This is a genomic window from Streptococcus cristatus (assembly GCF_001578775.1).
GTDB classification, from domain to species: domain Bacteria; phylum Bacillota; class Bacilli; order Lactobacillales; family Streptococcaceae; genus Streptococcus; species Streptococcus cristatus_A.
Map to the genome: position 1 here is coordinate 22,873 of NZ_KQ969065.1, position 52,231 is coordinate 75,103.

The following is a 52,231-nucleotide window of genomic DNA, read 5'->3' on the forward strand; positions in this document are numbered from 1 at the left end:
CAATTTCAAAATTGGAATCGCTTTTTTGTAATATAATTGTAACATTTCTTGGTTTGTTTATCAATTAATCATATTAACCCATTCAATTAGAGCATGCACAATTAACTCACTTCCAAACATTACTTAAATTTGATTTTATTATACACCTTGAAAAATAAATAAACAGGACTTAAAAGTCCCGTTTATTTATATGTATATTCCTCTAAATTTTTCTCCCACTCATGCTGTAATTGGCGGGTTAAATTCTCATTTTGAAATAGTTTGGCAAGAGTTAGGGCATCTTCGTAAAGTTTTCTAGCTTTATCAATGTTCTTTTCCTTTACTAAACTATACTTCCATTCCAACATCTTAATAATTGGCTCTTTTTGATAATCTTGAGTCGAGGTCATTATTTCATTTAAGCGCTGAAATGCTTTATTAGTATGTGCAAAGCGACATCGAAATATCTCAACTGTCGGAACCATAATCAATATATCTCTCAGAAGAAATGCGTAGTTGCTTGGAATATGGTCCTTAGAATTAAGCAAACCAACTGCTAGATCATCAAACAAATCCATGTCGAACTTTCCAGAGACCACCTCCTTTTCATCTATATACATTTGATACAGACGAAGGATCAGTAAATCATTAACATCATAAAATTTCTTCTGACGCAACCGTTTTTCATTTCTGTCAAAAATTTCTTTGCCAAATGGTTTACCGTCATTCTCATAAGTGTAGAGATAAGATTGTAAAATATCTACAGCCAACTGTTCTTCACTAGGTAAATTATCATAGTAATTATCAAAAATAACATCCAACTGATTCTCTAATTCAGCCAGGACTTCCTGACTACCATAGATAGGCGTTCTTATAAGCTGATACTTGAGTTTCTGATATTCAGCTGGCAAATCGTCCATATTTTCTTGACCTATTAGCTCCGTTAGACCAGTGCCTAAACGCTCAGATAGATATTCTAAAGTTCGCAATGTAGGCTGAGACTGTCCGCTTTCAAGACGAGTTAGCTGCCGAACGGATAGCTTAGATTCATCATCACATAGTGCCTCTTTGGTCAATCCTTTAGCTTTCCGCAATTCTCTCAATCGCTGCCCAAATTCCTGATTTGGCATAGCCCTCTCCTTTCTGACACTTGAAAAGATATTGATTCTTATACTGTTATTATACCATTTTTCTTTGCAAAAAGTCTAAAATAATAGGAAAGATAATTTTCACGGTATTACAAAAGGTTGAGCTCAAATCTCAACCTTCTTTTGTATGATGCAAATCCCGAACGATCCGCTCAAAGGCTGCTTCTAGAGAATCTTCGTTCCTAAAGAACGATTCCTCTTCCCAGCCTAAGAAGTCTCGGTCTTTCCACCAGCGCTTCATGTCGGCTGGAGTAAATTCTTCTTGCTTCGCTCTAGTCTGATGGCGGCGGACGGTTTCTTCAAAAGTCAAATCATAGTAATAGGCTAGAGTCTGAGAAGAAAACAAAGTCCGCAACCGCTCTAGCATGTGCCCATAAATATCTGTCTCATAAAATCCTTCTACCAGAACCAGCAAGTCATGCTCGTAACCGAAGCGTGCCAATGTCTCTGTCAGGTCAATAGACAAATTTCCCGGCTCGACTTTTTCCTTGAGCATGTCCCGTCTAACTGTGTCCTGCGCAATCAAAAGAGTCCCTCGGCCGTAGTGAGTCTGCAGTTTCCCAGCGAGACTAGACTTGCCAGAGCCGGAATTGCCACGAATGATGACTAACTTGGCCATCTTATTCACCCAGAATCAAGCGGGTATGCTCGCGTTTAATGCAGCGATCCATGACAATATCATCCCGACCGGCTGCCCGCAAAATCTGCTCAGCTTCCTCACTCTCCAAGCCCAACTGAGCCCAGAAAATCTTGGCATCCGACTGCAGAAAATCAAGTGCCACATCCGGCAAAAACTCACTGCGGCGGTATACATCGACAATATCCACCGGAAAAGGAATATCTTTGAGACTGGCATAAACGGTCTCACCAAAAATCTGACTGCCCACCGCCCGCGGATTGACTGGAATAATGCGATAGCCCCGCTCCTGCATTTCCTTAGAAACCCGGTGGCTGGTGGTCTCCTCCCGGTCGGACAGGCCCACCACGGCAATCACTTTGCCGTTTTCTAAGTAATGTTTGACAATCCCGTCGCTGGGATTTTGAAAATGGTAAGTCATAGGCTTCCTCCTCATTCATAATAAAGCTAGATAGTTTTGCAAATATTGCGTCTTAATTGAATCCGAGCTAAACGCTGTGTGAAAAAGACAATCCGTTCTAGGAGCATCGCTCCTTCGTCCGGATTCCTAATTTTCAGTCGGTTTTGACGCTCTTTGTATCTTATCTTACTTCGCCTCGTACCAAGTTTGGCCGGCATTTTCATCAGCTACCAGTGGAACGGCCAGCTCAATCGCGGATTCCATGGTTTCTTTGACTAACTGGCGGACGGCTGTTAGCTCGTCATTTGGCACTTCCAGTACGATTTCATCGTGAACCTGCAAGAGCATGCGAGACTTGAAATTCTTCTCTGTCAGTGCTCGGTCCAGATTAATCATAGCGACTTTGAGAATGTCTGCGGCGGAGCCTTGGATCGGGCTGTTGATGGCTGTGCGCTCCGCAAAATTTCGGATGTTAAAGTTGCGGGAATTGATGTCCGGCAAGGAGCGACGGCGATGATAAATGGTCTCTACATAGCCCTTATCACGCGCTTCGCGAACAATGGTTTCCATGTAATTTTTGATTCCTGGGAAACGCTCAAAATAAGTCTGAATATAATCTTTAGCTGCCTTACGGGAAATGCCCAAATTATTAGCCAGTCCGAAGTCGGAAATGCCATAGACCACTCCGAAGTTGACGGCCTTGGCATTGCGACGGTCATTTGGTGTCACATCCTCTGCCTTTTCAATACCAAAGACCCGCATAGCTGTGGCCGTGTGAATGTCTTCTCCATGCTGGAAGGCAGCAATCAAATGCTCGTCCTGCGAAATATGAGCCAGCACCCGCAGCTCAATCTGGGAATAATCCGAACTGAGAAGCACGCTGTCTGCCCACTCCGGCACAAAGGCCTTGCGAATGAGGCGCCCCTGCTCCAAACGAACGGGGATATTCTGCAGATTCGGGTCAACCGAGGACAGGCGGCCAGTCTGGGTCAAATCCTGAACATAGCGAGTGTGAATCTTGCCGTCAGCCGCAATCGCCTCCTGCAGTCCGATGATATAAGTGGACTGGAGCTTGCTGATTTGACGGTATTCCAGAATCTTAGACACAATCGGTGCAATGGGAGCTAGACGCTCCAGCACGTCAACCGCTGTCGAGTAGCCCGTCTTGGTCTTTTTGGTGTACTCCAGCGGCAACCCCATATCTTCAAAGAGAATGGTTCCCAACTGTTTCGGCGAGTTAATATTAAACTCCTGACCAGCCAGATCATAAACCTCCTGAGTCAGACTTTCCAGCGTCTTTTCATTTTCCGCCTGCATGCCCTGCAGGGTTTCCCGCTCAACCTTGATACCCGCAATCTCCATCTTGGCTAGGACAAAGGCCAACGGCTGCTCCATTTCAAGCAACAAATCCAGCTGATCGTGGGAACGGAGCTGTTCTTGCATTGGCTCTTCTGTTTCCAGCAGTACTTGAACCTTACGAGCTAGATGCTCAAAGAGCTGCTCTTGCTCGGGTAGAGCGCGCTTGGCCCCCTTGCCATAAATCTCATCATCCGTCGGCAGGATTGTTTGGCCGTAAAGCCGAGCAATAGTCGCCAGCTCATTGTCTTCGACTGTCGAAAGCAGATACTTGGCTAGGCGCGCATCAAAGGCTGCTGCTGGTAGTTCAATGCCGTAATGACTGAGCAATACCTTGGCCCGCTTGAGGTCGTAGGTTTTCAGAGCTGTTTTTGTCAAAAACTCCTGAAAGAGAGGTTGCTGTAGTAAATCGCTGGTGCCGACATAAATCTGACGGCTATCGCCCCAGGCAAGACCGACAATCTCTTCCTTGTGGTAGTTGTCACCCAAGATTTCAAAATAGAAGAATTGCTCTGGTGCCAGCATATCCGCTGTCACCTCAGTCACTTTGGTAAATTCAATTGGTTTGACTTCTACTGATTCCTGACCAGTTCCTAGCTGAGCCTTGAGCTGCTTGAAACCCATCTCATCGTAGAACTTGCTCAGTGCCTCTACCTGTGGACCCTTATAAACCAAATCATCCAGTCCGATTTCAATCGGAGCCTGAGTATTGATGGTAGCTAGGGTTTTTGATAAGAAGGCCTTATCCTTGTCATTGATCAGATTTTCCTTCATCTTAGAAGCCTTGAGCTGGTCGATGTTTTCATAGAGATTTTCCAAAGAACCGTACTCCAAGAGGAGCTTGAGACCAGTCTTCTCGCCGATCTTGGTCACGCCGGGAATATTGTCCGACTGATCGCCCATCAGCGCCTTGAGGTCAATGAACTGCTCTGGTGTGATGCCCATCTTTTCCATGAGGTAGGCTGGGGTAAATTCCTCAAACTCGGCCACACCTTTCTTGGAAATCTCCACCACAGTATTCTCATCCGTCAGCTGAATCAAGTCTTTATCGCCACTGACAATGGTCACATCGTAAGGTACAGCTGTCTTTTCAGCCATCTTGTCCAAGGTTCCGATGATGTCATCCGCCTCGTATTGAGGCAAATCATAGAAGTGAATGCCTAGGTGCTGCAGCATTTCTCGGATAAAGGGCAGCTGCTCACGAAATTCATCCGGTGTCTTGGCCCGACCAGCCTTATAGTCTGCGTACATCTCGGTCCGGAAGGTCGTCTTGCCAGCATCAAAAGCTACCAGGACATGAGTCGGCTGCACGCGCTCCAAGAGATGATTGAGCATGAGGTGGAAGCCATAAATAGCATTGGTATGCAGGCCCGATGGACTCTTAAAACGGTCAATTTGATTATAAAGCGCAAAAAAAGCGCGAAAAGCAACGGACGAACCGTCGATTAATAATAATTTGTTCTTTTTTTCCATAGGTTTATTATAACACGAAAGGCGGACAAAGACAGAAAAGGCGGCGTGGAAAATAGGTAGAAAATGAATTGAGATTTAAATTTTGCTATAATTATCCTATGAAAAACACTTACTATTTTATCCGTCATGCGCATTCTATCTATACACCTGATGAAATCAACCGACCTTTATCAGATAAAGGACAAGCTTCCTTGGCGCAGCTTGACTTTTTAGCAGACAAATCCATTACCGCCATTTATTCTAGTCCCTACTGCAGAGCCATTCAAACGGTCGAGCCTTTAGCACAAAGTCTGAAACTCGCTATTCAAACCGACAAACGACTAATAGAGCGAAAGCTGAGCAGTCAAGCGATTGCCGACCCAGATTTTGAAGAAGCTCTCATGAAACTTTGGTCGCGGCCAACATTTTCACTTGTTGATGGTGAATCCAATCAGCAAGCTCAACAGCGTGCTTTAGCTCTTCTTCATGAGCTAGAAAGCAAACATCAAAACGAAGAAATTATCATCAGTTCCCACGGAAATCTGATTTGCATCTTGCTGAGCGCATTTGACTCCAGCATTGATTATAACTTCTGGCGCAACCTAAGCATGCCAGATGTACTGGTTTTAGACAAAGATGAAAAAATCACTCGCCTTCTCTAAAAGAAACTTGCCTTGCCTCGTATCGCCTAGCAAGAGCCAGCTATATCTTATCTCTCTTCTATGGTATAATAATAAAAACTAGGAGGTGAAGCATGTTCCCAATAACCATTCCAACTCTTGTGACTGAGGAAGTGTATCAACGATTTGCTTGGTCTATTTTCTTACGCGGGAAAAGATTCTTGCTGAATATGTTCATTTTGATAGGAATTCTATCTCTATATCTTATCTTCCTACCTGACAACCTGAAGCGATTTTCTTTCTTCATCGTGCTATTTACATCTTTGATTATGTTCCCAGTAATGTACTTTGGCACGGACTTTCAGATAAGGAAGGCCTATCGAAAAACTCCTTTCTGGAAGGATATGGAGCAAACTCTTATATTTGAGAAAGATAAATTCTCTGTGAAAAGCAAACGTGGAGAGTTTCTTTATAGCTATGATGACATCGTCAAAGTTTTTCATACTAAGGAAGATTTTTATATCATGTTGGGACCAATTGTTGGTTTCCCTATTGAAAAAAAGAACTGTACGCCCGAGGCGCTTGAGTTCTTGCTAGAACTTCACATTGAGCATATGTAAAAGAAAAAGCAGGCTAGACTGACAGTAGATCAGTTCTGGTCTGCTTTTTATCTTGTAAATAATTGCTTGATATCCACCAACTTCTCTATTTTCTGATTGATTTCTGGTCGGTAGTCACAGAAGTTAATGCTCTGGATGCCACTGTTGACGGCGACATCCACATCCAGTGTCCGATCACCGATATAGTATGTCTTCTGCTTGTCCAGACAATATTTCTCGAGCAGATAGTCGACACCTTCTGGGTGGGGCTTGCGCTCAAAGCCATTGGCCGTTGTGATGATTTCTGTAAAATAGTCATGAATGCCCAAGTCTTGCAAGATTTGATGGGCATTGAGTCCCTTGTGGGTATAGACGAACTGGGCAGTGCCCTGCTCCTCAGCCCAGGCCAGTATCTCCGCCGCTCCTTCCATCAGATGGACCTGAGCATTTTTCTCCTTTAGGCTTGCTCCACGGAAGGCATTCATCTCGGCAGCGTCCAAACCTTTCTCAGATGCTACTTTTTCCAAGAGCTTCTGGACAGAGTGTTTTAGGATATAGCTGTGAATACTCGCCCTGTCAAAGTCCAGACCATAGTGAGCGTAGGTCTCCTCAATTCCTGCCAAAATAGCATCGTAGGAGTCCAGCAAGGTGCCGTCCAAATCCCAAATAAACGCTGTTGTCATGTGATTTCCCTCATTTTTCTGTCAAATAAAACCTTTAAAAATAACCAGCGGAAGCCATTGTCCAAGAGCGTCCCCGCCCAGACTCCTGGCAGACCCAAGCCAAAGGTCACACCCAACAAATAGCCTGAAATGATGCGAATTAGCCACATACCAATAGTCGTGGCATAAAAGGGCAGTCTGGCATTGCCCAGCCCCTGCCAAACCGCTGTGTAAATCACGGTTCCAGCTGCCATGGGAGTTCCCAGCAGGGAGAAGAGGATGACCGAAAGACTGGCTGTGATCGCTCCGCTATTGTCCGTATAGAGTAAGGTCAGCGGTCGACCAAGTGCGAAAATACCTAAAGCCAAGGGCAGCATGCAAGCAAAAGACAGCCAGAAGGCCCGCTGACGAATCAGACCAACCGCTTGCATATCGCCCTCCCCAACCGCATGGGCTACCAACATGACTGTTGCTGTCGCGACCCCGAAAGCCGGCATGTAGTTAAACTGGGTCAGGACTTCGCCGATGGCATTCCCCGCTACTGCATCCGTCCCAAAGACAACCACAATGGCGATAACCACCACATCGCCCGCCCGCATCATGAGCCGCTCTCCAGCAGCCGGCAAAGACAGGCGCAAGAGCTCTCCATCTAAGCCCCAGCGCCAGCGGATTGTGGACAAATCCAGCTCCCGCCAGAGAATGAGCACACCGACCAAACGAGCCAGCACCGTCCCCAGCGCTACACCGACAATACCAAGCTGAAAGGCATAAATCCCCAGACCGGAAAAGAGGGCATTGAGGACATTGGTCAGAAGACTAACATACATGGGGAATCTAGGATTGCGCGTGACCCGCACCAGAGCTCCAAAGGAAGTCATCAAGCCTAGTAGGACAATTGTTCCACCAACCAGAGCCAGATAAAGACCACCTGCTTCAGCCACCGCTTTTTCCGTTCCCAAAAGGTCCAGCATCTGCCTACCAAAGAGCAGGGAAAGCAGCCCCAATGGAAGGCTCAGAAGCAGCGTCAGCTTGATAGCCTCAGCTGTATGATAGGCCAAACGCTCCTTGTCTCCTTGAGCCAGAGTCTTGGAGATGAGACTGGAAACAGCAGCCCCCAGCGCGATAAAGATTGCCTGATAAATAGTAATGATGTTACCGGCCACCGAGACACCAGAAATTGCAATCAGCCCTAGACCGGCCACCAGATAGCTGTCGACCATTCCCATGAGCATCTGCAAAAAATTCTCCGCCATAGCCGGCAAGGCGATATTCATGATTTTTTTATAAGTTGTCATAGAGAAAATTCTCCCTCTTAAGCATCAGCTACTTCCCTTTCTTTCATTAGGTATCCTAAGAAAAAATCAGCCAGATATCCAGCTGATTTTAGGCTTTCTAAGCCATTTTTACAATTCCAAGTAATCTTCGACTGCTGCCTGCATTTGGTCTGCAGCGACTGTGGTTTTGTGGCGAACCGGTGCTGTTTCTAAGCCGTCCACAGCTGGTGGCAGGGCTACGCCAGAAAGTTCGTGCAGTTGCTCCAAAGCCTCGAAATCACTGAGTCCTGTTTGACCGGTCACAGCTTCAACGGCCACGACTGGGAATTTATAAGGACTAGCGGTAGACGCGATAACAGTCTTGTGCTGATCGCCGGTCTCTGCCACGTATTTTTGATAGACAGCAGACGCAACGGCTGTATGAGGATCTTCGATGTAGTCAGAGGCTTGATAAACCCGCTTGATTTCAGCTGCTGTTTCTTCTTCCGTCGCATAGTCAGCCGCAAAGAGCTCTAAAATCTCAGCGTCAAAGTCCGTCAGTTCATACTGTCCATGCTCATTCAGAGCCGCCATCAAAGCAGCTGTTTTCTCAGCACTGTTATCAGACAGGTGGAAAATCAAACGCTCCAAGTTAGAGGAAACCAGAATATCCATGGATGGACTAGTGGTCACCTTGAAGCTCCGCTTCTTGTCATAAACCTGAGTCTTGAAGAAGTCTGTCAGAACATTGTTTTCATTCGATGCACAGATCAGCTTGCCAACCGGCAGACCGATTTGCTTAGCATAGTAGGCCGCCAAGATATTACCAAAGTTCCCCGTCGGAACTGTGAAGTTGACCTTATCCCCTGCTGTGATTTCTCCCGTTTTCACTAACTGAGCATAGGCATAGACATAGTAGACAATCTGTGGCACTAAACGGCCGATATTCATAGAATTAGCTGATGAAAACTGAAGTTTGTGCTCCAGAAGACGAGCTCGTAGGTCTGTGTCGTTGAACATGTGCTTGACATTGGTCTGGGCATCGTCAAAGTTGCCGTCAATGGCAACAACATGCGTATTGGTACCTGTCTGCGTCGTCATTTGCAGCTCTTGAACCTTGCTGACACCGTCTTTGGGATAAAAGACGATAATCTCAGTCCCCGTAACGTCCGCAAAGCCTGCCATAGCCGCCTTGCCTGTATCACCAGAAGTTGCTGTCAAAATGACAATTTTGTTTTCCAAACCATGCTTTTTGGCTGCGGTTGTCATCAAGTGAGGCAGGATGGACAAAGCCATGTCCTTGAAGGCAATGGTCGCTCCGTGGAAAAGCTCTAGATTGTACTGACCATCCAGCTTGACCAAAGGAGCAATCGCAGGATCATCAAACTTGCTGTCGTAGGCATGGTTGATACAGTGGTCCAGTTCCGCTTCAGAAAAATCATCTAAAAAAGCAGACAAAACCAGCTTGGCTACTTCCTGATAGGAAACGTCTTTGAGCTTGGCAAAGTCCAAATCGACCTGTGGATAAGTAATGGGCGTAAAAAGACCGCCGTCTGCTGCCAAGCCTTGCAGAATCGCCTGGCTGGCTGTTACTTTATTCTTTTCATCGCGTGTTGATTGATAAACTAAAGTCATTCTCTCTCATCCTTTATCTGTAGTTCGCTTTATTATATCAAAATTTATCAGAAAATTCTCCATTTTCATCAAAATTAAAAAGCAAAAAGAGTCGAAACCCTATGATTTCAACTCAATCAAATGTTAAAACTCAGACAAGGCTTTTATTTGCTGTCCCTTTTCATCGAAATTGTCTGGGCTCAGCCATTTCTCCAGACGAGTCTTAACGGCAGGCCAATCGCTGTCAATCATGGAGAGCCAGTCGGTATCTCGGTTGCGCCCCTTATAGACGATTGCCTGACGAAACCTACCTTCGTAGATAAAGCCAAGCCGCTCTGCTGCACGCCTTGAGGGCTGATTGAGTGCATCGCACTTCCATTCGTAGCGGCGATACTCCAGCTCTTCAAAGACATAGCGTGCCAGTAAGTACTGGGCTTCTGTAGCCAGTCTGGTGCGCTTCAGCTGCGGTGAATAGGTCACAGCGCCTACTTCAATCACACGATTGCCTCGGTCAATTCTCATTAATGCGAAAGTTCCCAGCGCCTTGTTGCTCTCCTTATCCACAATGGCATAGTGGAAACGATCCTGATCCGCCAGCATCCGATCTAGCAAACTATCCCACTCCTCCTGACTCTGAGCAGCATTTTGAAAGAGATAGGTCCACATGTCAGCGGGTGAATCCGGACCATATACTTCGTATAAAGCTGCTCCATGCTTGTCTTTGGATAGCCGCTCGATAATAACATACCGGCCTTCTATTCGCTCCAGGTCGGGCAAGTCCCCCAGCTTAAAATCTGGCAGAGCCTCTCCAATAGGCTGGCCTAGTTCATTGATTCGCATAAAAACCTCACAATATAGCTTTACTGATTTCCACAATAAGAATTGGAAGTTGTAAGTGACAGTAGCTCCTATCTCCCTTGCTTCAGATCCAAACTTGGAACATGACTTGTGTAAATTATATCACTTTTTCTTTCATTCGGCGCAATCTTAAAAAGTAACTGTTTAGAACAAAATATTAAAAAGCTACATTATTTTTTACTGCCGCAACGAAACGCTCGGTGATTTCCTTTGGTCGAGTAATAGCTCCGCCTACTACAATACCGCGAACACCCAAATCATGGATTTGCTTGGCTTGATCTGGATAGTGAATCTTGCCCTCAGCAATCACATCTACCCCCGCATCACAGAGCTTCTTGACCAGTTCAAAATCTGGTCCGTCTACCTTAGGACTGTAGGAAGTGTAGCCTGATAAGGTCGTACCGACAAAGTCAACGCCAGCTGCTACAGCCGCTACGCCTTCCTCAAAGGTACTAATGTCTGCCATCAGCAGTTGCTGCGGATATTTCTCCTTGACTTGGCGGATAAAGTCCTCAATCTTCAAACCATCATAGCGTTCCCGCTGGGTGCAGTCCAGAGCGATGACCTCGATATCAAGGGCAGCCAGCTCATCCACTTCCCGCATGGTCGCAGTGATAAAAGGCTCCTGTGGTGGATAGTCCCGTTTGATAATCCCGATAATCGGGAGCTTGGTTACTTCCTTAATCTCCTTGATGTCTCGCACGCTGTTGGCTCGAATACCAACTGCCCCGCCCTCTTCAGCCGCCTTGACCAAGAGAGGGATGACTCCACCAGCCTCTGTATAGAGGGGCTCATGAGGCAGAGCTTGACAGGAAACGATAATGCCATCTTTGATTTTTGCAATTAATTGATCTTTGCTAATCTGTGACATAAATAATCTCTCCTTTTTCTATGTTTTCTCCGTTCTTTTTATAATGTCATTATATACAAAAAATAAAGCGCTTTCAATAAGTTTTGAGATTTAGATTTTAGTTTCTAAAAACCGACTTCCTTTCTTAAAAGCTGAAACTACTTTCAGGATTAGAAGTGTTTCTACAAAAAAGTTGTAATAGATTTTGAATAATTTACCATAAAAAGCCTGAGATTATGCTAATCTCAGGCTTAGTTTCTTTCTTGCTACTATCTATTTTTACCAATCTTTAAAAGCTTCCAGCAAAGAAGGATGGTCAATCTTTGAACCACAAAGCCAGTTGAAGACCCTATCATTGACATAGACATTCATGGCTTCATGCTCGTACTCTGGCATGAGATGGTGCTCCTTAGTACACTCCAGCCGGTTGTAAATCGCAAACTGGGTAATCGGATAACAAACATCGTCAGCAAGTCCTGTTATCATCCGCACGCTCCCTTGAATGCGGTGAGCCATATTTTTCACATCGATATAGGACAAGGTCTGGATAATCTCATCCTCCGTTTCGTGGAAAGGATCGTGGAACTTAAAATAACGAAAAAGCTCATCATAGGCCTCGCTGGTATTGCCAATCTCCAACACCCGCCGAAAGTCTGACAAGAAAGGATAGATAGCCACTGTCTGCTTAATGCGCGGATTGAGAGCCGCTGCCACCAAAGCCAAGGCTCCGCCCTGAGAAGCACCGTAACTGGATAAACGTTCCTCGTCCACAAAGTCCAAACTCGCCACAATCTCAACCAAGCTGTAAATATCTAGATAGATATCCTTATAAAAGAGACGCTCTGGTCCATCCACTGCCCCACGGATAATCTGACCCTTGACCGTATTGCCCCTTACAGGCGCTCCTCCATCTAAGGAATAGCCTGACTGGCCGCGTACATCCATAGATACAACACCATAGCCAGCCACTGTATAGGCCAGCATATCGGACCAATCCCAGCCACGCCCCATATAACCGTGGAAATGAAAGATAATCGGAACTTTTTTACTCGATTTGGAAAGGACCATACGGGCATAGATTCGCCCCCGATTCGTCCCCTCAAAAACTAGCTCATAGCAGGTCACCCCAGCGATTTGAAAGTCTTTTTCAATCAACTGATAGTCTGGCAAACCACTCAAACTGCTAATCTGACGATCCCAAAAAGCATCAAAATCCGCTGGAACTTCATCTCTGCCTCTGTAATCCTTTGCTTCTGCTAATAAATCTGGATTGCGCATCTTATCCTCCAATACTATTATTTTTGTAAGCTCTTACAAAAATAATAGCACAGCACCTTCCCTTTTTCAATCCTTTACAATATTAAGAATTTAGTTTCTGTTTTTGCTATGATTCTTTTTCTTTTTGAAACTAGTTTCAAAAATAGGTCGGAGAAGTTCCCTGACCTCTTTTTTGAGATTACATTATTAAAAACAAAGAAAGCGAGGTGAACAAAGAATCACACCTTTCAACCTGCTCTTTGTACATTTGATAAAAATTCTTGATAGAGTTGATTTCTAAGTAGCAACTGATGATGAGTTCCTTGATCCACAATCTGTCCAGTTTTATCCAAAACAAGAATCGAATCTGCTTTCTTGACTGTATGCAAACGATGTGCAATCGTCATGCGTGTTTTACCTGCTGTCAACTTATCAATTGCTTTACTGATTCTTTGTTCTGTCACACTGTCTAAACTGGCTGTTACTTCATCTAATAGATATATTGGATGCTCCAGCAATAAAGCCCTCGCAATATTAAAACGTTGCTTTTGCCCCTCGGACAACCCAGTACCACTATCAGAAATTTCCGGATCTAAACCTTTGTCTAAATCCCTTATCAAAGATACCAAACCCAATTCTTCTAAGACTTCATTCATCCGTTCTTCTGAGACGATTTTATTTTTCCCATAGAGAAGATTTTCCCTGATCGTTCCATGAAACAAGGTATTATCTTGAGGAATATAAGCAATCATCTTTCTCAATTGTTCCTCAGATAAGCCTGCTAAACTCTGATTGCCAATGAAGATATCTCCCTTATAATCTTGATAGAATTTCATCAATAGAGCAAAAATAGTCGATTTCCCTGCACCGCTTGGTCCAACAATGGCCGTATGCTGTCCCGCTTGAATATTGACGGATAAATCGTTTAAGACATTTTCCTGATCATAGGAAAAATTAACATTCTTCATGATGATACTCGATCTAGAAAGCTCTAACCCTGTCTCTCCTCCTGCTTCTTTATCTAACTCTACCATCTCCATTAAACGATTTGAAACACTATGAAACTCTGTCCAATCCGTCATAGATTCAGAAATATCTGTGATAGGGTCAATCAACTGTGTAAGATAAAGAACAAAAGTCATCAAGCTACTCATGGTCATATTGCCTTTTGAGACTTCCAAACCAGCCACCACCAAGAGTAAAATGATAAAGGTCATGGTCAATCCATTTGTCAAAGTTTGTTGAATGGAGGATAGACCAATAATCTTTTTGAAGTTATGGCTTAATTGATTAAAAGAGTGAGCCATGGATTCTTCCTCACTCTTTTCACCATTGAAGGATTTCATCAAACGGATATGAGTGAAACGATGACTAATCCGACTAGAAATGTCTCCCAGTCCTTCTTGATAGCTTGTATAGTGACTTTCTAGCCGATGATTTATCGGAATAATGACAAATAATAAAAACGGAAATAGTAAGAAAGATAGTAATGTCAAGGGCAGACTGATATTTACTAGAAAATAGAGAGAACCCATAATCACAATCCCATTTAAAATAAGATTTGGCAATACCGATGTGATAAAGTTCAAAATGACAGACATATATTTTCTCATCTATAAAAACTGTGTGCATTAATATAAATGTCTAATATGTAAAGCGCTTATTGGTTAAACCTGTATAAATAGTTGTTTCTCATTTTTTCTTCCTTAAACCTATTTTAATTTTTCAAAAAAATCAAAATCCCTAAATGTACGATTGTGTTTCAAGGTCATATCAAGTCCCCCTGTGATATTTGATACTGTAACTCTTGCAGTAGGAGAGAGATTTTTCAAAGTATACACTCTAAGAATATTTCTTTTAACTGTAATCAAGTCTAACAAATAGCCATTGACTCTTATCTCCACTTGTATTAATGGACTAGAGGACTGTCTCACAACTAGCACATCTCGCACGCCACCTGTATAAGTCTGTACATTATTGATTCGTTTGAACTCTAACATACCATGACTTTTTACAGTTACCCCCACCAACCACCGATAGAGCCTAGTAAACTAAAAAGTTTAAACATTTCTTTTTCCTTCCTGCTGTGGTGTTTACAAAAATAATTATATCAGCATATCAAAAAATCACCAATGACAGAAATGTCCTCTTTTATATCCGTTCCAAAGCTATAATTCCAAACAAAATAAAAAAACTTCAGACCGTAGACAAACTACTTTTCTCGAAGTGGTTTGTCTTTTTTTGTTCATCATTTCTATCTGATTTTCCTTGTACACTAGTCATATAGCTAAGATCTTGCGATTCAGGCAAAATAAAAAGCCCCTCTAGGCAATCATTTTCACCAGTTTTTTGAGATTCAGGCAGGCAAAAGTCAGACCAACCTGATCTTCCATTTTGGCCTTACCAATCTGTCTAGTGTAGCGCATACCGTGATATTCTTTGGCGGTCCCAAAGTCTCGCTCAATAGTCTCCTTGCGCCGCTTGTACCATTCCTTCATCACAGAGGTATGACGAATATCTTCACATCTATCTAAATAATCCTTCCAAACATGCCGGGTGATGACCCGCTGATGATTCTTAGCTCTGGTGCAGACAGTCAAAAGAGGGCAGTTTTGACAAATAGAGGAATCGCTTTTGTATTCTCGGTAGCCGTCACGATTGGTTGTGCTGTAGCTTAATACCTGGTTTTGCGGACAGAGATAACAGTCATAGTATTCATCATAAACAAAATCTTTAGGGCGAAACATGTGCTTATCTCCCCTTGGTCGGGTGTAAGGCAGAACTGGCGTTAGCTCCTGGTCCAGCAGGAACTTGGCAATACTGGGCGTCTTAAAACCAGAGTCCATGACAATAGTTTGGGGCTCAAAAAGTTCCAGCTTGGCAAAGAGGAGCGGAAAAAGCTGGCTGTCATGCACATTTCCAGCTTTTGCCGCTCTAAATCTACTTGGTTTTTATGAAACATCAGCTGCACCTCTTACCTCTATTATACTCCTAAAAACGACAAAAAGCCCTGAGAAATGTGTTTTCTCAAGACTTTGTCTACAATCTGAAACTTTTGACAATAATTGCCAAAAGTTTTATTTTATCGTAAATATCCGATAACCAAGTATATTGAAAAAGTTCTAAAGTCTTGATTGGCTCTGGAACTTTTTGACCCTATAATTTCTGTAGTGGATAAATATACCGAAGGAGATTTACCCACTACTAATCTTAATTTTTATTCAAATGGTTTATATGTCATTCCCATAAACTTCCTCCTTTAAGTTAAAACTATGCCTGCCCAAATAGCTCCGCCAACTAAAACACCACCTGCAACACCTCCAATAAACCACCCATCTCCATAAAGTTCGTCTGTTTTTACTTCTTCAAAAAATAGTTCATTCATATGTTTATCTTTCATTTCCATAAAATTACTCCTTTAAGTTAAAGCTACAATTCCTGCAGCAGCAGCTACAATACCAATTCCAACACCGAAACCTTCAATGAAATCTCGAGCATTCCCATAAAGCTCATCTACTGGTACTTCCTCGAAAAATATCTCATTCATATGTTTGTCTGTCATTTCCATAAAATTACTCCTTTAAATTTCTATTTTGACCTATTTTCCCAATGTACATTTTGATCTAATTGTCTAAGCCATATCATATTTGTAAATGATAAAATCATAATAGCCACGATAAGAATTAACGAAATCAATAATCTTCTTTCCACCAAAGCAATTGCTAAACCGCCTAACAAAATGATAGTTAGAAAAACACCTTGTAGCTTGTTACTGATACTATTTTTAAAACCTCTCATTAATTCACTCCTTTATTTACTATTTTTTCCATGAATCAACTTAATATTCAAATATTGTTGTTTTTCCCGAACCAGATGGACCTAAAAATCCAAATATTTCACCTTTACTAATCGAAAAGGACACATCTTGTAAAGCACTAGATTTTCCAAATTTTTTACTAATATTTTGTACGTCAATAACTTTTTCACACATTATCATTCCCTTCCTGATGTCTTATTTACAAGAATAATTATATCAGCGCAACAAAAAATCACCAATGACAGAAATGTCACTATTTTTTTAATAAATAGATAGTAAAATCCGAACAAAATAAAAAAAATTGACAAGAATATCAAATCTTGCCAAAAATTTTAGTATATCAGGACATTTCTGCCACTATTCACAAATTATTGAATATATTTTTTTATATCTTTCTGCCATTCTCTATCAAGGCTTGTTATCAATTCCTCGTTTCCAAATATTTGAGCCACCATTTTCGCCTCTTGATACTTACGATTTGCCTCATTAAAATCACATTGAATGTAATATTTCCACTCGACCATTAAAATCAATGGTTTCTTTTGAAAATCTCGAGTCCTATTCATAATATGATTTAACTTATCTACTGCCATCTTAAAGTAGGAGAACTCCCCAACAATCTCCAAACAGCACAACGCTGCAAATAAAGCATCCCGTAATAAATATAAATCTTCTAATTCAGTTTCTTCTATTTGAAGACATAGCTTTTTAAATAGAAGAATAATTTCTTCTTGGGTAGTTTCTTTTATAAAACCCGAATTCAATCCATCCATTAATGCACAGAGAAAATAAAGTCTTAATTTCAATAATGTACTAGTTTGAAACAGCTCTATATCGACTAAATTGTCAGAATTATTCTCCAACACACCTTGACCATATAATGAATTTTGACCTGCCCGCACCTGATCAATGGCCTGCAAGCAATCTACCATTATCTGCTCATCTCTTGGAAGATTGTCATAAAAGTCCTCAAAGATTTCATCGAAATACTCATCTTTTTGTTCTTGCAGCTCCTTATCCCCATAGTCGGGATGGTGGAGGAGAAAGTATTTGATTTCCTTATAACGCTCTGACAACTCTTGATAGTCAGGCATGAGGATATAGGCTGGAATCTCCAATTTTTCTGCGATATGCTCCAGAGTTTTCAGAGTGGGATGAAACTCTCCTTTTTCGATACGTGCCAACTGGCGGACAGACAAACCAGACTCATCATCACAAAAGGCCGGACGGCTCAAACCTTTCTTTTTGCGTAACTCCTCTATTCTTTTACCAACATCATTCATCAACCAAAACCTTCATTATTATTTGAAAAAAATAATTTAATTATCAAAGTTTTCTGTTTTTATTATATCAGAATTCCTCCAATCACGCCAAAAAAGAGTCTGGGACAAAAGTCCTAGCCTCTCAATTGTCTTTGGATTGTCGAGCAAGACGCAGTGGTTGAATGGGCTCTACTACGCTGATTTCATCAGCTTTTACAGCACTACTCAACTGTGCGGAGGTGGGACGACGAAATCGAATTCTAACGAATTACCGATTTCTGTCCCACTCTCTGTGGTTGATAACTATATTATTTACGACGTCCTGGACGTTCTCCGTAACCATAGTAGGCATCTGCCATGATTTCTTCCATGTCAGCTACCATTGGCAAGCGTGGGTTTGCAGGTGAACATTGGTCTTCATAAGCTAGAAGAGCAATTTCATGCAAGCTGTCTTTCCAAACTTTTTCATCAATTCCTTGATCCTTGAAGTTCATCTTGATACCTACTGCAACACCAAGTTCATAAACAGCTTTAGCATATGCTTCAACTGCTTCTTCTGGAGTTGAGTGAGGCAAGCCAAGTATTTTCGCGATGTCTTGGAATTTCTCATCAGCTTTCCAGTAGTTGTACTTCGGCCATGTAGTGGTCTTAGATGGACGAGTACCATTGTAACGGATGACGTATGGAAGCAAGATTGCATTTGTACGTCCGTGAACAGTGTGGTGAACACCACCGATCTTGTGGGCCATTGAGTGGCTCATACCAAGGAAGGCATTTGCAAAGGCCATACCTGCCATTGTAGACGCATTATGCATTTTCTCACGTGCTTCTGGATCAGCTGTCTTAACAGATTTTTCCAACCATTCAAAGACAAGCTTGATAGTTTGAAGCGCAATACCGTCTGTGTAGTCGTTAGCGAAGTTTGAAGTATAGGCTTCAGTCGCGTGAGTCAAGACGTCCATACCTGTATCAGCTGCGATAAAGTCTGGAACGGATTCAACCAAAGCAGGGTCAACAATCGCAATAGTTGGTGTCAATGAGTAGTCAGCCAATGGGTATTTGCGGTTGTTTTTCTTATCAGAGATAACAGCAAATGGTGTTACTTCTGAACCTGTACCTGAAGTTGTTGGGATACCGATGTATTTCGCTTTCTTACCAAGTGATGGGAAGCGGAAGGCGCGTTTACGGATATCCATGAATTTTTGAACCAAGTCACGGAAGTCGATTTCTGGTTGCTCATAGAAGAGCCACATTACTTTGGCCGCGTCCATTGGAGATCCACCACCAAGAGCAATGATTGTATCTGGTTCAAATGCTTTCATCACTTCAGCACCACGTTCTACAGTTGTGATGTCTGGATCTGGTTCAACATCTGAAAAGACTTGGATCGTTACACGGTTGCTACGTGCGTTCAATTGATCGATCACACGTTGAACAAAACCAAGTTTTTCGATAGATTTGTCAGTAACGATCATAACGCGTTCAATATCTTCACATGTTTGAAGGTATTGGATAGAGTTGCGCTCGAAGTAAATTTTTGAAGGAACTTTAAACCATTGCATATTATTTCTACGTTTCCCTACTTTCTTGATGTTTAGAAGGTTAATAGCGCTCACGTTATCACCAACTGAGTTGCGTCCGTATGAACCACATCCAAGTGTCAAGGATGGAATGAAGGCATTATATACGTCCCCGATACCACCGAAAGTAGATGGAGAGTTCCAGATGATCCGCATCGCTTTGATTTCAGTACCAAAGCGTTTAGCCAATTCTTCGTCTTTTGTATGGATAGCTGCTGAGTGACCAAGTCCGTTAAATTCAACCATTTGACGAGCTTTTTTAAGACCGTCTTCTCTATCTTCAGCTTTCAAGACAGCTATAACTGGTGACAATTTTTCGCGAGTCAATGGCTCATTTGGACCTACTTCCGCACATTCTGCAGCCAAGATGTTGGTACCTTCTGGTACTTTAAAGCCTGCTTGTTCTGCAATCCATGCAGCTGGTTTACCAACGATGTTTGCATTCAGTTTAGCACCAGCACAGTTCTTGCTGTTTGCTTTAGCGCCAAAGCAGAATTCTTCAAGAAGAGCTTTTTCTTTTTTGTTTACAAAATAAGTGTGGTATGACTTGAATTCTTCTACAAATTCGTCATACACTTCCTTGTCAATGATTACCGCTTGCTCAGATGCGCAGACCATACCATTGTCAAATGATTTAGACATTACGATATCATGAGCTGCTTGGCGAAGGTCAGCAGATTTTTCGATATAAGCTGGTACGTTTCCGGCACCTACCCCAAGAGCTGGTTTTCCGCAAGAGTAGGCAGCCTTAACCATGGCATTACCACCTGTTGCAAGGATAGTTGCAATACCATCGTGGTTCATCAAAGCTGCTGTTGCTTCCATAGATGGCTGAGTAATCCATTGCACACAGTTTTCAGGTGCGCCAGCTGCTATTGCTGCGTCACGAACAATTTGCGCTGCGTGAGCAGATGATTCTTGAGCAGATGGGTGGAAGGCAAAAACGATTGGGTTACGTGTCTTCAAGGCAATCAATGCTTTAAAAATTGCTGTTGATGTTGGATTCGTTGTTGGAGTGATACCACAAATAACTCCAACAGGCTCGGCAATCTTTGTCAATCCAGTAACAGGATCATCTTCGATAACACCAACAGTCTTCACACCACGCATGTTGTTGACAACGTGTTCACAGGCAAAGAGGTTTTTCGTTGCCTTGTCTTCAAATACACCACGACCAGTTTCTTCAACCGCGTGTTGAGCAAGGATCCCGTGCGCATCAAGAGCTGCAACTGAAGCTTTTGCTACGATGTAATCTACTTGCTCTTGATTTAGTTTTCTCATTTCTTCAAGAGCTAGGAGACCTTTTTGCACAAGCTCGTCAACATGTTTTTCTGCCGCTAGTACTTTATCTTCTTGTTCAACAGTTTTCTTCTTATCAGCCATTATAGTCCTCCAATGGTTTCTGCCAAAAGGTCAAATGAAGATTTTAACCTTTGTTAATTATTTCACAATATAATTATACTCTATTCCTACAAATTTGTAAACACTTTCAACAAAAGTTCACAAACTTTTTATGGATTATTTTTTAAGCACTGATACTTCAAGCTTTTTTACTAAAGTCTCTATTTATTCTCAAAAATTTCACATACTTTTCTTTAAAAATGTGTTAGCGCTTTCTTTTTTGTTATAAAACTAGCTCGGCTAAATAACCGAGCTAGTTTTATGGCTTAACACTGCCACTTGAAGCGGCAGCCAAAGCCTCTTTTATCATGTTAGAGTAGAGTTTACCTCCCTCTGCCATAGACTCTGAATCTGCCCCATAATGGACATAGTCTGTTCCAATCCAAATCTGCGGATTATTAATCGCTACTTGATACCAGTCTGCTACATATACAAAATCGTATTTCTTAGCAAGTTCAAGTTCGTATTGTCGCATCTTAACAGGAATACTACTTGGATCATTGGCTGTCCGGCCATCATATGGCGTGACTAAAATCAAGCGATGGCCTTTTGGCAAGAGCTCGATATACTGATCCAGCAATTCTTCATAATTGTCAACTGGATTGGTTCCCAATGCCAAGACGACGTTTTGAAGCAGTGTTTGGTTAGCAATATCGTTCTTGAAAAATTCCAGACCAGACACTAAATTACGACTAACAACTGCATCGACTTGAGCGTCAGGTATAGCCTCTTGGATCCATTCAGCAGAGCGCAAGGTGACCGAATCACCAATAACAGTCGTTCCCTCTGCCACGTTATAATTTGTCGCAGTTTTCTGGTCTGCGTGCTTACGGGTTGTCTGCATTTTCGTATCGGCTTGATTCAAAGAATTCACAATCAGGCTTTCCTCAAAGGCACCCACAGACGGAGCTGTGATGGTGATAATAAGTAAGATAAAAGTCAGCGGAATGAAACTGTAGAAAATCGGCTTGGTGATGGATGTTACATTCATCTCCTTGCCAAAAATCCGAGGCTTCCGTCCAGCTAAAGTCGGCTCTAAAATATAGAAGGAAAGAGCCGCAAAACCAAAACTCAAGATTGTAGTCAAAAGCACAGCCCATCCATTGCTCATCAACTGAGTAAAAATAATATAGAAAGGCCAATGGAAGAGGTAAACTCCATAACTAGTGTCTGCAATAAAGTTGAGAGGACTAGGCTCCTTAATATTTGGCAATTTATCGTGCAAGATGCGGGTTGCTGCTATCATGACACAAGCCAGAAGTGTTGAAATCAAGAAACCAAATAAATAAGTCCACAAGCTGTCAAATTTCAAAATAAAGCTAAGCAAAAGAAGAAGAATAAAACTGCCAGCTAAAGCGATCAAGACTTGCTTGATTTCGACCTTTTCTTCCAGTTTCTTCATCTGAACGCCTACATTTCCGACTCCAGAGAAAGTCGCTAGCACTGTCCCAGCAAAGAAAGGAAAGACATGGGTCAAACTTGAGAAATAAATATTGGAGTAATTCTTGCTGAAAAAGGCTCCGATGAACATAGCCAAGAAACTGAACAGAAACAGAGCAATTGAAGTCAAAGAAATCAACCCCCGATACTGAGCAACTGACTTGCTAATCTTGCTAATTCCCCAAGCAGCCAAGCCCCAGAGGATATAGTAATGCACTTCCAGTGCTAAACTCCAAGTGTGAATCAGCAAATGCGGCACAAACTGGCTTTCATAACTGCCGCCCGACATCATTTCATAAAAATTAGTCACAAAGCCAAAAGCAGCTGCAATCTGCGTCCCGATACCTGCTACAAAATCCCGACGAATCAATAAAGTAAAAGGCATGATGACCAAAATCATAAAAACGAGCGGAGGAACGATACGATAAAAGCGCCGTTTCAGAAAGCCCATAATATCAATCGTCCGACTTCTTGTAAACTCATCAATCAATAATGAAGTAATCAAAAATCCTGAAAAAGTGAAAAAGATGTCCACTCCAATAAAACCTCCAGGAAAAACTCCCTGAAAGTAATGATAGAGTAACACCAAGACCAGTCCAGTAATCCGAACCAGTGAAAACCATCTAATGCGCATTTTGATAAATTCCTTGCTTGAACGTTCCTTCATAGACGACATTACTTTCTGTAGTCAGTTTTCCTTTACCATTGGCCTGACCGTTGGCAAATTCACCTTCGTATTTCCAACCAGCCTTCGATGTAAAAGTACCCTTACCATCAAAAGTGCCATTTTTGAAATGCCCTTTATAGCTATCCCCATTTTTAAAAGTCAGGGTACCTTCGCCGTTCATCTTTCCGTGAACCAGACTGCCTTCATATTTTATCTTACCTTGATCCAGCGTTAGCGCACCCTTACTAGGGATATTGGAGGTAAACACTAAAATTGCTGACAAGGCAATCACAGTCACCGCTAGGATTTCTAGATTTTGACGGGTCAGATAGATTTTATATTTATCGTAAAATTCTTTTATTTTATCCATTTTTCATCCATTTAAGCGTTCTAGCCACTTATGGCAACCAGCCAAAATCAGCTCATAAGTCTCATCGAAATCACCTGTGTACCAAGGATCCGGAACACCGATATCAGCAAGCTGGTAGATTTTATCCTGAAAATCCACTGGTGCCATTTTCTTCAAATCTCGAATATTGGCTTCATCCATGCCGATGATATAATCAAATTCTGCAAAATCTTGCGCTGAAATCTGCTGAGAAGTCTTTCCTTTGTCATAAGAAATCGCATGTTTCTTAAAAATAGCCTGAGTCCCCTGATGTATAGGGTTGCCATGCTCCCAGCTGGACGTCGCACGACTCTCAATATGTAGGTCATCGGTCAGACTTTTCATAACAAACTCTGCCATCGGACTGCGACAGATATTTCCTAAACAAACAAATACAATTTTCTTCATAAATCTATTATACCAGAATAAAAAGAAAACTGTGGAGCTTTCTTGATTATTCTGTGACAGCGGAAGCGGACTCTGACAAACCGCTAATTATACCGACTTACATAAGAGTGCAGATCATTGAGGCGGTAATCCACTCAATCTAGCTTACACCAGATTAAACTTTACTTTTCTTCAGAAAGATATTCAAAACTTAATTGTGGCCATTTAGCCTGCCAGTTTTTCTTGCGGATTCTTTGCATATAAAGCTTCTTCCGCTCCGCATCCGCCAAAAAATGTGGTGTCGGCCGCACCTGAAATGCTCGAATATCTGCCAAGCCATAGGGAGCAAAAAGCTCTAACTTATCATTTTCCAGCAATCGAAGACCGATAGCTGTGCAGCACTCAGGATACTTGCTCATGGCATCTTTCGAGCTAGTATAGGGCTGGGTGTTGGGACTATGAATGTGCATATAGACTTGATTTTTCAGCTCCCAAGAATAAGCGGGAAAAGCTTTTCTCAGCTCCATCTCCAGCTGCAAAGTTTTCTCATAAGACACAGTTGGATCAAAGAATATGATATCTACATCCGTTTCAGCATCAAAGCCCGACTTGCCAGACAAGATATTCCAGATAAAATTTCTGATACTACCTGCAGCCAGCCAAGAGTCCTCGAGCCGCAAACTGAGAATAATTTCCAAAATCGCTCGGATATCCTGATCCTGACTCAGCCTCTCTAAAATCTTTTGATCGGTCATCATTCCTTCATATACTCATATCCTAGATGCTCATAAGCTTTACGGGTAACCACGCGCCCAGTCCGTGTCCGCATGACAAAGCCTTTCTGAATCAGGTAAGGCTCATACATGTCCTCTACTGTTTCGCGCTCCTCAGCAATATTGACTGAAAGGGTCCCCAGCCCCACTGGACCACCCCCATAAACTTCAATCATAGTTCGTAGGATTTTCTGATCCACATAGTCCAGCCCTTCTCGGTCCACGTCCAGCATGGAGAGAGCTTGGTCGGTTATCTTATCATCAATCAAGCCATTGCCCATAATTTGCGCGTAGTCCCGCACCCGCTTGAGCAGACGATTGGCAATCCGCGGCGTGCCTCGGCTACGCAGAGCCAGCTCCCGAGCAGCCTCGTGGGTAATATCCATCTCAAAAATCTCTGCCGTCCGCTCGACGATTTCGGTCAGATCGCTAGATTCATAATACTCCATATGACCGGTAATCCCAAAGCGAGCCCGCAGAGGATTGGACAGCATGCCCGCCCGAGTGGTCGCCCCAATTAATGTGAAAGGCGGCAATTCCAGATGTACGCTGCGACTGGTTTCGCCAGTCCCAATCATAATGTCAATGTAAAAGTCCTCCATGGCGCTATACAGCACTTCCTCTACCGCCATAGGCAAACGGTGAATCTCATCGATAAAGAGGACATCGCCTGGTTCCAAATCATTAAGAATGGCCACCAAATCACCAGCCTTTTCAATGACCGGACCAGAAGTCTGCTTGATATTCACACCGAGTTCGTTGGCGATGACAAAGGCCATAGTCGTCTTTCCCAGACCTGGAGGACCAAAAAGCAAAGTATGGTCCAACGCCTCATCCCGCAATTTAGCCGCTTCAATAAAAATCTTCAGCTGATCTTTGACCTTATCCTGACCAATATATTCTCGTAAATACTGAGGACGGAGGGTACGTTCTACCAGCTCCTCATCCCCCATTAATTCATTATCTAAAATTCTACTCATAGGACTATTATAGCAAAAAATAGGGCAGAGGAAGCAATCCGACCCGCTTCTGAATACAAAAAAAGCCACCGAATTTGGTGGCTCTTATGGGAGATTATTATGAAAAAGTTTTAGGATTTCTATCAAATAAAGTTAGGAGGTCTTCATTTGATGGTATTAGTATAACGTCCTTATCTTAAAATTTGCTTAAAGAAAAAATATTTTTTAAAAATAAAATACTTTTAGATATCTTAGTAAGATGATACAAACTAATATGAATTGTTCAGTCTGATTAAAATAGCCGCTATTTCATTGACTGTCTCAAAAACTCATGATACAATGAAAAAAATCGTAAAGGAGATTTTAGATATGAACAACCTTAAAAAGAAAACTTATCGGAATACACCAGCCTTTATGTTTATGGCTTGGGGCTCATTCGCCTTCTTTGTAACTCTTGTTCTCGTTGGCCTCTATACTTTGAAGGAGCCTTTGATGGTTAAAGGATACTATCTCATGGGTTCTGTCGGACTGATTTCTTCTTCATTCACTCTTGCTAAAGTTATCCGTGATAACCAAGAAGACGAAGAGCGTTACAATCAATTTTTCCAACCACAAGACTTAGATAACCAATAAAATAATAGTAAAAACGGCAGAGGGGGATTCTGCCGTTTTCTTGTATCTGAGGCTACTATCGCCATGTGAGATACACTTCAAATGAAGCAAATTTAGTATTTATTTCACACCTGCAAAATAAACGGTGGTGCTGGTGAAGAGGCTTCCTGCCTTGAGAATGACCTGATCTTTCAAGTCACTATGAATCGCATCAGGCAAGGCTTGTGCTTCCAGCGCTATACCATTATGCTGAATCATTGGCTGTCCATTGATGATGACTGACTCATCGACAAAATTAGCCGAATAAGTCACGACACAAGGAGCATCCGTACGGAAAGTCAGATAGCGACCAGACGCCGGATCATAAAGATATCCTGCCTCTTTCTGCTCTTTATCTAGAGCAAAGGGATGATCCAGCCCTGACACGATCTGAATTTGCTCGTCTTGGTCAGTAAAAATTTCTTTCAGTACCAGACCTGTTTGTAGGCATTTGACAAAGCCACGATCTGCATCCACTTCTTTTACTGGCACGCCGTCTGGAGCAATCGGATACACCCCTTTGGTATGCAGCTGGAGGACATGCTGATCAATCGGCTGACTGAAATCACCTGATAGATTGAAATAGCTGTGGTTGGTTGGATTAACCAGACTATCCTGGTCTGTCTGGACTTGATAGGAAACCTCAATCTCCCCTTTTTCCGATAAGTAATAGGAAATCCAGATTTTTAAATTTCCAGGAAAACCACCCGTCCCATCTGGGCGCTCTGTGTAAAATGTGACGCCCTCGTTTGTGACTTCCTCTGTCTGGAAAATCACACCGTCCCAGCCAGTAGAGCCACTGTGATTGCAATTCTGGCCATTATTAACTTCTAGCTGATAGGACTGCCCATTTAGTTCAAAGCTAGCCTTCTCAATCCGTCCCGCAACCGGTCCCACGCTGGCACCATGCTTGGGGCTATTGCCAACATAATCCTCAAAACTCTCAAAGCCTAGAATAATATTGGCAAAATCACCATTTTTATCCGGCGTCCGATATTCTAAAATCGTTGCGCCATAGTTCATGACCTTGAAGCGATAGCCTAGCTTATTTTCAAAGGTGTAGGCTAAGACATCCTGTCCTTTAAAAGTACCAAAAATAGATTCTTGATAAGATTTCATACAATCTCCCTCTGTCTCGAGTCTGGGACAAAAGTCCTAGCCTCTCAATTGTCTTTGGATTGTCGAGCAAGACGCAGTGGTTGAGTGGGCTCTACTACGCTGATTTCATCAGCTTTTACAGCCCTACTCAACTGTGCGGAGGTGAGACGACGAAATCGAATTCTAACGAATTACCGATTTCTGTCCCACTCTCTTTCTTGACTTAGTCAAGGGACAAGGATGGAACACATCCTTTTCATCTGAAAGTCTTTTTAATAACTAGCTTTCCCATGACTAATGTTTGACTTTCCCATATTTAGCTTCCTACTGCTAGAAAGGGTGGATGATAACTCCCTGAACGACCCGATTGACCGTACCTGTCGGAGACGGTGTATCTGGTCGATTTTTCACTTTCAAAGAAGTCAAGAGAGAGAAGAGCTGAGCATAGACGATATAAGGAAAGGCTCGATAGCTATCTTCCAAGATATCACTTTCAAGAACCACTTGCTCAACATTTTCCAAGTCTTCTCTGCGCTCTGTAAAGAAGACCACCTTGCGAGCAATCTGATCTCCTGCCACTTCACGCACCAAATCCAAATCGTAGCGTTTGGTGTATGCATCCCTTGAGCCAAATACCAGCACAAGCGTCTCTTCGTTAATCAGAGATTTTGGTCCATGACGGAAGCCAACTGGGCTTTCATACATGGTCGCAACCTTCCCAGCGGTCAACTCCAAAATTTTCAGCTGAGCTTCGTGCGCCAGGCCAAAGAATGGCCCTGCTCCAAGATAAATGACCCGGTTAAAGTCTAATTCTGTCAAAGCCTGAACGTCAGCTACATCGGCCAAAACCTTTTGACTCAAGGCAATCAACTCAGCTACTCTTGCTTCTTTTTGAGCCAAATCTGCTGGGTCAAAAACAAGAAGAGCTGTCAACATCATAGAGGTGAAGCTAGAAGTCATGGCAAAGCCAGCATCATTTGATGGAGCTGGTTGCAATAAGAGGAGATTCCGCTCATCGCCATGAGCCTGCTGAGCCAATTTCCCCTCTGCAGCGCAGGTGATAGTCACTTGATAAAGCTCATCAACCAACTGCTTGGCCAAGTCCACTGTCGCAACACTTTCTGGCGAATTGCCACTGCGGGCAAAAGAAACGAGAACCGTTGGAATATCCTTGTGCAGATGTACCTTAGGACTTGCCACAATATCAGTCGTCGCAACCGAATTAAAATTCCATTTGCGCTCATCATAAAGCTTTCTGAAATATGGCAGCAGTGTGTCCCCTACATAAGCCGAAGTTCCCGCACCTGTAAAGATAACTTTTATATAATCATGCTTTTCTTCAATACCTTTTAGAAAAGCAGTAACTTGGTCAGCTTGATCCTTGTAATGATTAAAAGCTGTCTGCCAAACATCTGGCTGTTGGTAGATTTCACGCGTGGTGATTTCCGCGCCTAATTCAACCAGTTTCTCTTTTGAATAATCTAGCATGGTAGTCCTTTCAAAAATAAACAATGATATATTAGTTATTTGCCTTTAAAAGAGGGAATGGGAAAATTCCCCACTCCCCTTCATTTCTTTTTTCCTTACAAAACAGTCCTACTCATCCTCATCATCTGATAAGCCTGCTAAAATATCATTGACTTTAACGATATTTTCGACTGCATTTTTCGGATAGTCAACATCAGCTCCTGTCAGAGAAGCATTGAGAAACTCAATCACCATCGGCAGATTCATACCGGCGTACAAGTCAATATCCTTACCTTCTAAAATAAGGCGGCTGACTACATTACATGGTGTGCCTCCCAAAAGATCTGCAAAGACAATATAGTCATCAAAATCCTTGACTGTATCTAAAAACTTAGCTGTGAAATCATCTGGTCCCTCCTCTGGCAACAAGGCAACGGCATGGATATCCGCTTGAGGTCCCATAATCATCTCAGTGGTTGTTTTCAGTTCTTCACAAAAGCGACCATGACTAATCAAAATTAATTGTTTGCTCATAATTTACACCATTATGCCATTCCAAAGAAGAAGTGGCCAAACGCTGAGAACGCAATCGCTGCAAGAATGATGAGCAAGATAGCTTTTGTAGAGTTCATACCCTTACGTCCAAGCAACCAGAAGATTACACCTGTGATGATGGCTGGTACCAAACGTGGGAAGATGAGGTTGAGCATATCTTGAATTTCAATTGCTTTGTCCCCGATGTGTGGAGCCCAAGAAACTTCAACACCAATCATGCTGGCAATCAAGGCACCAACCATGAAGACACCAAGTACAGATGCAGCATCAATCAAAGCTGTCAAAGTACTTTGCATATTGTTGACGAGGTTAACCCCTTCTTTATAGGCAAATTCCAATTGTTTCCAACGGAAAATGTCATAAGCAACCGCAACAGCGATCCATAGGAAGATACCGGCTGGGTTTCCCGCAACAGCCAAAGTTGCTGCGATTGAACCCATAATAGCTGGTACCAATGATCCAAAGATTGAGTCTCCAAGAGGAGCGAATGGCCCCATGAGACCTGTCTTGATACCATTGACCGCATCTTTTGATTTCACACCATCTTTTTCTTCCAAAGCAAGGTCAAAACCAGTGATAATGGTGTGGAAGAATGGTGAAGTATTGAAGAATTGCGTATGCAATTTCATCATTTCTTTCAGTTCAGGTGTACCGTCTCCATACATTTTGCGCAATTGTGGCAAAATCATGTAAAGGTAACCAGAAGCCTGCATACGCTCATAGTTCCAACCCAATTGGAAGGTAAACAAGCTACGTTTGTTAATCTGTTTAAAATCTTCTTTTGTTAGTTTGTAATTAGAATTCGTCATCTTCAATTTCCCCGCTTTCTGATTCAGTTACTGGAGCAGCTACGACTGTACGTTGGCTGTTTTTGAAGTGTTGTACTGCAAGGAAGACACCAATGATGGCGATACCAATCATAGATACACTCTTGAAGTTGTTAACAAAAGTAATAGCTTGTTCTTTTGGAAGTTTAGAGAACACTTCAGAACCAACAATGCTAGACACTGCAGCACCAAGGCTTTGAACATTACTGTAAAGCACTGTCAACATAGCTGTCAAGCCAAATCCAAGTGCCAAATAGTGAAGGTTGCGTTTAACTGGAAGATAACGAAGCAAGATTGCAAATCCAAGACCTGGAAGCATTTGACCTGCAAGTTTCAGACCGTTTGCCAACCATTGTACATTACCGAGACCTGTAACAACAGTTTCTACAAAAGCTCCACCAAAGGCAAGGGCAAAGAAGACTGGGAGGGCACGAGAAAGAGCCCAAGGAATCGCACCAAGGAGATAGTTGCGTTCGATGCCTTTGTAGTCAAAGCGTTCAATCGCAGCATCTACACGGTGAGCGAAGTAAGTTGTCGTCATACGACCAAGGATATCAAAATATGTCAACAAAGTTGCTACCGGCACAGCGATTGTAGCAATAGCAAGCTCTGGATCAAGACCTTGAGCTACTGAGAAGGCAGTCGCAAGAACCGCACCAGAAGTAGCATCAATACGAGAAGCACCACCGAAGGTACCAACACCGAGTACCACCAATTGAAGGTTGGCACCAATCAATAAACCTGTAGGTAAATCTCCCATGATGAGACCTGTGATAAATCCAGCAAATACAGGTGAACCTGCTGAAGAAACGATCGTCAACTCATCACAGATTTGATAAGCTGAGTACAGAGTGAGTAGTAAAATTTGCCACCATTGTATCATGACAATGACCTCCTAAAAATTTTTCCTTATTTTAACAAATTCATAAAATCCGCAACCGGATCATTTGGAACCATCTGAGCTGTCAGCTTCACTCCTTTTTCATGCAGCTTGTGGAAAGCTTCCACATCCGCATCAACCACATTGATAGAGCGAGTGATGGGGCGAGTTTCGTCTGACTGAGACATATTGCCGACGTTCAGTGTTTCCAGTGGAACACCAGCTTCTACCAAACGAAGGAAACGGTCTGGTTTACGAGCGACGATAAAGAGTCGTTGTGAGTCATACTTACCAGCCAAGATGTTTTCTGCTGCTTTAGCGATTGGCAAAATGCTGAGCTTCACTCCTGGCGGCGTTGCCAACTTGAGTCCGCTCTTTTCGATAGCATTTTCAGCTACCTCATCGTCAATCACCATAATGCGTGAAATGTTGAGCTTGGTAGTCCAGAGATTGGCTACCTGTCCATGGATCAAACGTCCATCGATACGTGCACCTACGATTGTCATAAATTTTCCCCCTTTATTGTTTTAAATGTAGGTTGGTTAACTAAGTTAATTGATTCTTCATATTCCCCTTCCGTTTCAAAAATGATGATACGGTTATGTCCTTCTTTCAGAAGGCTATGCGGAATATAGAGCGATAAGGTTGGTCCGACATTCCAGAAACGACCAATGTTGACGCCATTTACAAAGGCAAGGCCCTTTCCAAAACCGGACAAGTCTAAATAAGCATCTTTAAGCGCTTTCATTTTAAAATCAAAAGCGTAGAAAGCTGGTTCTTCTGGCTGCCATCCTTTTGAAAAATCGATGTTTTCTGTGTTTTCAAAAGAAAGTGGATACTGTTGCCAATTCAGCAAGAAGTGCAAATCCTTGCAAACGCCCGTCCGAATCCCTTTTCGCTGGGTATCTGCCAAGAATTTATGCCCGTAGTTGACCCGCCCCATGTTTTCCATCAGGACGTCAATACGGTGGGTGGCTTTCTTTTCTCCAGCAACAAAGATATCTTGACCAATCTCTACTTGATACTGGGTTGCCATAAGCTTACCATCCACAAAGAGCTGCATTCGGTCGCGCCCGTCAATCACCCGAATTTTTTCCTCATCCGCATCCCAGCCGGCTTCGGTACGGTAAAGCAAGTAGCCATAGCTCTGTCCCAAATCCTCCATTTTGACAGGATAGAGACTCTCTACTGGCTGAGCCAAATCAGCTAATGTTTCAAACAAACTCACCTTCTCACTTAGAGCAATGTCTCTCAGTTCAAAAGATTCTTTTGTGAGCGGTTTCATTTGTGGGTACTCAGGATAGTAGGTCTCCATCATTTTTTGCACTGCAAAATATTTCGGAGTTGGATTTCCCTGTTCATCGAGCAGGGCATCGTAATCATACGAAGTCACCTGTGGTAAATCCGTCACACCTCTGGCCGAGCAGCCATTCATGAAGCCAAAATTGGTGCCGCCGTGAAACATATAGAGGTTGATAGAGCCTTGTTTCAGAACCTCATGGACAGCTTGAGCCAGTTCCTCAGGATCCCTTTTGATAATTGGCTCTTTCCAACGATTGAACCAACCATCCCAAAACTCCATACACATGAGCGGCCATTTTTTGCCATGATCATCAAAGAATTCCTGCATCTGGGCAAAATTATAATCTGCCTTGGAGCCGAAATTTCCTGTAACAAATAAATCTTCCTCAATCAGCGTGCCGGCTCTCAGCGTCGCCCGCCAAGGACCATCCGATGTAAAGAGCGGGCAATCAAGGCCTCGGTCCAACATCATCTGCCGAATCGCTCTCAGGTAGTCTTTATCCTCCCCGTAAGAGCCATATTCATTTTCCACTTGCATCATGAGGATATTCCCACCCTTGTCCAAGAGCCTTGGAACCAGGCGAGGAAGCAACTCATCATAGTAGTCTGCAACAGCCTGAAGATAGGAAGCATCAGAAGAACGGATTCTCATATCCTCAGTCAAAAGCCAGGCTGGCATGCCGCCAAATTCCCACTCCGCACAGATAAAGGGCGAAGGGCGAACGATGGCATATAATCCTAAATCTTGAGCAATCTGAAGAAACTTCTCAATATCTAAAATTCCCTGAAAGTCAAATTGGCCTTTCTTTGGCTCGTGCATGTTCCAAGGAACATAGGTCTCAACTGTATTGAAGCCTAGGGCTTTCAGATTATAGAGCGAGTGATACCAGTCTTCTGGCTGAATCCGAAAATAGTGTATCGCTCCTGATAAAATCTTAAACTCCTGACCATCCAAGTAGAAAGAAGAGCCTATTTCAAATCTCTTCATCTCCTCATTCCTCCTAGATTTAAAACGCTTTCATTTCTTGTTAATATTAATATAATAAACTTTTACATAAATGTCAACATTTTTTTAAAAAATATGTTAAAATCAATATAGAGAGGGATAAAAAAAGAGAGGTGAGCACAATGGCTATTCCTAAATATCAACAGATCAAAGATGATTTAAAACAACAAATCATTTCTGGTAACTTTGAAAACGGTGATAGATTCTACACAGAAGCTGAGTTAATCAAGATGTTCAACGTCAGTTCCATCACCGTTGTCCGCGCTTTGAACGAACTTGCGAATGATGGCTACATCATCCGTCAGCAAGGAAAGGGAACGTTTGTTTCACGCGCAAGAAAACACAAGCGTGTGGAATTCTCTGATATCGAAACTTTCCCTATCCAAAAGGATAAGGTGACTGTTCTGTCCATCGAACGTGGAAATGAATTGAGAATCTTGGAAAAACTAGAACTAACACCGTCCCAGTTCTACTACAAGATTGACCGTATCAGAAGGACAGGCGATAAAGTCTATATCTATCACCAAACCTACATTCCTGAACAGTACATCAATCCAAACTATCCAGATCTGGACTACTACAGCTCGATCTACAATCGCTTCAAGACGGATTATCACATCCACATGAATGATGAGTATTTCGAAGAAACCAACGAAATCGTCTTTCCAACGCCAAAAGATATTGCTAAGACCTTGGAAATTGATCCAAACTTCCCAACTGTGCATCAAGTCAAGATCACAAAACTGGAAAATACTGGACAAATCCTAGAGTACAGCGAAACCTACAAGCGTGGCGATTTCTTCAAAATCAAATTTATTTCTTCTAGTCGCGATCATTAATCTGAAAAACGATGGTTCTCATGAGCTGTCGTTTTTCATTTCCTGACCAACTAGCCTACCTTTATTATAAACCTATCTATACCAATTTGCAAGATATTTGAGCGATTTTTGTTTAATAAAAATCAAAAAATGACAGAAAATAAACAGATTTTTTTGATTTCGTATATCTTTTTAGTATTCTAGGACTGAAAACCAACAAAAACAAAACTTTTATAATACATTCGAGAATAATAAAAATGAGAGTGGGACAGAAATCGGTAATTGGTTAGAATCCGATTTAGTCGTCCCACCTCCGCACAGTTGAGTAGGGCTGTAAAAGCTGATGAAATCAGCGTAGTAGAGCACACTCAACCACTGCGTCTTGCTCGACAATCCAAAGACAATTGAGGAGTTTGGGACAAAAAGACTTCAATTTTTAAAAATCTTAATTATTAAGCCTTTCAAATCTATAATTAAATGCAAAAAGCGAACAAAGCAGAATTCTGATTACCAGAAAACTAGTTTTGTTCGCTTTTTATATTTGATGTCGGACTTTTGTCCCAGCCTCATCTTTTTATGTTTAATCCAGCCCCACGCGCTTGAAGATTTCATCCACGCGCTTGGTGTAATAAGTTGGATTGAAGATTTCGTCGATTTCCTCTTGAGTGAGGCGTGATGTAACCTCTGGGTCCGCTTCGAGCAGAGGCTTGAAGTCTACTTGATTATCCCAAGACTGGGCGGTCTTTGGCTGAACCAAGTCATAAGCCTGCTCCCGCGTCATGCCTTTTTCAATCAAGGTCAACATAGCCCGCTGGCTGAAGATAAGACCAAAGGTCGAGTTCATGTTGCGGATCATGTTTTCTGGGAAGACCGTCAAGTTCTTGACGATATTACCGAAGCGGTTGAGCATGTAATCGATGAGAATGGTCGTGTCCGGTGCGATAATCCGCTCAGCTGATGAGTGGGAAATGTCGCGCTCATGCCAGAGAGAGACATTCTCAAAGGCTGTCACCATGTGGCCACGAATGACACGCGCCAGACCAGTCATGTTTTCAGAACCGATAGGGTTGCGTTTGTGAGGCATTGCTGAAGAGCCTTTTTGACCTTTAGCAAAGAACTCTTCCACTTCGCGCTGCTCAGACTTTTGCAGACCGCGAATCTCGGTCGCCATGCGCTCGATAGATGTCGCAATCAAGGCTAAGGCTGAGAAGTATTCGGCGTGGAGGTCACGTGGCAGAACTTGAGTCGAAATCTCCTGCGGACGGATGCCTAATTTCTCACAGACATAGCTTTCCACGAATGGCGGAATGTTGGCAAAGTTCCCAACCGCACCAGAGATTTTCCCGGCTTCCACACCCGCAGCCGCAATCTCGAAACGCTCAATGTTGCGCTTCATTTCGCTGTACCAAGTCGCGAGCTTAAGACCGAAAGTCGTCGGCTCCGCGTGTACCCCGTGGGTACGACCCATCATGATGGTGAACTTGTGCTCCTTAGCCTTATCAGCAATGATGTCGGTGAAGCGACGCAGATCCTCACGGATGATATCATTGGCCTGCTTGTAGAGGTAGCCGTAGGCCGTATCCACCACATCAGTCGAGGTCAGGCCATAGTGCACCCACTTGCGCTCCTCGCCCAGCGTCTCAGAAACCGCCCGAGTAAAGGCCACCACATCATGGCGCGTCTCCTGCTCAATCTCCAAGATGCGGTCGATGTCAAAGCCTGCCTTTTCACGAATCAAGGCCACATCTTCCTTGGGAATTTCACCCAGCTCAGCCCAGGCCTCATCAGCTAGAATCTCAACCTCCAGCCAAGCCTTGTACTTATTTTCCTCAGTCCAAATGTTCGCCATTTCGGGGCGAGAGTAACGGTTGATCATGTTGTTTTATTTTCCTTTCTTTTGATGTTTCACATCAGATAAGCAACTGAGGGATATCTTATTATAGTTGTTTATCTTCAATAGCTTTTGTTTGTCTGTATTCAAATGCTTCAGCATTTTCATTTTATTCTATAGTTAACTCTTATGAATACTTTCTAATTTTTATAGATATATAACCTCAAAATCCTTTGTGTTAGAACTACTTACATCAATCTTCAACTTTGGATACTCACTTCCCAGATTTGTTAGTGAATTTTCATAACCTATTAACATTTTAGAATTAAAAATACCAAAAATATCAATCCTCACATAAATTTTATCATCCTCTCCTTCAAACTCAACCATTATTTCATTTGAAAGATTATTCCCCATATATAAATTGGTATCTGTAGGGACTTTGATTAGTGTATTTCCTTGACATAATTGAAATAGAACTTTCTGTATATCTTTTGAAATCCTTTGGTTTAACCATGGCTCTCCTAGATATTTATATGCATATTCAAATGATATTTTCAAAGATAAAGGAAAGAATGCATACTTTAAGTACTCTTCTACTGCCTCATGAGGAAGACTAATATTATCAATTCGTGGAAAAAGCGGGACGTTATCAAAATCAATAATTCTAGTTTTTATCTCTTCATCACTGCAAGATTTTACATGATTTTTAAAATATCCTAAATTAACATTTTTAGGAGCAAAAATAAAATTTTCGCTTTTTCCATATTTTGCTCTGAAGCCAGTTATATCTCCTGTATTGCTATCAGTCACCAGATTTCCTATAATTTCTGGAATCCAAAAGGGAATATCTAATTTTTCTAAACCAGGGACTCCGTTCCTTCCTTTAATACCTTTCCTATTACGAATAAACTCTAGTAATGGACTGTTTACAAATCTCGAATCAACATGCATTCCTAATTTTGAATTACACCCCACACATACATCGTTAAGCGTATTCTCCGAAAATCTTTTTCCACCTAAACTCTCAAGAATTATATGTTCTGTATTAAAGTCTTTTCCCGATTTTTCAATCGCACATATTATACATTTTTGATTTTTTTCATTCATCTCTGTTTCCCAAATCTCTTTTATGACTTATGAAATTATATATTACATACAAACGATAAAATGAGCAATATCAAATAAACCATTTTTTATTTCATAACACCCAAATCTTCTCTGATTACCCTTTCAAGTTCCCAACGAATATCATCCAATTTATTATTTCTACCATCGTTATATTCTAAAAATCTACCTGCAATAAAAGCGTTGTGCCAAGTAACATCAAACTTGACTAAGCAATTTTTTACGTCTTGACTGGCATACAGTTCAATAATTTTATCGTTTCTTCTAAATTGTTCATATCCTTTCTTAGCTAAAAAATACTGAATTTTGATTTTTTCTATTTCTTTGATATAGTATTCTCTATTCCGAATTTCTGTTTTGATATCTTCTTCATCTTGATAAGTAAGACCTTCTCGCTCTAATCGTTTTTGATAATCTTCCTTAATCTGAATTTCCAAAATTCTATTTACCGTATCAAAATCTTCTCGGTTAAATACTGGGGAAAACGGTAGGTTAGTCATAACATCATAGGGCGTTTTATTAGGAAATAAATCAATAATCTTAAGTAGCTCATTGTAGGTTTCTGTTAACTTCTCTCCTTTATTTCTTTTTTCCTCTATATATCGTTCATACTTCTTATCTTTTTTCTCACTAAAATATTTAATAACTCCCCCGATCGCAATAATAATGGCTAATAGAACTCCAACTATCGTAGCGATGTGAGACAAATTTTCTAACTGATTATCTTTTTTTACAAAAGTATTGACAAAGAGTTGAATCATAAATTCTCCCCATTCAATTTAAATACTATTCTTCCTCAGGATCTTCGTAAGCAAAAAATTCAATCGAAAGTTTTATAGGACGGCTCGTTAATCCAAAACTCTTTATATAATCATAGACCTCATCATCATCGCGCGTATGCTCTATAACTAGCTGATTATTTGTTATCTCTACAATATGAATCCCTTCTGCATCCGGAATTTCTGGAATGACTACATCATCCGCATAAGTAAATGTTAGAGTAGTAATATCATCTTCAAATACATCATCGAATTCTTCTACCATTTTAAAAATCAATCCCTTCCCCAAACTCAACCACGCTATCCGGCTCATCACTAAACAAAGTCACATGCCCCATTTTGCGGTTGTGCTTGTCTTCTATAATCATTTATTTACTGCCCACTCTGCTGCTTTCTCTGCATGAATCACTGTTGTGTCGTAGAGAGGCAGGTCAGTGTCGGATTGCTTGACAAGGAGACCTATCTCGGTACAACCCAAGATAACAGATTCTGCGCCAGCTTTTTTCAAATCATCTATAATGGTAAGATAAATCTGCTTTGAGCTTTCTTTGATATCCCCTAGACAGAGTTCGTCATAAATGATCCGATTGACCTCTGTAATACCAGCTTGGTCTGGAATCAGCACTTCTAACCCAGACTCTATTAATTGCTCCTTGTAAAAATCTTGAGTCATGGTGTACTTGGTTCCTAGGAGACCGACTTTTTGAATACCGTCAGCCAACAAGGCCTGCGCAGTTGCTTGCGCAATATGCAAGATTGGAATCGTAATCTTTTCTTGTATCTGCGGAGCAACCTTGTGCATGGTGTTGGTACAAATAACGATGAAATCCGCACCTGCTTGCTCCAGGCGCTGAGCAACATCTGCCAAAAGTTGACCGCTTTTCTCCCAGTCCCCGACTGCCTGATAATGCTCAATCTCTGCAAAATCAACACTGTAAAGCAGAATCTTAGCCGAATGCAAGCCACCCAGCTCTTTTTTGATGGTTTCGTTAATAATTTGGTAGTAAGATGTGGTACTTTCCCAACTCATACCGCCAATCAGACCAATAGTTTTCATAGCTAATTAAGCTCCTCCTTGCTTATAGCCACCGACGGATAGTGTGGCAAGCTACTTAGATCTGTATCCAATGGCAAATCATAAATAGCCAGATAATTGTCTGGATATTGAATCTTTAATTCCTGATATTTGGCTTTTACTTTTTCATGGTCGGCACTGGCAAAGAGCACTTCCACAACAGCAGTTTCTTTGCCTTCTTCCACAAAAGCGTTGACAATAATTTGAATCATAAACTGGTCTCCATTTAGCTTTAAAGATTATCATTTTCTGAGTCTTCATGTATAGAAAATTCAAATGAAATTCTCTCAGGATGTCTAGGCAGGCCGTAACTACTCAGATAATCCTTAACTTCCTTCACGGAACAAGAATATTCTAAGACTAGCTGATTGCCAGCTCTCTCTAAAATATGAATCCCCTCTCTATCCGCAATCTCTGGAACAATCAAATCGTCCGTATAAGTCAGTGTTACGGTCGTTATTTCATCATCTAGCAATTCATCAAATTCTTCTGTCATTTCAAAAATCAATCCCCTCACCAAACTCAACCACACTATCCGGCACATCACTAAACAAAGTCACATGTCCCATCTTGCGGTTGTGCTTCGCTTCTATTTTACCATACAGGTGGAGGTGGGCGCTTGGATTTTCTGCGACATATTTCTCAGCAGCCTCGACGTGTTGGCCGAGGACATTGAGCATAACAGCTGGCGCATGCAATTTGATAGCTGGTAATGGTGCTCCCAGAACGCCCAGAATATGGGTGTCAAACTGAGAAAAGTCGCAGGCTTCGATAGAGTAGTGCCCAGAGTTGTGTGGCCGTGGGGCAATCTCATTGACAATGATATCATCAGATGTCGCAAACATTTCCACGCAAAGTGTTCCAGACAAATTGAGCTGTTCTGCGATTCGCACCGCCATGGCTTTGGCCTTGTCAGCCAGACTTTCTGAAATGCGAGCTGGCACAATGGTCTTAGACAGGATATTGTTACGGTGGATATTTTCCTGAACTGGGAAAATCGTCACATCCTTGCCATTTCCAGATACGATGACAGAAATTTCAAGATCAAAGTTAACAAACTCTTCCAAGACACAAGCTGCTGAATCGGCTAGCGCATAGGCTTCTTCCAAGTCTGCTGCCGAGCGAATGACCTTTTGCCCATGTCCATCGTAGCCACCAGTCGCCGTTTTGAGGACATAATTTTTCGATAGGTCGATATCTGCCAAGTCTTGGCTGGAAGTCACGACCTTGTAGGGTGCCACGGTGACTTGGGCCTTGTTTGCGAGAAAGTCCTTTTCAAAGATCCGATTTTGAGAAATGCGGAGCAGGTCCGTTCCTTGAGGGAGCTGACCTTCCTTGCTGACAGCATCCAAGCCGTCAGCATCGACATTTTCAAACTCATAGGTCAGGACATCACAGCGCTCAGCCAGCTGACGCAGGGCGTCCACGTCATTATAAGGCGCCACAATGACCTCAGCCACACGAGAGGCTGGACAATCCGCCGCAGGATCCAGCGCAATGACCTTGTGCCCCATGTAGATAGCAGAAATAGCCATCATCTGTCCCAACTGACCGCCACCGATGATTCCGATTGTTTTAGATGAGCTCATTGCTAGACTCCTCTGCGATTTTTCCTTGTTCTTCAGCAAAATCCGCTAGCGCTGCTGCTAGGTCTTGGTCTTCAATGGCCAAGATCCGAAGGGCAGTCAGGGCAGCGTTGGCTGCACCCGCTTCACCGATTGCCATAGTTGCCACTGGCACACCGCCTGGCATCTGCACAATCGAATAAAGCGAGTCCAATCCGCTGAGAGCGCGTGATTTGACAGGTACGCCGATAACAGGCAGAGTGGTTTTAGCTGCTACCATTCCTGGCAAATGGGCTGCACCACCAGCACCTGCGATAATGACTTTGATACCACGGCTACGGGCTTCTTCGGCATGTCTGAACATAAGATCAGGTGTACGGTGGGCAGAGACGACTTTCTTTTCGTAGGCTACACCGAAGCGGTCTAAGACTTCGGCAGTTTTTTGCATGGTAGCCCAGTCGGATTTGGATCCCATGATGATGGAAATAATTGGTTTAGTCATGATTTTTCTTTTCTTTCCTTTCAACAATCACCTTAGGTTGTGAGGGACGACAGCAGCCACCAAAGGGGTCTCATGCCTAAATCGGAAGCCCAGGGTCTTCCGATTTCCCTGAACGATTAGCTTATCATCCAATCGTTCTTTCACAACGGCGGTGATTGTTCTATATTAGCTCGCTAACGCTCGCAAATCAAACGACCATTATCGTATTTGCGACTACGTCGCTTTTTCTTACATCTTTATCTAATCGCCTTGCTTCCAATATCTGTTCGGTAGAAGAGGCCTTCTGTTTTTTGTTGGGATAGTTCTTGGTAGATGGTATCTTGGGCTTCTGTGACAGTGTTGGCTGTGGTGACTAGCATATAGACACGGCCGCCGTTTGATAGCAGTGCTCTGCTATTTTCCGCAAACTTAGCCCCTGCATAGTAGGTGATGATATCGCCATCGGTTTTGGCTGACAGCTCAACGCCCTTTTTATAATCTAGCGGGTAGCCATTTGACGCGACAACCACACCCAGAGTCACACCCTTGTCCGTCCAAGTGATAGCTGGCTCTTTACCTTCCAAAATATCAGTGATATTTTGCGCAAAGTCAGATGTCAAACGAGGCAAGATAATCTGTGTTTCAGGATCTCCAAATCGAGTGTTGAACTCGATGACCTTCGGCCCGTCTGCTGTCAAGATAAGCCCTGCATAAAGAACACCAAGATACGGGCGACCTTCCTGGATCATGCCCTCAAGGACTGGCTTGACAATAGTGTCAACCGCTGTGTCAACCACACTCTGTGACAAGTGAGGGACTGGCGCATAGGCACCCATCCCACCAGTATTAGGACCCTTGTCACCATCGTAGGCACGCTTGTGATCCTGAGCGGTCGGCATAATGTAGAACTTGTCACCATTGACAAAGGTAAAGAGGGAGAACTCCTCACCGTCTAGGAACTCTTCGATAACCACACGCGCACCACTGTCGCCAAATTTATTATCCAAAAGCATCTCGTGGGCTGCTTCGACCGCTTGCTCGACTGTCTCCGCTACGACGACGCCTTTCCCAAGCGCCAAGCCGTCCGCCTTGACGACGATAGGAGCGCCTTTCTCCTCGATATAGGCTTTAGCCTCCTCAAAGTCGGAAAATGTGCCGTAGGCTGCTGTCGGAACGCCGTATTTAACCATGATTTCCTTGGCAAAATCCTTGGACCACTCCAGCTCCGCTGCTAAACGAGATGGGCCGAAAGCCTTGAGCCCAGCTTGGTTAAAATCATCCACGATTCCAGCAGCAAGGGCATCATCTGGGCCGATAAAAGACCAAGCAACATCATTCTCCTTGGCAAATTCAATTAGTTTAGAATGTTCGGAAATTCCAATGTTTACTAAATCCAACCCATCCAAGGTCATGCCATCATTTCCAGGAGCGACAAAAACCTGCTCCACATCTCGAGACTCCAACAACTTCTTGGCAATCGCATGCTCACGACCACCCGAACCAACAACTAAAAGCTTCATAGCTAAGATACCTCAACGTCCATCATCACAGGTGCTTTCGCACCAAGCTAACACATCACGTAAAAATCACTACATTTTTTACGAATTATTTATCTAAATTATATCACAATCGTTCGCTTTATTCCATGATAAGAAGGAAAAGAAGATAAATAATCTACTTTTGTTAGGAATATCCATCTCTGACAAATAAAATCTACCTATATTATTTTTGATATTTTGACTATTTCATTACTTTTATTTCAAATATCAAAGATTTCATAAAACTAAAATAAATTAGAAATTCAACTATCATCATCTTTTAAAATTTTCTTTTTTTATATTTTTTCCCGAATAATCTAAATGGAATCATCCAAATTACTTATTCAAAGGAGATTTATGAAAAAATATCAGAAGCTGTTTTTATTATCCGGAGCAGTTCTTGGGCTATTTGCCAGTCATTCCACGGCTCAAGCTGTTGCATCGACTGAAGCTGGAAACAAAGTCCTAGGCCCCACTGATCGCGCCAGCAATGTGACCGTCAATGTCACTGGAGATACGGCGCAGATTCATTACGCCCGCTCCAAGGCTCAGGTTCCCTATACCATTTCCCACGCAGTCTGGTCCGACGAAAATGGGCAGGATGATTTGAAATGGTACACTACGCCTCAGACATCCAGCACAGCCATTGACCTTCGGCAGCACGCTGGCTATGGCACCTTCCATGTTCATACTTACATTAATATCAACGGGAAAATGATTGGCTTGAATGGTACGACCTTTACTGTTAATAAACCTGCGGTTAAGGTCTCTACTAATATTGTCGGACAAACTGGCCAAATTCACTTTAAGCGTAACAAAGACCAGATAAACTCTCGCATTTTACATGCGGTCTGGTCTGATGAAAATGGACAAGATGACTTAAAATGGTATAATGCCGGACAAGATATCACCGAATTTACACTTTCTAATCACAAAGGTTATGGAAAATATTTCGTAGATACTTATGAAAATAAAAATGGCAAAATGATTTACCAATCGGGCACCACTTTCCAACTTGAAAAACCTAATCCGACCATTCAGACAAGCTTCCCTGAACCTGGCATTATGGAAATACTTATCAAAAATCTTCCTGACACCATGTACAAAGTTACAGTGCCAACTTGGTCTGAAAACAAAGGTCAGGATGATTTGCAATGGTACGAGGCAAGTAAAAATTCTGATGGCAGTTACAGAGTAAGAGTAGAACTGAAGAAACACAATTACGATACAGGAACCTACCATATCCATCTCTACGGTGAAAGCTATGTCAAGCCTGAATTTACAGGATTAGCAGGAACAACTGCTACGATAGATGTCGGAAAGCTGCCTTCCCCAGAAGAGCAAAAACCGCTTTTCTCTGTTGAAAATATCAATCAGGAAGAGGGAACCTACACTGTAAAAGTCACTGAAACTGCCGCATCCAAGGCGATTCAATCCGTCCGCGTCCCTATTTGGAGTACCCAGAATCAAAGCAATATCAAGTGGTATGACGCAAGCAACAATGGAGATGGGACTTTTACTGCACAATTCAATATCCGCAACCACCAAGCCTTATCTGGAAGCTACACCAATCATATCTACGTTAAGTACAAAGATGGAAGCGAGCATAGCTATGCGACAGACAGCGTCACCCTCTCTGCTGAAAATATCAAAGCTAAGGTTTCTGTCAATAAAATTTCTACCTACAATTACGAAGTGACAGTTTCCGATGCTTTCGGACCAGGAACCATTTCTCTACCAACTTGGTCAGAGGTCAACGGACAAGATGACATCAAATGGTACACTGCTAACAAAGTGGGCAATGGCTTGTATAAATTTACCATCAATACACAACAGCATGCTGGAAACGGACTCTTCCATACACATGTTTACCGTAATCTCAATGGACAGATGACTGGACTTACAGGCACCAGCTATCAGGTTGATAAACCAACCACGCCTGAGCCAACCCTCTACACACCTGATTATGCAGGAGCATCCTCTTATCCTCATGGTCAATGTACTTGGGGAGCAAAAGTACTGGCTCCTTGGGCTGGTCCTTACTGGGGCAACGGTGGTCAATGGGCAGCTAGCGCACGCGCAGCTGGTTTCCGAACAGGAAGCACCCCACAAGTCGGAGCCATCATCTGCTGGACCGATGGCGGCTATGGGCATGTTGGTGTTGTCACCCACGTCGAATCCAACACCCGCATCCAAATCAAAGAATCCAACTATGCAGGCAAACAGTACATTGGCAACTTCCGCGGCTGGTTCAATCCCTACGCCGCTGGTCAAGGAGCTGTCAGCTATATTTATCCAAAATAAATTTACTAAAAAAACCTTGGTTTTATCAACCAAGGTTTTTCATCTGTTCAAATCGGAGCCAATTTCTTACTTCGCTAGTTTCTTTTCCAAATAGGCAACAATATCTGCGACATTTTCAAAACGATCAACATCCTCATCTGAAATTTCAATCGCAAACTCATCCTCTAATGTCAGGATGAATTCCATTAAGTCAACAGAATCAGCGCCTAAATCATCTTTTAAGCCCAAAGTTGGCTGGACAACAAAGTCCTTTCCTTGACGTTCTTGGATAATTTCTGTTACTTTTTGAAAAATTTGTTCTTGATTCATTCTGTATCCACCTCTTTTGAAAATTCCACCACAGATTTTCCGACAACATCTGTCTCCAGCATGGTTCGGATCTGACGAATGGTGCTATATACGGCCTTAGCATCACTTGAACCGTGTGTCTTGACCACTGGCGCCTTAAGACCAAAGAGAACGGCCCCACCAGCACTGGAATAATCTAGACTCTTGCGCATTTCCTGTAGGCTGTCTTTGAGCAACAAAGCTCCTAGCTTATCCTTGAGGCCGCCGCCTAGCACAGCCTTTTTGAGCTGACCTAGAATACTAATGGCCGTTCCTTCGATAGATTTGAGCACAGCATTGCCCGTAAAACCATCCACTACGACAACATCTGCCACTCCATCCATAAGATCACGCGCCTCCACATTGCCGATGAAGTTCAGCTTGTCATCCTCCGACAACAGTGCATAGGTTTCCTTGCGCAGAGGATCTCCCTTGCTGGCCTCAGTGCCATTATTAAGCAAACCAACCCGTGGCCGCTTAATGCCACGAACATTTTCCGCATAAAAAGAACCTAGGATAGCATATTGATGCAGATGGTGAGGGGTATTTTCAGCATTTGCCCCCAGATCCAGCATATCAAAACCTCGACCATCCACAGTCGGTAAAGTGGATAAAAGACCCGGTCGGTCAATATTTTTGATCCGTCCTACGATAAAGAAGCCTGCCGCTAAAAGCGCTCCCGTATTACCAGCAGACAGAACCGCATCTGCTTCTCCATCCTTGACTGCCTTGGCTGCCAAAACCATGCTAGCCTGCTTCTTCTTGCGAATAGCCTTGGTCGGCTCATCATCCGAGTCAATCTTTTCATCCGTATGAACGATGCTGACGCGCTCTGTCGCTGTCAATAGAGGTTTAATCTTGGCCTCATCCCCATAGAGAACAAGCTCAATATCCGAGAAGTCTCTCAGAGCCTGATTGGCACCTTCGACTAAAGCCTGAGGGGCATTGTCTCCGCCCATGGCATCAATAGCTATTTTTTTCATGCTGTTCTTCCTCATGTTTGTCTTGTAAAATACTACCCCAGTCGCCCAGAGAGTCGATAAATTTCTTTGATTTGAGATGAATGCCCACGTATTCATCATAAAGGTGATCTATAAAGTCCCTGATCTGTCGCTTGATTTCCAGTTTGAGCGAAATCGTCTCCAGCTCACTAAACCGAACCGCCTGAAACTGATTGAGCAAAAAAGGAATATTGGGATTAAGATGACTGCGATGAGCATCTTTGTGATAATGCTCTGGGCAGAGTACCCCGCCATATTGAAAGGAAAAATCAAAAGGCAGACCTGTCCGATGACAAAAAACACAGTCATGGAAATTCAGCGAAACGCCAAAGCGAGATAAAATCTGAATTTCAAAAATATTTGTCAAAACCTCATAATCCAGCCCTTGATTCATCAAGTCCAGTGTCTTTTGCAAAAAAGCAAAGAGGGCTGGATCTGGCTGATTGTCCTGAATACTAGCATCTGCTAGAGCCGCCACATAGCTGGCATAAGCCATGACAAAGAGATCACCCTTGATTTGCCCGTAGCTTTCCACAGCTTGGTAATCTTCGATATAACTGAGTCCATCGTCATTGATTTTCATCAAGAGTTCTGCTGCCGTCAGAGGCTGGATGACTGGTGCCAGCTTAGACTTTCCAGCATGTTTCACGAAAAACATTCGCTTGCCAGCCTGTTCCGTAAAGATCTTGACCAGCTTATCATCTTCCCGGAAATTCCGATTATAGAGAATCAAACTCTTGCTCGTTAACGGTCTAAGCATGGGCTTCCATGTACTCCTTGAGCCGTTTTAGAGCTTCCTTGATGGTTTCCATACTAGCTGCATAAGACAGACGGATATAGCCCTCTCCGTACTGGCCGAAGGCCGCCCCTGGGATAAAGGCCACAGCCTTCTTCTCAGCAAAATCCTGCAAAAAGGCAAAAGAATCTTGGTTGTAGCCTGCTGGAATCTTGGCAAAAATATAGAAAGCACCGTCTGGCTTGATAATCTGATAACCCAGCTCCGTCATCTGTTCGATAATGTAATCCCGCCGCTGGATGTATTCTTCTTTCATCGGTTGAGCATCGTCCTTACCAGCTGTCAAAGCCTCAATAGCTGCATATTGAGCCATGGTATTGGCTGCTGTCACCAGATACTGATGGCTCTTGATCAATTGAGCCGTAAAAGCAGCAGGAGCAAAGATAAAACCTAGTCGCCAGCCCGTCATAGCATGAGACTTGGATAAGCCATTGATGACGATGGTCTGCTCAGGCAAATATTCTGCTAGAGAAACGTGCCCCTGCTCCGTATAAGTCAATTCAGAATAAACCTCATCGCAAACGACAAAAACTTCATACTTGCTCAATACAGCTGCCAAAGCCTCCATCTGCGCCCTCGAATAAGTCACACCAGTCGGATTGGCCGGATAGTTGAGAATAACTGCCTTGAGCTTGTCACCTTGCGCCAAGATAGCCTGCTCCAGCATTTCAGGAGTCAAAACGAAGTCGTTTTCTGTCGTATCAATCTTGATAATCTCCGCCCCAACCAAATTCACAATCGGCTCATAGCCTGGATAAGCCGGCGCTGGCAGCAAGACCTTGTCTCCCTCTTCCAGAATAGCCGTCAGAGTCGCAGACAGGGCCTCAGTTGCCCCAATAGTGACTAAGACTTCATCTTCTGGACGATAGTTCAGATTGTACTTCTCCTTGACAAAGTCAGCCGCAGCCTGCCGCAGCTCCAAAAGCCCACTCATTCCTGTATAGTGGCTCTGATTGGCATCAATGGCTGCCTTGGCCGCCTCCTTGATATGATCCGGTGTCGGAAAGTCTGGCTCCCCCAAGGTCAGCCGCAGAACACCTGGAATCGTAGAAATAGACTGGTCAAACTGACGAATCAGAGACACTTCAATTTTATCTAAATTCTTATTAAACTTCTTAGTCAAACCCATAGCCGCCTCCGATAATCTAATAGAACTATTATACTATAAATGCAGTACTACAGCAAAATTTTATTACAAATAGGAATAAGAAAGAGATTTAGCAAGTTGCTAAATCTCTAATACTCCACAATCCTTATATATTATGTCTTTCAAAAAGGGGCGAAAGCGGACGTTTTTCATGGATCCGAACGATGGCCTCTGCCAAGAGATGAGCGATAGAAATCTGCTCAATCTTATCAATTAATTTGTCCTCTGAAAGGTAGATGGTATCTAAAACCACTAGCTTTTTAATAGCGGATTTCTGGATATTTTCCATAGCTGGTCCTGACAAGACTGGGTGAGTACAGCTCGCATAGACTTCCACAGCACCGGACTCTGCCAAAGCGTCTGCCGCATGACAAATAGTCCCCGCCGTATCAATCATATCATCTATCAGAATACAGGTTTTACCTTCTACCTTACCAATGATATTCATGACTTCACTGGTATTCATCTTGTCAACGCTGCGACGTTTGTCGATAATCGCAATCGAAGTCTTGAGAAATTCCGCCAACTTACGAGCGCGACTGACACCACCGTGGTCCGGGCTGACAACCACATAGTCGCTGCCAACCATGCCCCGTCGCTCAAAATAATCAGCAATCAAAGGCGCTCCCATCAAATGGTCGACAGGAATGTCAAAGAAACCTTGAATCTGAGCAGCATGTAAATCAATGGTCAATAGGCGATCTACCCCAGCAATCTCCATTAGATTAGCCACTAATTTAGATGTAATCGGCTCACGAGCACGAGCTTTTCGGTCCTGTCTAGCATAGCCATAGTAAGGCATTACTACGTTGATAGACTCCGCACTAGCCCGCTTCAAGGCATCTACCATGATCAAAATCTCCATTAGATTGTCATTGACAGGTGAGCTAGTCGACTGCAAGATAAAAACGTGCTTACCACGGATCGATTCTTCGATGTTTACTTGAATTTCCCCGTCAGAAAATTGACGAACCGTTGATTTCCCAAGCGGCATCCCAATCTCCTTTGCAACACGCTGCGCTAATTCTTGATTAGAAGAAAGAGCAAAGAGCTTTAAATCAGAAAAAGACATGATTCCCTCCAGATTCTAAATCGTCTTTTATTGTAACCAATTGCATTTGTCCTACCTACCATTGTAACGCTTTTCCAGCAATTTTTCAATAAAAAATAAAAGGGAGAACGAAAAGTCGTTCTCCTTCATATCTCATTAGTTCGGATAGATGTATGTTACGTATCCTTGTGCATTTGTTGGGTCAAACCATCCACGGTAATTACCAATTGATTGGTTACCAGCATAATTTGCTTCTGATACTTGAATATTGTTAGCAGATTGAACTGCTGTTACAACTGCAACGTGTCCGTAGCCACCGTCGTTCCAACATGCGATTGCTCCAACTTGTGGTTGTGATCCTGTACGGAAGCCTGCTGCTGCTGCACTAGCTGCCCATTGGCCACCATTACCCCAGTAGTCGCCAGCCCATGGTGCCAAAGTCTTAGCACCCCAAGTACATTGACCTACAGGATAAGTTGATGCTGAAAGGCTATAAGATGGAGTTGCAACAACTGCTGATGGTTGAGCTGCTCCTGATGTAGCAACTGCTGCTTCTGCTGCAGGAGTTCCACCTGTATTATTTACAGCCTGAACTTGTGCTGCGAAGCTTGTATTTCCTGAAGCAAGGATCGCTTGTTGTTGCGCTTGTTGCTGGTTCTTATATGCTGTTTCTGCCGCTGCTGCCTCAGCTGCCGCTTTTTCAGCTGCTGCTTTTTGCTCTAAGAGACTATTTTTCTCATTTTCAGCAGTTGCTTTTTCAGCTGCAAGGTTCAGTTGAGCAACCTTGAGTTCAGCCTGCTTAGTTGTCAACGTTTGAGCATCGTCTGCAAGTTTTTGTTGGTTTGCAATGACTGTATTGATAGCTTCATTGTTAGCAACTTGTTTTTCAGCAATTTCTTCTTTATCTTCTTTTTGTTGTTCCAGCATTTTGTTGTTAGCTGAAACGATTTCGCTCATCGCTGCTACACGAGAGATAGCTTCAGTGATCGAAGCAGAGTTGATGATTGTGTTGATATAGCTTGTTGCTGTACCACTGGTTTGAGCACTACGCGCTTGGTTTGCAAGAGACTCATTACGAGCAACAATATTCTTTGATAACTCTTCAATTTCAGCAGTAAGTTTCGCAGATTCAGCATTCAATTTTTCATTTTCTGCTTGAAGCACTTCTTGTTGCTTTTGAATAGCTGAAACTTGTTTTTGAATTTCATCAACTTGTGCTTGTGCCGCTTTTTGTTGATTTGTTAAACTATCAATTTTACTATTTTGAGCTGCAATTTTATCATCTGTACTATCAGCCTTAACATTTACTAGCGCAGCACCTTGAGAAAGGATCACCGCACTCAATAAAACGGATGTAAGTAGCTTTTTCTTCATAAAAATATTAACACTCCTTCTTACTAAGACATTATATAGTATATCAAAAAAATTCTGGCTATATATTACGCATTCGTTACATTTCTATTTCTAAATCATCATAAATAGACTTTTTCAAACAAAGGCTGTAACAATAGGAAAAGAAAGGTATTAAATACTAAAGTCGGCACCAAAGCATAGATAATAAAATCAGGGAATGTAAAGCTTGCTAGGTGCAAGAATGATGCAGAAACAAAGCTGATCATTTCAAAAAAGAAAACAATCGTAATAATGGCCAAAACGCGGGTCCAACGATTTAGCAAAAATACAGAAAGAAAATGATAGATGGCAACTGTCAGTAGAGGCAAGATAAAGGTGAAAAGCCCAATCACATGTAGATAATAAACATCGTAAAAAAGGCCTAGGGTAAAGAAGAGGAAAAAAATATATTCCTTTGAAAAGTTTAAAAATAAGAAAACCGTAAAGAACAATAAAATATGACTTGCCGGATGCCACTTCTCAGCAAAAAGATCTACAAGACTTCTTGATAATTGACCATCAATGAAGAAGATCAGAAATAAAAACAAAGTTGTAAAAAAAGTTCCTCTTAAAATTTTCATACTAATCTCTCACTAACAGAACCGCTTGAATATCAGACAAATCCGCAGCAGGCTTCACCAAAACCTCCTTGTTTAATTGGTCCTTGCCAGCTGACATTGATAAAACTTGACCAACCAAGACATTCTCAGCATTATAAGAGCCGAGACCACTTGTCGTCACAGTTGCCCCTTCTTCAATTCCATCAACCGTATTTAATTGGCTGACGATAAAAGCTGACTTTTCAGTGTCAAAACCAACAATGATGCCATAGGCAAAACCAGTTTTTGTCTTAATTTTAATTGCAATAGAACTATCATTCTTTTCATTTGTCAGTAGACTAACGACACTGGAAGAATCAGAAACACTAGTAACCGCTCCGATCAAACCACCATTAGAAATAGCCAGCATAGAGGTTGTCACATCGCTAGACTGCCCCTTATCAAGAGTTAATTCATTCTTCCAAGTAGATGGAGAGCGAGAAATAACTTCTGCAGCAATCTTGACAGCACTTTGATCATTATTTCGTAATTCTAATAGGGAACGCAACTGTTCATTCTCCAATTTTAAGGCATCAGAAATATTTGCCTTCTCTTCAAGATTGTAAATTGTTCCTTTTAGGGTCTCATTTTCTTGATAGGTCTCTATTAACTGAACAACCTTTTTCTTTTCCTTAGCAAGATAATTAAAAGGAATGGCTACAACCCGATCAACACTGGACAAAAAATCACCAGTCACAGAAACAATCCATGGTGAAAAAGGGGAAAGCATCAAGCTTATCATAACAATTCCCAGTAGCAAAATAGAAATCAAAAATTTAGACATCTTTAATTTATTCATTCCAATCTCCGCAACCAATAAATCCCTATACTTATATAAATCCAGAACAAACTATAACAAGTCAACAAACCGAGTTCAAATAAACAATAAAAAACAATTCTACAAAATAAAAACGTTATAAAACAAGAAAAGGAGATAGCAAATGCTAAACTCCCTTATTTACGGAGAATGGGGGATTCGAACCCCCGCGCCAGTTACCCGACCTAACGATTTAGCAAACCGTCCTCTTCAGCCTCTTGAGTAATTCTCCAATATACTTAATGGGCACGAGTGGACTCGAACCACCGACCTCACGCTTATCAGGCGTGCGCTCTAACCACCTGAGCTACGCGCCCAAGTTATAAAAAACTTGGTATGAACTTCTGTTCAAAGCGGGTGACGAGAATCGAACTCGCGACAACAGCTTGGAAGGCTGTAGTTTTACCACTAAACTACACCCGCATCTTAGATAATGG

At 42.5% G+C, this 52,231-nt stretch carries 52 protein-coding genes, 3 tRNA genes and 4 pseudogenes; 5 read left to right on the top strand and 54 right to left on the bottom strand.

The features are described 5' to 3' along the window. Window positions 1-182 precede the first annotated feature (182 nt). The 4 genes from SCRDD08_RS10085 to polA all read right to left on the bottom strand — a co-directional run bounded on the left by SCRDD08_RS10085 (window position 183) and on the right by polA (window position 4,993). A complete protein-coding gene (locus tag SCRDD08_RS10085; protein WP_061423546.1) occupies window positions 183-1,109 on the bottom strand; it encodes a helix-turn-helix domain-containing protein in 927 nt (308 codons plus the stop codon). Between the two features lie 130 nt (window positions 1,110-1,239). After that, window positions 1,240-1,746, bottom strand: coding sequence for a kinase (locus SCRDD08_RS10090; protein WP_061423547.1), 507 nt, complete (start codon window positions 1,744-1,746; stop codon window positions 1,240-1,242). 1 nt (window position 1,747) lies between these two features. After that, window positions 1,748-2,185, bottom strand: coding sequence for a CoA-binding protein (locus tag SCRDD08_RS10095; RefSeq protein WP_061423548.1), 438 nt, complete (start codon window positions 2,183-2,185; stop codon window positions 1,748-1,750). A gap of 165 nt (window positions 2,186-2,350) precedes the next feature. Next, complete coding sequence (gene polA / locus SCRDD08_RS10100) at window positions 2,351-4,993, bottom strand: DNA polymerase I (protein ID WP_061423549.1); 2,643 nt, start codon at window positions 4,991-4,993, stop codon at window positions 2,351-2,353. A gap of 98 nt (window positions 4,994-5,091) precedes the next feature. On the opposite strand from polA, the gene SCRDD08_RS10105 reads away from it, so the two are divergent. Further along, a complete protein-coding gene (locus tag SCRDD08_RS10105; RefSeq protein ID WP_061423550.1) occupies window positions 5,092-5,634 on the top strand; it encodes a histidine phosphatase family protein in 543 nt (180 codons plus the stop codon). Between the two features lie 92 nt (window positions 5,635-5,726). Further along, window positions 5,727-6,212 carry a YcxB family protein gene (locus tag SCRDD08_RS10110; protein WP_061423551.1) on the top strand — a complete coding sequence of 162 codons (486 nt, stop codon included), beginning with the start codon at window positions 5,727-5,729 and terminating at the stop codon, window positions 6,210-6,212. 47 nt (window positions 6,213-6,259) lie between these two features. Here the strand turns inward: SCRDD08_RS10110 and SCRDD08_RS10115 are convergent, their stop codons facing one another. From SCRDD08_RS10115 to ruvB, 20 genes and pseudogenes are all read right to left on the bottom strand, one after another. After that, window positions 6,260-6,874 (bottom strand): HAD-IA family hydrolase, encoded by a 615-nt coding sequence (locus SCRDD08_RS10115; protein ID WP_061423552.1) that lies wholly within the window; start codon window positions 6,872-6,874, stop codon window positions 6,260-6,262. Continuing rightward, a complete protein-coding gene (locus SCRDD08_RS10120) occupies window positions 6,871-8,148 on the bottom strand; it encodes an MATE family efflux transporter (protein WP_061423553.1) in 1,278 nt (425 codons plus the stop codon). Before SCRDD08_RS10120 ends, SCRDD08_RS10115 begins: the two co-directional genes overlap by 4 nt. A gap of 108 nt (window positions 8,149-8,256) precedes the next feature. Beyond that, entirely contained in the window at window positions 8,257-9,741 is a 1,485-nt protein-coding gene (gene thrC, locus SCRDD08_RS10125) for a threonine synthase (protein WP_061423554.1), read from the bottom strand. Window positions 9,742-9,864: 123 nt separating this feature from the next. Then, window positions 9,865-10,560, bottom strand: coding sequence for a GNAT family N-acetyltransferase (locus SCRDD08_RS10130; RefSeq protein WP_061423555.1), 696 nt, complete (start codon window positions 10,558-10,560; stop codon window positions 9,865-9,867). 175 nt (window positions 10,561-10,735) lie between these two features. Further along, window positions 10,736-11,449: an N-acetylmannosamine-6-phosphate 2-epimerase gene (locus SCRDD08_RS10135; protein WP_061423556.1), complete on the bottom strand. Its 714-nt coding sequence runs from the start codon at window positions 11,447-11,449 to the stop codon at window positions 10,736-10,738. A 258-nt stretch (window positions 11,450-11,707) separates the two neighbouring features. Continuing rightward, a complete protein-coding gene (locus tag SCRDD08_RS10140) occupies window positions 11,708-12,706 on the bottom strand; it encodes an acetylxylan esterase (RefSeq protein ID WP_061423557.1) in 999 nt (332 codons plus the stop codon). Between the two features lie 227 nt (window positions 12,707-12,933). Then, window positions 12,934-14,298 (bottom strand): ABC transporter ATP-binding protein, encoded by a 1,365-nt coding sequence (locus SCRDD08_RS10145; RefSeq protein WP_081104306.1) that lies wholly within the window; start codon window positions 14,296-14,298, stop codon window positions 12,934-12,936. Window positions 14,299-14,397: 99 nt separating this feature from the next. Beyond that, window positions 14,398-14,685, bottom strand: coding sequence for a hypothetical protein (locus tag SCRDD08_RS10150; RefSeq protein ID WP_061423559.1), 288 nt, complete (start codon window positions 14,683-14,685; stop codon window positions 14,398-14,400). Between the two features lie 327 nt (window positions 14,686-15,012). Next, window positions 15,013-15,612, bottom strand: a pseudogene (locus tag SCRDD08_RS10155) (transposase); the annotation flags it as partial. Window positions 15,613-15,944: 332 nt separating this feature from the next. Next, a complete protein-coding gene (locus SCRDD08_RS11685) occupies window positions 15,945-16,091 on the bottom strand; it encodes a hypothetical protein (protein WP_015604207.1) in 147 nt (48 codons plus the stop codon). Between the two features lie 12 nt (window positions 16,092-16,103). Then, a complete protein-coding gene (locus SCRDD08_RS11690; protein ID WP_167320504.1) occupies window positions 16,104-16,253 on the bottom strand; it encodes a hypothetical protein in 150 nt (49 codons plus the stop codon). A 20-nt stretch (window positions 16,254-16,273) separates the two neighbouring features. Beyond that, entirely contained in the window at window positions 16,274-16,483 is a 210-nt protein-coding gene (locus SCRDD08_RS10160) for a hypothetical protein (protein WP_015604206.1), read from the bottom strand. A 55-nt stretch (window positions 16,484-16,538) separates the two neighbouring features. Then, window positions 16,539-16,676 (bottom strand): annotated as a pseudogene (locus SCRDD08_RS11160) (ATP-binding cassette domain-containing protein); the annotation flags it as partial. A 194-nt stretch (window positions 16,677-16,870) separates the two neighbouring features. Further along, window positions 16,871-17,785 (bottom strand): helix-turn-helix domain-containing protein, encoded by a 915-nt coding sequence (locus SCRDD08_RS10165; protein ID WP_061423561.1) that lies wholly within the window; start codon window positions 17,783-17,785, stop codon window positions 16,871-16,873. Window positions 17,786-18,072: 287 nt separating this feature from the next. Beyond that, the gene (gene adhE / locus SCRDD08_RS10170) at window positions 18,073-20,727 is read right to left on the bottom strand and encodes a bifunctional acetaldehyde-CoA/alcohol dehydrogenase (protein ID WP_061423562.1); all 2,655 of its coding nucleotides are present in this window, start codon (window positions 20,725-20,727) and stop codon (window positions 18,073-18,075) included. Window positions 20,728-21,004: 277 nt separating this feature from the next. Next, window positions 21,005-22,819, bottom strand: coding sequence for an acyltransferase family protein (locus tag SCRDD08_RS10175; protein ID WP_061423563.1), 1,815 nt, complete (start codon window positions 22,817-22,819; stop codon window positions 21,005-21,007). Then, a complete protein-coding gene (locus SCRDD08_RS10180) occupies window positions 22,809-23,222 on the bottom strand; it encodes an MORN repeat-containing protein (protein WP_005591332.1) in 414 nt (137 codons plus the stop codon). The genes SCRDD08_RS10175 and SCRDD08_RS10180 overlap by 11 nt, the downstream gene beginning before the upstream one ends. Before the next feature lie 3 nt (window positions 23,223-23,225). Beyond that, entirely contained in the window at window positions 23,226-23,648 is a 423-nt protein-coding gene (locus SCRDD08_RS10185; RefSeq protein WP_061423564.1) for a low molecular weight protein-tyrosine-phosphatase, read from the bottom strand. A gap of 161 nt (window positions 23,649-23,809) precedes the next feature. Beyond that, a complete protein-coding gene (locus tag SCRDD08_RS10190; protein ID WP_061423565.1) occupies window positions 23,810-24,385 on the bottom strand; it encodes a nucleotidyltransferase family protein in 576 nt (191 codons plus the stop codon). Further along, window positions 24,382-25,380, bottom strand: coding sequence for a Holliday junction branch migration DNA helicase RuvB (gene ruvB / locus SCRDD08_RS10195; RefSeq protein WP_061423566.1), 999 nt, complete (start codon window positions 25,378-25,380; stop codon window positions 24,382-24,384). The genes SCRDD08_RS10190 and ruvB overlap by 4 nt, the downstream gene beginning before the upstream one ends. 348 nt (window positions 25,381-25,728) lie before the next feature. On the opposite strand from ruvB, the gene SCRDD08_RS10200 reads away from it, so the two are divergent. Next, on the top strand, window positions 25,729-25,992 hold the full coding sequence (locus tag SCRDD08_RS10200) for a YiaA/YiaB family inner membrane protein (RefSeq protein WP_179856134.1): 264 nt from the start codon (window positions 25,729-25,731) through the stop codon (window positions 25,990-25,992). 99 nt (window positions 25,993-26,091) lie between these two features. Here SCRDD08_RS10200 and SCRDD08_RS10205 read toward each other — a convergent pair whose 3' ends face one another. The 7 genes from SCRDD08_RS10205 to SCRDD08_RS10235 form a co-directional block, all read right to left on the bottom strand. Beyond that, complete coding sequence (locus SCRDD08_RS10205; protein WP_061423568.1) at window positions 26,092-27,129, bottom strand: aldose epimerase family protein; 1,038 nt, start codon at window positions 27,127-27,129, stop codon at window positions 26,092-26,094. A 309-nt stretch (window positions 27,130-27,438) separates the two neighbouring features. Continuing rightward, entirely contained in the window at window positions 27,439-28,596 is a 1,158-nt protein-coding gene (locus SCRDD08_RS10210; RefSeq protein WP_061423569.1) for an SIS domain-containing protein, read from the bottom strand. A gap of 108 nt (window positions 28,597-28,704) precedes the next feature. Beyond that, window positions 28,705-29,109 carry a PTS sugar transporter subunit IIA gene (locus tag SCRDD08_RS10215; RefSeq protein WP_015604195.1) on the bottom strand — a complete coding sequence of 135 codons (405 nt, stop codon included), beginning with the start codon at window positions 29,107-29,109 and terminating at the stop codon, window positions 28,705-28,707. A gap of 11 nt (window positions 29,110-29,120) precedes the next feature. After that, entirely contained in the window at window positions 29,121-29,939 is an 819-nt protein-coding gene (locus SCRDD08_RS10220) for a PTS system mannose/fructose/sorbose family transporter subunit IID (RefSeq protein WP_045498330.1), read from the bottom strand. Next, window positions 29,926-30,840, bottom strand: coding sequence for a PTS mannose/fructose/sorbose/N-acetylgalactosamine transporter subunit IIC (locus SCRDD08_RS10225; protein WP_045498332.1), 915 nt, complete (start codon window positions 30,838-30,840; stop codon window positions 29,926-29,928). The genes SCRDD08_RS10220 and SCRDD08_RS10225 overlap by 14 nt, the downstream gene beginning before the upstream one ends. Before the next feature lie 26 nt (window positions 30,841-30,866). Then, entirely contained in the window at window positions 30,867-31,343 is a 477-nt protein-coding gene (locus SCRDD08_RS10230; protein ID WP_045498334.1) for a PTS sugar transporter subunit IIB, read from the bottom strand. Then, a complete protein-coding gene (locus SCRDD08_RS10235; RefSeq protein WP_061423570.1) occupies window positions 31,340-33,127 on the bottom strand; it encodes a glycoside hydrolase family 35 protein in 1,788 nt (595 codons plus the stop codon). Before SCRDD08_RS10235 ends, SCRDD08_RS10230 begins: the two co-directional genes overlap by 4 nt. A 140-nt stretch (window positions 33,128-33,267) precedes the next feature. On the opposite strand from SCRDD08_RS10235, the gene SCRDD08_RS10240 reads away from it, so the two are divergent. Then, a complete protein-coding gene (locus SCRDD08_RS10240; RefSeq protein ID WP_005591344.1) occupies window positions 33,268-33,984 on the top strand; it encodes a GntR family transcriptional regulator in 717 nt (238 codons plus the stop codon). A gap of 559 nt (window positions 33,985-34,543) precedes the next feature. Here the strand turns inward: SCRDD08_RS10240 and purB are convergent. The 12 genes and pseudogenes from purB to purD all read right to left on the bottom strand — a co-directional run bounded on the left by purB (window position 34,544) and on the right by purD (window position 42,342). Next, window positions 34,544-35,839, bottom strand: coding sequence for an adenylosuccinate lyase (gene purB / locus SCRDD08_RS10245; RefSeq protein ID WP_061423571.1), 1,296 nt, complete (start codon window positions 35,837-35,839; stop codon window positions 34,544-34,546). 162 nt (window positions 35,840-36,001) lie between these two features. Then, window positions 36,002-36,904 carry an HNH endonuclease gene (locus tag SCRDD08_RS10250; RefSeq protein WP_061423572.1) on the bottom strand — a complete coding sequence of 301 codons (903 nt, stop codon included), beginning with the start codon at window positions 36,902-36,904 and terminating at the stop codon, window positions 36,002-36,004. Between the two features lie 86 nt (window positions 36,905-36,990). After that, a pseudogene (locus SCRDD08_RS10255) lies at window positions 36,991-37,621 on the bottom strand (hypothetical protein); the annotation flags it as partial. Between the two features lie 87 nt (window positions 37,622-37,708). Then, the gene (locus tag SCRDD08_RS10260) at window positions 37,709-37,966 is read right to left on the bottom strand and encodes a hypothetical protein (protein WP_155719813.1); all 258 of its coding nucleotides are present in this window, start codon (window positions 37,964-37,966) and stop codon (window positions 37,709-37,711) included. 1 nt (window position 37,967) lies between these two features. Beyond that, a pseudogene (locus tag SCRDD08_RS10265) lies at window positions 37,968-38,063 on the bottom strand (phosphoribosylaminoimidazole carboxylase); the annotation flags it as partial. A gap of 2 nt (window positions 38,064-38,065) precedes the next feature. After that, window positions 38,066-38,758: an aspartate/glutamate racemase family protein gene (locus SCRDD08_RS10270; protein WP_061423575.1), complete on the bottom strand. Its 693-nt coding sequence runs from the start codon at window positions 38,756-38,758 to the stop codon at window positions 38,066-38,068. A 2-nt stretch (window positions 38,759-38,760) separates the two neighbouring features. Then, window positions 38,761-38,988 (bottom strand): hypothetical protein, encoded by a 228-nt coding sequence (locus tag SCRDD08_RS10275; RefSeq protein WP_061423576.1) that lies wholly within the window; start codon window positions 38,986-38,988, stop codon window positions 38,761-38,763. A 20-nt stretch (window positions 38,989-39,008) separates the two neighbouring features. Further along, a complete protein-coding gene (locus SCRDD08_RS10280) occupies window positions 39,009-39,272 on the bottom strand; it encodes a hypothetical protein (protein ID WP_002931759.1) in 264 nt (87 codons plus the stop codon). Between the two features lies 1 nt (window position 39,273). Then, window positions 39,274-40,365: a 5-(carboxyamino)imidazole ribonucleotide synthase gene (gene purK / locus SCRDD08_RS10285; protein WP_061423577.1), complete on the bottom strand. Its 1,092-nt coding sequence runs from the start codon at window positions 40,363-40,365 to the stop codon at window positions 39,274-39,276. Continuing rightward, the gene (gene purE, locus SCRDD08_RS10290; protein WP_061423578.1) at window positions 40,352-40,843 is read right to left on the bottom strand and encodes a 5-(carboxyamino)imidazole ribonucleotide mutase; all 492 of its coding nucleotides are present in this window, start codon (window positions 40,841-40,843) and stop codon (window positions 40,352-40,354) included. Before purE ends, purK begins: the two co-directional genes overlap by 14 nt. Before the next feature lie 27 nt (window positions 40,844-40,870). Then, window positions 40,871-40,987, bottom strand: coding sequence for a phosphoribosylaminoimidazole carboxylase (locus SCRDD08_RS12145; RefSeq protein ID WP_081104308.1), 117 nt, complete (start codon window positions 40,985-40,987; stop codon window positions 40,871-40,873). 92 nt (window positions 40,988-41,079) lie between these two features. Then, entirely contained in the window at window positions 41,080-42,342 is a 1,263-nt protein-coding gene (purD, locus tag SCRDD08_RS10295) for a phosphoribosylamine--glycine ligase (protein WP_061423579.1), read from the bottom strand. A gap of 375 nt (window positions 42,343-42,717) precedes the next feature. On the opposite strand from purD, the gene SCRDD08_RS10300 reads away from it, so the two are divergent. Further along, window positions 42,718-44,664, top strand: coding sequence for a GBS Bsp-like repeat-containing protein (locus SCRDD08_RS10300; RefSeq protein WP_061423580.1), 1,947 nt, complete (start codon window positions 42,718-42,720; stop codon window positions 44,662-44,664). Between the two features lie 66 nt (window positions 44,665-44,730). On the opposite strand, the gene SCRDD08_RS10305 is transcribed toward SCRDD08_RS10300, so the two are convergent. The 11 genes from SCRDD08_RS10305 to SCRDD08_RS10355 all read right to left on the bottom strand — a co-directional run bounded on the left by SCRDD08_RS10305 (window position 44,731) and on the right by SCRDD08_RS10355 (window position 52,217). After that, window positions 44,731-44,973, bottom strand: coding sequence for an acyl carrier protein (locus SCRDD08_RS10305; RefSeq protein WP_005591354.1), 243 nt, complete (start codon window positions 44,971-44,973; stop codon window positions 44,731-44,733). Then, window positions 44,970-45,974, bottom strand: a complete 1,005-nt coding sequence (gene plsX / locus SCRDD08_RS10310; RefSeq protein WP_061423581.1) for a phosphate acyltransferase PlsX — start codon at window positions 45,972-45,974, stop codon at window positions 44,970-44,972. The genes SCRDD08_RS10305 and plsX overlap by 4 nt, the downstream gene beginning before the upstream one ends. Further along, on the bottom strand, window positions 45,955-46,752 hold the full coding sequence (recO, locus tag SCRDD08_RS10315; RefSeq protein WP_061423582.1) for a DNA repair protein RecO: 798 nt from the start codon (window positions 46,750-46,752) through the stop codon (window positions 45,955-45,957). The genes plsX and recO overlap by 20 nt, the downstream gene beginning before the upstream one ends. Next, window positions 46,745-47,917, bottom strand: a complete 1,173-nt coding sequence (locus tag SCRDD08_RS10320) for a pyridoxal phosphate-dependent aminotransferase (protein WP_061423583.1) — start codon at window positions 47,915-47,917, stop codon at window positions 46,745-46,747. Before SCRDD08_RS10320 ends, recO begins: the two co-directional genes overlap by 8 nt. Before the next feature lie 124 nt (window positions 47,918-48,041). Further along, window positions 48,042-49,007, bottom strand: coding sequence for a ribose-phosphate diphosphokinase (locus SCRDD08_RS10325; RefSeq protein WP_061423584.1), 966 nt, complete (start codon window positions 49,005-49,007; stop codon window positions 48,042-48,044). A 135-nt stretch (window positions 49,008-49,142) separates the two neighbouring features. Further along, window positions 49,143-50,360, bottom strand: a complete 1,218-nt coding sequence (gene pcsB, locus SCRDD08_RS10330; protein WP_061423585.1) for a peptidoglycan hydrolase PcsB — start codon at window positions 50,358-50,360, stop codon at window positions 49,143-49,145. A gap of 98 nt (window positions 50,361-50,458) precedes the next feature. Beyond that, the gene (gene mreD / locus SCRDD08_RS10335; RefSeq protein WP_061423586.1) at window positions 50,459-50,959 is read right to left on the bottom strand and encodes a rod shape-determining protein MreD; all 501 of its coding nucleotides are present in this window, start codon (window positions 50,957-50,959) and stop codon (window positions 50,459-50,461) included. A 1-nt stretch (window position 50,960) separates the two neighbouring features. Then, window positions 50,961-51,776 (bottom strand): rod shape-determining protein MreC, encoded by an 816-nt coding sequence (gene mreC / locus SCRDD08_RS10340; RefSeq protein ID WP_061423587.1) that lies wholly within the window; start codon window positions 51,774-51,776, stop codon window positions 50,961-50,963. Window positions 51,777-51,938: 162 nt separating this feature from the next. Beyond that, a tRNA-Ser gene (locus SCRDD08_RS10345) sits at window positions 51,939-52,026 on the bottom strand. Between the two features lie 11 nt (window positions 52,027-52,037). Further along, a tRNA-Ile gene (locus SCRDD08_RS10350) sits at window positions 52,038-52,111 on the bottom strand. Window positions 52,112-52,146: 35 nt separating this feature from the next. After that, window positions 52,147-52,217, bottom strand: a tRNA-Gly gene (locus SCRDD08_RS10355). Window positions 52,218-52,231 lie beyond the last annotated feature (14 nt).

What these genes read in the sequence shown, in the direction of transcription:
- SCRDD08_RS10085 (WP_061423546.1), bottom strand. Translation starts at nt 1,109, where the DNA reads ATGCCAAATCAGGAATTTGGGCAGCGATTGAGAGAATTGCGGAAAGCT.
- SCRDD08_RS10090 (WP_061423547.1), bottom strand. Translation starts at nt 1,746, where the DNA reads ATGGCCAAGTTAGTCATCATTCGTGGCAATTCCGGCTCTGGCAAGTCT.
- SCRDD08_RS10095 (WP_061423548.1), bottom strand. Translation starts at nt 2,185, where the DNA reads ATGACTTACCATTTTCAAAATCCCAGCGACGGGATTGTCAAACATTAC.
- polA (WP_061423549.1), bottom strand. Translation starts at nt 4,993, where the DNA reads ATGGAAAAAAAGAACAAATTATTATTAATCGACGGTTCGTCCGTTGCT.
- SCRDD08_RS10105 (WP_061423550.1), top strand. Translation starts at nt 5,092, where the DNA reads ATGAAAAACACTTACTATTTTATCCGTCATGCGCATTCTATCTATACA.
- SCRDD08_RS10110 (WP_061423551.1), top strand. Translation starts at nt 5,727, where the DNA reads ATGTTCCCAATAACCATTCCAACTCTTGTGACTGAGGAAGTGTATCAA.
- SCRDD08_RS10115 (WP_061423552.1), bottom strand. Translation starts at nt 6,874, where the DNA reads ATGACAACAGCGTTTATTTGGGATTTGGACGGCACCTTGCTGGACTCC.
- SCRDD08_RS10120 (WP_061423553.1), bottom strand. Translation starts at nt 8,148, where the DNA reads ATGACAACTTATAAAAAAATCATGAATATCGCCTTGCCGGCTATGGCG.
- thrC (WP_061423554.1), bottom strand. Translation starts at nt 9,741, where the DNA reads ATGACTTTAGTTTATCAATCAACACGCGATGAAAAGAATAAAGTAACA.
- SCRDD08_RS10130 (WP_061423555.1), bottom strand. Translation starts at nt 10,560, where the DNA reads ATGCGAATCAATGAACTAGGCCAGCCTATTGGAGAGGCTCTGCCAGAT.
- SCRDD08_RS10135 (WP_061423556.1), bottom strand. Translation starts at nt 11,449, where the DNA reads ATGTCACAGATTAGCAAAGATCAATTAATTGCAAAAATCAAAGATGGC.
- SCRDD08_RS10140 (WP_061423557.1), bottom strand. Translation starts at nt 12,706, where the DNA reads ATGCGCAATCCAGATTTATTAGCAGAAGCAAAGGATTACAGAGGCAGA.
- SCRDD08_RS10145 (WP_081104306.1), bottom strand. Translation starts at nt 14,298, where the DNA reads ATGAGAAAATATATGTCTGTCATTTTGAACTTTATCACATCGGTATTG.
- SCRDD08_RS10150 (WP_061423559.1), bottom strand. Translation starts at nt 14,685, where the DNA reads ATGTTAGAGTTCAAACGAATCAATAATGTACAGACTTATACAGGTGGC.
- SCRDD08_RS11685 (WP_015604207.1), bottom strand. Translation starts at nt 16,091, where the DNA reads ATGGAAATGAAAGATAAACATATGAATGAACTATTTTTTGAAGAAGTA.
- SCRDD08_RS11690 (WP_167320504.1), bottom strand. Translation starts at nt 16,253, where the DNA reads ATGGAAATGACAGACAAACATATGAATGAGATATTTTTCGAGGAAGTA.
- SCRDD08_RS10160 (WP_015604206.1), bottom strand. Translation starts at nt 16,483, where the DNA reads ATGAGAGGTTTTAAAAATAGTATCAGTAACAAGCTACAAGGTGTTTTT.
- SCRDD08_RS10165 (WP_061423561.1), bottom strand. Translation starts at nt 17,785, where the DNA reads ATGAATGATGTTGGTAAAAGAATAGAGGAGTTACGCAAAAAGAAAGGT.
- adhE (WP_061423562.1), bottom strand. Translation starts at nt 20,727, where the DNA reads ATGGCTGATAAGAAGAAAACTGTTGAACAAGAAGATAAAGTACTAGCG.
- SCRDD08_RS10175 (WP_061423563.1), bottom strand. Translation starts at nt 22,819, where the DNA reads ATGCGCATTAGATGGTTTTCACTGGTTCGGATTACTGGACTGGTCTTG.
- SCRDD08_RS10180 (WP_005591332.1), bottom strand. Translation starts at nt 23,222, where the DNA reads ATGGATAAAATAAAAGAATTTTACGATAAATATAAAATCTATCTGACC.
- SCRDD08_RS10185 (WP_061423564.1), bottom strand. Translation starts at nt 23,648, where the DNA reads ATGAAGAAAATTGTATTTGTTTGTTTAGGAAATATCTGTCGCAGTCCG.
- SCRDD08_RS10190 (WP_061423565.1), bottom strand. Translation starts at nt 24,385, where the DNA reads ATGATGACCGATCAAAAGATTTTAGAGAGGCTGAGTCAGGATCAGGAT.
- ruvB (WP_061423566.1), bottom strand. Translation starts at nt 25,380, where the DNA reads ATGAGTAGAATTTTAGATAATGAATTAATGGGGGATGAGGAGCTGGTA.
- SCRDD08_RS10200 (WP_179856134.1), top strand. Translation starts at nt 25,729, where the DNA reads ATGAACAACCTTAAAAAGAAAACTTATCGGAATACACCAGCCTTTATG.
- SCRDD08_RS10205 (WP_061423568.1), bottom strand. Translation starts at nt 27,129, where the DNA reads ATGAAATCTTATCAAGAATCTATTTTTGGTACTTTTAAAGGACAGGAT.
- SCRDD08_RS10210 (WP_061423569.1), bottom strand. Translation starts at nt 28,596, where the DNA reads ATGCTAGATTATTCAAAAGAGAAACTGGTTGAATTAGGCGCGGAAATC.
- SCRDD08_RS10215 (WP_015604195.1), bottom strand. Translation starts at nt 29,109, where the DNA reads ATGAGCAAACAATTAATTTTGATTAGTCATGGTCGCTTTTGTGAAGAA.
- SCRDD08_RS10220 (WP_045498330.1), bottom strand. Translation starts at nt 29,939, where the DNA reads ATGACGAATTCTAATTACAAACTAACAAAAGAAGATTTTAAACAGATT.
- SCRDD08_RS10225 (WP_045498332.1), bottom strand. Translation starts at nt 30,840, where the DNA reads ATGATACAATGGTGGCAAATTTTACTACTCACTCTGTACTCAGCTTAT.
- SCRDD08_RS10230 (WP_045498334.1), bottom strand. Translation starts at nt 31,343, where the DNA reads ATGACAATCGTAGGTGCACGTATCGATGGACGTTTGATCCATGGACAG.
- SCRDD08_RS10235 (WP_061423570.1), bottom strand. Translation starts at nt 33,127, where the DNA reads ATGAAGAGATTTGAAATAGGCTCTTCTTTCTACTTGGATGGTCAGGAG.
- SCRDD08_RS10240 (WP_005591344.1), top strand. Translation starts at nt 33,268, where the DNA reads ATGGCTATTCCTAAATATCAACAGATCAAAGATGATTTAAAACAACAA.
- purB (WP_061423571.1), bottom strand. Translation starts at nt 35,839, where the DNA reads ATGATCAACCGTTACTCTCGCCCCGAAATGGCGAACATTTGGACTGAG.
- SCRDD08_RS10250 (WP_061423572.1), bottom strand. Translation starts at nt 36,904, where the DNA reads ATGAATGAAAAAAATCAAAAATGTATAATATGTGCGATTGAAAAATCG.
- SCRDD08_RS10260 (WP_155719813.1), bottom strand. Translation starts at nt 37,966, where the DNA reads ATGGTAGAAGAATTCGATGATGTATTTGAAGATGATATTACTACTCTA.
- SCRDD08_RS10270 (WP_061423575.1), bottom strand. Translation starts at nt 38,758, where the DNA reads ATGAAAACTATTGGTCTGATTGGCGGTATGAGTTGGGAAAGTACCACA.
- SCRDD08_RS10275 (WP_061423576.1), bottom strand. Translation starts at nt 38,988, where the DNA reads ATGATTCAAATTATTGTCAACGCTTTTGTGGAAGAAGGCAAAGAAACT.
- SCRDD08_RS10280 (WP_002931759.1), bottom strand. Translation starts at nt 39,272, where the DNA reads ATGACAGAAGAATTTGATGAATTGCTAGATGATGAAATAACGACCGTA.
- purK (WP_061423577.1), bottom strand. Translation starts at nt 40,365, where the DNA reads ATGAGCTCATCTAAAACAATCGGAATCATCGGTGGCGGTCAGTTGGGA.
- purE (WP_061423578.1), bottom strand. Translation starts at nt 40,843, where the DNA reads ATGACTAAACCAATTATTTCCATCATCATGGGATCCAAATCCGACTGG.
- purD (WP_061423579.1), bottom strand. Translation starts at nt 42,342, where the DNA reads ATGAAGCTTTTAGTTGTTGGTTCGGGTGGTCGTGAGCATGCGATTGCC.
- SCRDD08_RS10300 (WP_061423580.1), top strand. Translation starts at nt 42,718, where the DNA reads ATGAAAAAATATCAGAAGCTGTTTTTATTATCCGGAGCAGTTCTTGGG.
- SCRDD08_RS10305 (WP_005591354.1), bottom strand. Translation starts at nt 44,973, where the DNA reads ATGAATCAAGAACAAATTTTTCAAAAAGTAACAGAAATTATCCAAGAA.
- plsX (WP_061423581.1), bottom strand. Translation starts at nt 45,974, where the DNA reads ATGAAAAAAATAGCTATTGATGCCATGGGCGGAGACAATGCCCCTCAG.
- recO (WP_061423582.1), bottom strand. Translation starts at nt 46,752, where the DNA reads ATGCTTAGACCGTTAACGAGCAAGAGTTTGATTCTCTATAATCGGAAT.
- SCRDD08_RS10320 (WP_061423583.1), bottom strand. Translation starts at nt 47,917, where the DNA reads ATGGGTTTGACTAAGAAGTTTAATAAGAATTTAGATAAAATTGAAGTG.
- SCRDD08_RS10325 (WP_061423584.1), bottom strand. Translation starts at nt 49,007, where the DNA reads ATGTCTTTTTCTGATTTAAAGCTCTTTGCTCTTTCTTCTAATCAAGAA.
- pcsB (WP_061423585.1), bottom strand. Translation starts at nt 50,360, where the DNA reads ATGAAGAAAAAGCTACTTACATCCGTTTTATTGAGTGCGGTGATCCTT.
- mreD (WP_061423586.1), bottom strand. Translation starts at nt 50,959, where the DNA reads ATGAAAATTTTAAGAGGAACTTTTTTTACAACTTTGTTTTTATTTCTG.
- mreC (WP_061423587.1), bottom strand. Translation starts at nt 51,776, where the DNA reads ATGAATAAATTAAAGATGTCTAAATTTTTGATTTCTATTTTGCTACTG.